The organism is Arthrobacter sp. 10L430, assembly GCF_056395245.1.
Genome location: NZ_JBFTJD010000006.1, coordinates 114,957 through 171,577 on the forward strand (window position 1 = coordinate 114,957; position 56,621 = coordinate 171,577).

A 56,621-nucleotide genomic window follows, 5' to 3' on the forward strand; every position below is an offset into this window, starting at 1 on the left:
GGAAAAACCACTGATAGAACCGAGCAGGAGTCCGAGTACGAACGAAGCGCCGACGCCAAGCAGGGCGATCGAGAGGTCCGTACGGAAGGCCGCGATGACGACTGAGAAGATGTCGAGACCAGATGCGTCGGTTCCGAAGGGGTGCGTGAAGCTGGGTTCCTGGAGGACATCCACCGTGGGCTTTTCCGGGTCGTAGGGAGCGATCCAGGGACCGATGACGGCAAAGACGACGGAGATGAAGCTGCCAACCACGCCTACCTTTCCCGCAAGTGTGGTGGGTATCAGGCTTTTCATGCTTTCCTCAATTGCGGATCGATTGCGGCGTGTAGAAGGTCGTTGGCGAGGTACACCATGGCTGTAAACAGTCCGGCAATGAGAACGAAGCCCTGCACGCCCACGTAGTCGGAGCGGGTCACAGCTGCCACTGCATACTGTCCTACACCGCCCCAGGAGAAGACCGTTTCGACGAGGACGGCTCCGCCGACGAGAAACACGGTGGTGGAGGCCAGCGTCGTGACCATAGTTGGCGAGGTGAAACGCAGAATGTACCGAACACGTCGCCACGGAGAGATACCCCAGGAATCGGCGAAGCGGGCGAAATCCGAGCCGTTGACTTTCTCGGTCACTGCGGACATGATCCGGATGACAGGTGCCAGGTAGACAAAGATCAACGTGATGCAGGGCAAAATGAGATGTGCTATTGCGTTTGCGACAGCTGGTGGATCGCCGGCGATGGCGGCGTCGATCAGTCCGACGTTCGTTACCGGAGGGACGGTAATCCTCGCGTCCAGTTGGCCGCTCGGCGATGCGCCGATTCCGAGCTGCACGTAGAGTAGGGAGACCAGGCTGAGGCCAACCCAAAAATCGGGGACGACGCCAGCGAGAAACCCGTATCCATTGACGACCTTGCGGGCGAGTCCGTGTGGCCGCCAGAGCAGCCACCCGACCAGCACTAGCGCCAGCAGGATGATCATGAGTAGGGAGAAGAACATCAGGAGCAGAGTTGCGGGCGCCCTCTGCACGAGGTCCTGGACGACGGGGCTGTTGGTTTGGATGGAGGTGCCCCAGTCCCCCCGGAGGACACCGGAGACGTAGTGCCAGAACTGGACCCACAGAGGCTGGTCCAGTCCCATCGACTGGCGAATTCGCTCCACCTGCTCGGCTGTTGCCTGACCCCCGGCGAGGGCATAGGCAGGATCGCCGGGTATCAGTCGAGTGAGGAAAAAAACAAGGAGGAGCAAGCCAAAGAGCTGGACGGGTAGTAGGGAAAGACGTCGGAGGAGGAAACGGCCCAAGACGCGGCCCTACTTCACGAGCTTGAGATCGGCGAACCGGACCCCATTATTCGGATACCACGTGACGTTGGAGACGCGCTTTGAGTGCGCGACGTGCCATCCGGGGTTGGCTAGGAGCACCCAGGGCTGCTCCTGCATCCAGATTTGCTGGGCGCGGCCAGCCTTCAGGTTACGGGCGGATGGCTCTGGTTCAACCAGCATCTCTTCGATGAGCGTGTCGAACTCTGCGTTCTTCCAGGACCCGACGTTGAGGTAAGAAGTGGACTTCCAGTAGACACCGAGGGCATAGGCGGGGTCAGCGACGAAGGGCCAGAATGCGGCGAGATAGGCTTGACCCCCGCGCTTGTACAGTTTGTCGAAGTAGCTCGACGCCGGCAATCCTTCGAGCAGCACGTTGATGCCGATTTGCTTGAGGGCGGACGCAACGATGGGCGCTATCAGCGGATCTTCGTAGTTGTCGTTGGAAAAGGTCAACGTCAAGTTGAATCCGGACGCGCCGGCCTCCGCCATTAGGCTCTTGGCCTTGTCGAGGTTGGTCTTGTACTCGTTATACTTGGCGGTGTGGCCCGGGTAGTCCTCCGGAAGGGGGCTGTTCAAGCCCGTTGCCGTGCCTAGGTACACGCTGCTCAGGATGTCGGCGTAAGGCAGGGCGTAGGCGATTGCCTGGCGGATCCGGGGATCCTTCAAGTTCGGGTCGAGCGCATTGAGCGGCATCACTTGGATCTTGTTCGACTTATAGGACGTGACGGTGAGCCCCGCCTTCTTGGCCGACTGCAGCTGGCTCGGGCTGAGGTTCATGGCGATGTCCGCTTCGCCGGACTGCAGCAACGCGAGCCGGTTCGCACTGGTCGGCACAGAGCGCCATACGACCTTGTCGAAGTCAGGCCTTGTCAAGGAATGCGGGTTGACGGAGAGCGTGACCGTTTGGCCTTCTTGGAAAGCCGAAACGGTGTAAGCGCCGAAGCCGGCGGTGTTCTTGCCGAGCCAACCCTGCGCCCACGGATCGTCGGAGGTGGCGTGCTGCTTTGCGGCAACGGAGTCAAAGAGTCCTGCATACAGCTTGGCTGCGTCGACCTTAAAGAAAATGCTATTCGGCTTATCGAGGGCGAACCTGACTGTGCGCTCGTCCAGGGCGACCACTTGGTCAGCACTTGTGATTCCCATCGAGTTGGCCATGAACAGGCCGGTCTGCTTGAGGGCGAAGTTGCGTCGAAAGGACCAGACGACGTCGGCAGACGTCAACTTGTTGCCCAAATTCGAGACGATGTCGTCCCTGAGAGTAATGGTGATGGTTCGCTGATCAGCCGAGACGTCGATTGTCTCGGCAAATCCATTCTCGAGGCCGCCTTTTATTCCACTCGCAAGGATATCCGCGATGGAGGTGCCATTGACCTGCGTCTTGCCGAACGCCACGATGTCACCGCCATAGGTGTTTCCGACTATGTTTTCACCGGCCACGTTCGCACCGGCAGCACTGTCGGTATCAAAGTTGGCCGGGAAATCGGAGCCGACATATACAAGAGTGGAACTGGAGCCGCCGCCCGCCGTAGCCCCGCGCGACGAACAGGAAGCGAATAACGGAGTCGCGCCAGCCAGAACACTCAGTGCAAGGAAGCCGCGCCTCGATAAATTAGTAGCCATTAGATCCATCCTCAGGATTTTGGGAGAGGGGACATTGCCAGACGGAAGCGGAAGCTGTCGTCTTTTTGCCCCATATTTTTCTGAACCCGTAACCGGAAGCGGCTGTTGTGGTTCTGTCGTTTTCCACGCCAACAGTGACACGCACCACCTGGCTTTATCAGTCAGCCAGCAAAAGTCTGCACCGTTTGACGCTATTGGCGATGGAATGCGCACCGAAGTTGCACTTTATGATGCTGTGGGCATCGAGGAGTGGACGGGAACGATTGGGCACCTAACACTGAGTGGAGATTAGGTCCCCCCGGGTCCTGTGAGCCTGATGCGTCAAGTCCTCAGTCTCACTATTCACCTCTTTCGAGCCCCGAAATGGAGAGACATGGACAACGGCGGCCCCGGCGAACTTTTGCACATCATGCGGGACGGACGCCCGCGATCCAGGGCAGACCTGGCTGGGATGACTGGCTTGGGTCGAGCTGCCATCAGTTCTCGCCTCGAGGCTCTCTTGGAACTCGGGCTAGTTGTACCCGTGTCGGATGCGGCTTCCACCGGAGGCCGCCCCTCGGCGCGACTAGCCTTCAATCCCGGTGCAAAGCTGGCCGCTGCCGCCGAGGTCGGCGCCACACACGCGACGGTGGCGCTCACGGACCTGTCGGGACGGATTCTCCTGGAAACCACTGAACGACTTGAGATTTCATGCGGACCGGAAGCTGTTCTGGACTGGCTGGCGATGACTCTGCAGGGTCATTTGAAAACGTTAAGGCGCCCAACAACGGACATCATCGCTGTCGGCATCGGGCTACCCGGTCCGGTAGAACACTCCACCGGAAAGCCGACCAGCCCGCCCATCATGCCGGGATGGGACGGATTCGATGTCCCCGCTTACGTTCAGCAGACCTTTGACGTTCCCGTACTGGTGGATAACGATGTCAATCTCATGGCCCTCGGCGAGCGGGCGATCCGCTGGCCCAATGAGGACAACATGATCTTCCTTAAAGTCGCCACCGGTATCGGCTCGGGCGTTATTAGCGGAGGCATATTGCAGCGAGGCGCGGCAGGAGTCGCTGGAGACGTCGGCCATATTGCTATTTCCAGGGCGGCAGGAATTCAATGCCGCTGTGGCAAGACTGCCTGCCTGGAGGCCATAGCAGGCGCCCCGGCCGTCGCCGCACAGCTCCGCGAAAACGGACCCGAGGCCACCACAGGGAACGACGTCGTCTCACTCGTTCGTTCCGGCGATTTGGCTGCCATTCAAGCCGTCCGGCAGGCCGGCCGCGACATCGGAGAAATGCTCAACATGTGCGTGAGCTTCATCAACCCCTCCCTGATTGTCGTCGGCGGATCGCTTGCACAATCCGGAGAACACCTGATCGCCGGGATCCGCGAAACGGTCTATGCACGCTCAACGCCGTTAGCGACCCAGCACCTGAACATCACCCAATCGGAAACCGGGCCCGAAGCCGGAGTGGTTGGGGCGAGCATCCTGGCCGTCGAACATGCCCTCGCCCCTCACCGAGTCAATGACCTCGCAACCAGGCAGCATCCCGGCGGACACGAAGATACTGACGGTCTCCAGAAAGTTGAGGACGTCGCGCGGACATCCCAGCCGCTCCGTGACGTGACGGCCACACAGTTGGAGGACGCATTTCCTTGATCGCGTCTCCGAATGAAGATGCGAAAGGCAGCCGCGCCAGGGTGTAAAGCGATTGGGTCGTATCTCCCAGCACCCGCCCTCTTCAAGGGCATGCTCACCGAGACCTTGCGGCGCCAATACTCGTCGTGCGGGGTGGCCGATACCAAACCCATCAACGCACCAATCAAAGCTGCAACAGGTAAAATAGGGCTAACAGCTGAGGCCCTTTCGGCCAGTCTTATGAGCCCCCGCAACCGCTTCCTGAAGACGTGGCAACTTCCAGGGCCACAATGACGGTTCAGCTGGCGAAGGAGGATCGCATGCCTCAGTCTGCGACCGGGAACAGCGGCCGTCTGCGACGATATGCAGTGCCGGAGGGGCTCAATCCCGAACAGAGGTTCGAACATTGGCGAGCATGGTACGGCAATGCCGTGGAAACCCCCATGCGGTTGGAAAAGTCGGCACGTCAGACTCCTGTGTCCTTCAATCCTGCAGCCATTAATCTAAACGGGCCGGGCTTCAGCCTCATAGAAATGTTCAACGGCCCCGCATTGGGCTCGTGGGCGCCGAATCCCGACACCACGGATCTGCGCCTGGCCTACTTCCGCAAGGCTCCGGGGCTAACCCTCGCTCTCAACGGGGTGCCTGAGCCAGTATCACCGGGCTCCGTCAGGTTCATCGATACCTCGCTGGGCGGAAGTTTTGATGCTCCCGACGGTTTTCACGCCTTGCAGCTCAACATCGACCGCAGCAGCCTGAATGTGAGCGAGGCCCAACTGCGCTCCCTGCTTCGCCTGCCTGACCTCGCAAGGCACCCAATTGTGGGCACCTTCGTGATCCCTGCGCTGATGTCCTGGAAGCGGCCGGGCATCGACCGGGAGACATCGGGAACCGCAGACATCCTCCGATCCATGATGGCAACCCTGGTGGGTTCCCTGCTCGAAACGCCGGTCGACGATGAGGCGCAGAAACCGGCCCTAAGTCGGGCTGTGAAGAAATACCTTGATGCCAGCTATGACAACCCCGATCTGGACGTGGCGATGATCGCCGAAAGGTTCAACCTCTCCCGTCGCTCTCTGTTCTACTTTTTCGAGAATGAAGAACTCCACTTGGGAGAGCGTATACGCGCATTGAGAACGCGCAAGGCCCTCGAGCTCCTCCTTCAGGCCGGCGCCCAAAGGATCACCTACTCCGAAATAGCGACATCGTGCGGATTCAGCAACATGCAAAGCCTGCGCCGTGCAGTAAAAGAATTCACAGGGATGAATGTGAGGGAGATCCATCGCTCCGAGACCGTCGTTCGTGACGCACTGCAGCAACTGCGGGGGTCACTGACCCCCTAACGCCTAACCACGATGGGGAAGCGTCAATAGACGACATCCCGGGCCCTCGTCAAAACCGCGTTCGACCTATCGGCGAAGTCATGTCCAACGTTGACCCGTCTCGTAGCACTGCTTGATGACAGTAACAGCAACAGCCGCTTGGGAGACAAGGCAGCAAGACACAAGGGGTGAGACTTCCGAGGACCGTTAGTGCTTCATTGAGCAGGTCCTGCAACCCGCCGCGTGCGCGACTGGTGTCCCTTGCAGCTGAGTGAGCGTCAGCTTGAAGCACACTCCAACCTGACGTCAGGCACCACCCGGAGCGGCTGTCAGAATAGGATCTGAAGTTCCTTTTCTAGACATACCTTTTGGAAAGTCATAGGTTTCATCCTGACAGCTTCGGTAGGGGTGACTTCGGTGGCGGGTCAACGAATCGGGTATACGAGGGTCAGCACGCTGGACCGGAATGAATCGCGGCAGCTCGACGGCCAAGCTCTGGATCGGATTTTCAGCGACAAGGCCCCGGGCCGGGACACACTTCGACCCCCACTGGCTGTGCTGCTGCGCTGCGCGTGTGACGTCCATGATGTCGCGCTTGTTCGACGAGGCGACCACCGCACCGGCTCGCGCTTGCGGTGCGGAACCCCGGAACTGGAATGTCGGAACCGCCCGATAGTGTGGAGCAATGGCTACAAAGACTTCCCGGGCCGCCAAGGCCCCGGGCTATAAATGCGCGGAATGCGGCTGGACGACGGTCAAGTGGGTGGGACGCTGCGGCGAGTGCCAGGCGTGGGGAACCGTTGAGGAAACCGGCACCGCGGTTGCGCGTACGACGGCGGCCACCACAGTTTTGGAGCCGGCCCGCCCTATCGCTGAGGTGGACGCCACGACGGCGGCCTTCCTGCCGACAGGCGTGGACGAGCTTGACCGCGTCCTGGGCGGCGGCGTGGTGCCCGGTGCCGTCATCCTGCTGGCCGGGGAACCCGGCGTCGGGAAATCCACGTTGCTGCTGGACGTCGCGGCCAAGTTCGCCCGGACCGGCCAGAGCGTCCTGTACGTCACGGGCGAGGAATCCGCCGCCCAGGTGAAACTGCGGGCCGAACGCATCGATGCCATAGCGGACACCCTCTACCTGTCGGCGGAGACCGACCTTGGCCAGGCCCTGGGCCAGGTGGAAAAGGTGGAACCCAAGCTCCTCGTGGTGGACTCGGTGCAGACGCTCAGCAGCGCCGACGTGGAAGGCAGTTCCGGCGGCGTCTCACAAGTGCGCGAGGTGGCGGCCTCCATCATCGCGGCCGCCAAGCGCCGTAACATGACCACCCTGCTGGTGGGACACGTGACCAAGGACGGCTCCATCGCCGGGCCGCGGCTGCTCGAGCACCTGGTGGACGTGGTGTGCCAGTTCGAAGGCGAACGCCACTCACGGCTCCGGCTGCTGCGCGCGGTCAAGAACCGGTACGGGCCCACGGACGACGTCGGCTGCTTCGACCTCAACGAGGATGGCATCGTCGGTCTCGCCGATCCGAGCGGACTGTTCGTCACGCGCACCAAGGATCCCGTGTCCGGCACCTGCATCACCGTCACGATGGAGGGCAGGCGCCCGTTGCTGGCCGAAGTCCAGTCGCTGCTGGCGGAAAGCCCCAATTCGCAGCCGCGGCGGGCGACGAGCGGTCTGGACAGCTCCCGCGTGGCCATGCTGCTGGCAGTGCTCCAGCAGCGGGCGGGCTGCCTGCTGCACAAGGACGATTCCTACGTGGCCACGGTGGGCGGCGTGAAGCTCAGCGAACCTGCCACAGACCTGGCCGTTGCTCTGGCCGTTGCGTCCGCGAAGGCCAAAAAGCCGCTGCCGCAGCGGCTGATCGCGTTCGGCGAGGTGGGACTGGCCGGCGAGGTGCGGCCGGTTCCCGGCATCAACCAGCGCATTCAGGAGGCGCACCGGCTGGGTTTCACGCACGCCGTGGTTCCGTCCAGCCACAACGGCCCGGGCCCCATTCCATCGGGCTTCTCGGTGCGGGAGGTCAGCCACCTGGCCGAGGCGCTGAGCCTGCTGATCAGCTAGACAGGGTAAGCGGTTGCGCCGGCCTTTTCGGCCGCAGCCCTCCGCGTGAGCCTGGGCGGCCGGCCTGCCGTGTTGAGGATCGCCAGAGCGGGGACGGTGAGAGCCGCGCAGACAACAAAGATCCCCTGATAGCCGGCCGCCGACAAATGCCATCGCGGCATAGTAGGCGATTCCGGCAAGGCACCCCGAGGCTATGAGCGCCCGGCTTGAGAAGCCGCGGCCCAGCCGGCCGATGACGAGCAGGGCGGGGATCTCAAGGGCGGCGGAGACGCCGAGCGCCACGCTTGCCAGCACACCTAGGACCCGGTGACCACCAGCGCCACGCTGTGGCCGCCGAAGCCGAACGCATTGACGAGTCCCGCCGTCGCGGTGCTGCCGCGCACGGTTCCGGTGATGATGTTCAAATCGACCTCGGGATCAAGGCTGCCGATGTTGTATGTCCCGGGCAGTTCGCCGGTCCTGAGGGCCTGGAGCGTGGCAATGGCGCCAAGCGCGCCCGCCCCGCCGAGCAGATGTCCGGTGAGCGACTTGGTCGAGGTCACCGGCACTCCGTCTCCCACCACCGCCTTGATGGCCTGGGCCTCGAGGCGGTCGCCCACCGGGGTGGACGTGGCGTGGGCGTGAACGAACCCGATATCCGCCCCGCTGAGCCCGGCCGAAGCGAGCGCCTTCTGCATGACCCGGCGCTGCATCTCCGGATCCGCGGCCACGATGTCGCTGGCGTCCGAGGTCACTGCGCCTCCCGCGACCGCACCCAGGATTTCCGCGCCGCGCCCCCGGGCATGGTCCTCGCTCTCCAGCACCAGGATTCCGGCGCCTTCCGCGATGACGAATCCGTCGCGGTCCCGGTCAAAGGGACGGGAAGCGCCCTGCGGATCGCCGTTGCGGGTGGAAAGGGCCCGGATCTGCGCGAAGCCGCTGATGATCAGGTCGTTGATGCACGCATCCACGCCTCCGGCGATGACGACGTCGGCCGTTCCGGACCGGATCATTTCGGCGCCTTGGGCGATTGCCTCCGCCCCGGACGCGCAGGCGCTGACCGGGGTGCGTGCCCCGCCGCGGGCGCCGAGGTCGATGGAGACCCAGGCCGACGGGCCGTTGACCATGATCCGGGTCAGCGTGTGCGGTGAGACCTTTCGCGGGCCGCCGCCGTCCAGCTCCCGGGTCTGCGCGAGCGTGGTGTCCAGTCCCCCGTAGCCCGAGCCGATCACCACGGCCAGCCGTTCGGGGTCGACGCCGGGGGTCCCGGCCTGCGCCCAGGCCTCACGGGCAGCGACAAGCGCAAGCTGCCCGCAGCGGTCCATCCGCTTGAACTCGCGGGTGGTCAGTAACGACGCCACGTCAGCCGTGACCCGCCCCGCGATCCGCACCGGCAGGGCCTGCGCCCAGTCCTCTTCAAGGGCGGCAATGCCTGACCGCCCGGCCAGCATGGAGGTCCAGGTTTCGGGGACCGTGGACCCGAGCGGATTCATCGTGCCCGTTCCGGTGACGACGGCCCGGGGCGGAACTGCAGACATGACACACCTTACTTCCTGGAACTGGAGTGAAACTCCCGTTGAGTATTCGGAACCGGCCGGCAGCCGGATGGCCGCGGCTACTTGGCCGGGTTGTGCGTCCCGATCGGCACCAGCGTGAGGTCAGGGTGGTTTTTCTCTATGCGGCGCAGCGCCCACACGTCGTTGAACAGGGCGAGGTACTCGCCGTCGGACCGCAGAAGAACCTCAGCCCCGACCACGTTGGCCAGCGCGGGCATGGCATCCGCCGTCGAAATCCTCGCCATGGAGTACGGAAGGCGCTCCAGCCGCATCGGCGCGCTGAAGTCGTGCGCCATGCGGTCCTCCACCACTTCGAACTGCATGGGGCCGACGGCGGCAAGCACCGGTGCCTGGTCACCGCGGACGTCGGAGCGCAGCACCTGAATGACGCCCTCGTGTTCGAGCTGCTCGATGCCGCGGCGGAACTGCTTGAAGCGGCTGGGGTCCTTGGAACGCGCAACCTGGAAGTGCTCGGGCGCGAACAGCGGGATGGCCGGGAACTCCACCGGCTCCTCGAGGAAGAGGCTGTCCCCCACCCGCAGCGACGAGGCGTTGACCAGCCCCACGACGTCGCCCGGGAAGGCCTCGTCGATGACCTCCCGTTCGCGGCCGAAAACCTGCTGGGCGTACTTGGTGGCGAAGGACTTGCCGGTGCGCGTCTGGGTAACCACCATGCCGCGCTCGAACACGCCCGAGCAGACGCGGATGAAGGCCACGTGGTCACGGTGGGCCTTGTTCATGCCGGCCTGGACCTTGAAGACAAACCCTGCGAACGGTGACTCAACAGCGCGGGGCTGGCCTTCGACGTCCGGACGCGGCGCGGCCGGCGGGGCGAAGTCAACCAGAGCGTCCAGGATCTCCTTGACGCCGAAGTTCAACGCGGCGGAGCTGAACAGGATGGGGGTGGCCTTGCCCGCGTGGAAGCTCTCCACGTTGAATTCCAGGTTGGATTCGATCACCAGTCCGGCCTCGTCCACGGCGTCGGTCCAGTTGTTGCCCTGGCTCTCCGCCGCTTCCTCCGGGGTGAAGTACTCCGTGAGCGCGATGTTGGCGCCGGCGTTGTTCCGCTGGAACCGCGCGAACCTGTCATTGCGCAGGTCCCACACGCCGCGGAAGTCGCCGGAGATGCCTACGGCCCAGGTCAGCGGCATGGGCTGCAGGCCGGTGCGCTCCGTGATTTCGTCCATGAGCGCCAGTGCGTCCAGGCCCGGGCGGTCCCACTTGTTGATGACGGTGATGATGGGCAGGTTGCGCTGCTTGCAGACCTCGAAGAGCTTCATGGTCTGCGTTTCCAGGCCCTTGGCGGCGTCCACGAGCATCACTGCGCAGTCGACGGCGGCCAGCACCCGGTACGTGTCCTCGGAGAAGTCGGCGTGCCCCGGGGTGTCCAGCAGGTTGATGACGGTGTCGCGGTAGGAGAACTGGAGCGCAGCGGAGCTGATGGAGATGCCGCGGTCCTTTTCCATCTGCATCCAGTCCGAGACCGTTTCCTTGCGGTTGGACTTGCCGCTGGACGCGCCGGCCGTGCCGATCACCTTGGCGTGCAGCGCCAGGGCCTCTGTCAGCGTGGACTTGCCGGCGTCCGGGTGGGAGATGACAGCGAACGTCCGGCGCCGGGCCGCCTGCTTGTGAATCTCGTGGACCCGGGCGGGGCTGAGGACTTCTTGGGACACGGTGCTACTTTCGCTGGGATCCGCGGAGGACCCTGGATGTGGGAATGGAGACTTGACACCGGATTCCTGGAAACCGGGTTCCCGGAATCTGGAGGCGGGCGGCGGCAGGGCGCACCAGCCAAGGGTTCAAGTTTATCGCAGGGCCGGAAGCAACGCCGAAAGCGGGCCAAAATGGAGTCTCGCCGGCCGCCGTCGGGTGCACTCCGGACGCCCTCCCCGCAGGTCTCAAATGGGGCACTTTAAGGCTTGTCTGTGCGGTTGTTGCTGTAATCTACGTCTAGGATGGTGCAAGCGGGAAACCGAGTACTTTTGATCCTGCCGGCAGACTTCCGAAAACCGGCATACCTGCAGGCCCCGCCTGCACCTGTGAAGGGAATGTTTATGGCTCGGAGCCCTGAAGAATCGCTGAAGGCGACTTTGGGGAGGGTAGCCCCGGGAACCCCCCTGCGGGATGGCCTGGAACGCATTCTCCGCGGTCGCACCGGCGCACTGATCGTGTTGGGCTCGGACCGGACCATCGAATCGATCTGTTCGGGCGGCTTCGACATTGGCATCGACTTTTCCCCCACACGGCTTCGCGAACTGGCCAAAATGGACGGTGCCATCATCTGCGACAAGGACGCCGGCAACATCCTCCGCGCCGCCGTGCAGCTGGTGCCCGACTCGAGCATCGAGACGCAGGAATCAGGCACCCGGCACAGGACCGCCGAGCGGGTGGCCATCCAGACCGGCGTTCCGGTGATCTCGGTGAGCCAGTCCATGCAGATCATCGCGCTGTACGTGAACGGGCTGCGGCACGTGCTGGAGGGTTCGGAAAAGGTACTGGCCCGCGCCAACCAGGCCCTCGCAACGCTCGAACGTTACCGGTCCCGGCTGGACCAGGTCACGAGCTCACTGTCCGCCCTGGAGATCGAGGCCATGGTCACCGTCCGGGACGTGGCCGTCACACTGCAGCGCCAGGAAATGGTGCGCCGGATTTCCGAGGAAATCTCGCAGTATGTGCTGGAACTGGGCGAGGACGGCAGGCTGCTTTCCCTCCAGCTGGACGAGCTCACCGTTGGCCGCGGGCCGGGCAGCGACATCATCATCCGCGACTATGCCGGGCCGAAGGCCTCCCCTGAGGACATCGACGGCGCCGTCAACGCGCTGCTCAGCCTCGGCCCCACCGAACTGATCGACCTCGGCAAAATCGCCGGGATCATCGGCTTCGCGGGCGGAGTGGACACCCTCGACGCCGTGGTGCAGCCGCGGGGCTACCGGCTCCTTTCCGGGCTCAAGGCCGTCCCCAAGGCCGTGGCGGACCGGCTCGTGGACCACTTCGGCGGGCTGCAGCACCTGATGGCCGCCACCATCGACGATCTCATGACGGTGGACGGCATCGGGGACCAGCGCGCCCGCACAGTTCGTGAAGGCCTCAGCCGCATGGCCGAAGCCAGCCTGCTGGACCGCTTCCTCTAGATCCTGGTCAGGGTGTCAGTTCAGCTGGAAGACGGTGGGCGGGCTGACCTTGGCGCCGAGCTTGGCAATGAACACGTAGTATCCGGCGCCGGCCGCGTCCGAGATCTTCTCGCAGCCCTGAACGGAGCGGTTGCGGGGCCAGGGGAAGTTCGCGGTTTCGCTCTTGCCCGGGGCGATCGTCTTTACCAGGTCGTTGCTGGAAGCCTGGCAGTCCTTTGACGAGAAAATCCGGTCCGAACCGCTGGTGACGAGGTACTCCATCTGGGATGTGCCGATGTTCACCTTGCACGGCAGCTTTCCGCCGTTGGCTACCTTCAGCGTGAGTACCGGCTTCTCGGGCGGACCATACGACGTCTTGTTTGTGGCCGCCGAGACCGTGACGAGTTTTTGGTCGCAGGTGGGCGACGCCGTCGGCGTGGCGGACGGAGCGGCGGAGGCCGCCGGCGCGGTCTGGCCGCCGCTCGGCTCGGATGCGCCCCCTCCTTCAGTGGAGGAAGCCTGCTCCGTCTTGGCGTTCAGGGCGCCGGACACGGTGGCAACGCCGCCCGCCGTGAGTCCCAGGACCAGCAGGAGCGCTCCCCCGGCGAACAGCCGACGTCGGCGGTAGACGGCGGCGCTCGGCCTGCGGGCGGCACGGGGCGCCGCAACGCCGGCGCCTTTTCCTGTGCTTTTGCCCGCCGGCGCCTTGCTTGCCGATGTTTTTCCTGCCGGTGTTTTCACTGCTTCTTCGTCCCCGTTGTGTCTGCTGATTTTTGCGGCCGCCCATGGCGCCGGGGACCGGCACAACCCGAATGCCGGTTTGCCGCCTGCCCGTTTTTCTAGGCTAGAGAACGCCGGGGTTTCCGGTGCCCCACCACGCCGGGCCGCGGCACAAACCATGCCCAATTCGTTGCACAATTTCCCGTGACAACTGTCAGCACGCTTACTAAAATTGAATCCCGGTTACCACTTATCGGGCCAAGTAGGAAAGGACCACTGATGGTAGATCATGTGTCTGGCGGTCAACTCGAACGCGTCCTGCTGCCGCTGACTTTCGGAAAACACCAGAGCCACGGGACGGAGTTCACAGTTCTCGCCGTTGAGATCTGGGACACCGGCATCGTGGTGAACCTGCACCTGGCTTCAACCAACGGAACCGAACCCCACACCCCAGAAATCGTCATCCACGATCATTTCGGTACCGAGTACGGGCTCGACCAGGTTGCCACGATCGGTTCCCGGCAGCTGCAGTTCTTTGCGCCTTCGATTCCACCCGGAACCCGGAGCCTGACCATCCGGTCAGTGGACGCCGAAGGTGCAAGCTTCGTGGTTGCACTGGCCGTGCCGGCTGCGAATGGCCGGGGCGGTGAAACAATCCACGGCCACGTGAAGCGCCTCTATCACCGGCCGGAACCCAGCCCGGACGTGCAGCAGGAGGCCAGCTGACAGTTCCGGCCCGATTCGGCCGGACCGGATTTCGCCCGACCGGATTTCAACTAGAGTGTTGGCATCAAAACCACAACCGATTACCCCGCCACGTCCGCGACCGTCCGCCCGGAGCTGACCGAGATCCACGATTCCCTGGGCAACTGGTTCGCGGCTGAGGCGCGGGACTTGCCGTGGCGGTCAGCGGCCTGCCCGCCCTGGGGCGTCCTTGTCAGCGAGATCATGCTCCAGCAGACGCCCGTGGTGCGCGTCCTGCCTGTCTGGGAGGAATGGCTCCGGCGCTGGCCCGAGCCGGCGGACCTCGCCCGCGAACCCGCCGGAGAAGCCGTCCGTTCCTGGGGCCGGCTTGGCTACCCGCGGCGCGCCCTCCGGCTCCACGCCGCAGCCGTTGCCATCGGGCAGGACCACGGCGGGCAGGTGCCCGCGGACTACGCCCAGCTGCTCAGCCTGCCGGGCGTCGGCAGTTACACCGCTGCCGCCGTCGCCGCCTTTGCCTATGGCCGGCGCGAGACCGTGGTGGACACCAACATCAGGCGCGTCCACGCGCGCCTCTTTTCGGGGACGGCGCTGCCGTCGCCGGCGCTGACGGCAGCAGAAATGCGGCTGGCCGCAGCGCTGCTGCCGGACGACGCCGGCACTTCAGTCCGGTGGAACGCTTCAGTCATGGAGCTGGGCGCCCTGGTCTGCACGGCGCGCGCGCCGAAGTGTTCCGCGTGCCCGGTACGCGAAAGGTGCGCCTGGCGGGCCGCCGGTGAGCCGCCGCCGTCGTACACGCCGAAAGGACAGGCATGGCACGGCACGGACCGGCAGGTCCGCGGTGCCGTGATGGCCGTGCTTCGGCTGGCTGATGCACCCGTACCTGCGGAAATGTTCCAGCAGGCACCTGCAGATCTCGGCTTCGAGGCGTCCGGGATCGGCGTTCCGCTCGCCGCCCTGCACCGGCTGAACTCGGCACCGGAACAGCTCGAGCGGGCACTCGCCGGGCTTCTAGAGGACGGCCTCACCGAGCTCCATCAGGGCGGCTACCGGCTGCCCGGCTGATGAGTGAAGGCCCGGCCGGACCCGGCCGGAAACCTGGAGCCGGGGGGTGCGTTTTGGTCACAGTTTGGGAGTCGATGCGCCCGGGGCCATAACGATGTCTGCACCAGTTTCCGTGCGGCGGACCGGGCTGCCCGGCAGCGGCTCTACCCTGAAGTATGGGCAAGGCAGGGGTACTTTTGGCCACAATCACAACAACAGTCCTCCTCTCCGGCTGCCAGTCGTTCGAGGTCGCGTGTCCGTCGATTGCCCAGGCCCCCGGCGTGGCGGTGACAGTGGCAACCGACTACGCTGCCGCGGTCACGTCGCTCCACCTCAAGGCCTGCCAGGACGGCACCTGCAAGGCGGCGGACGTTCAACTGGTACCGGGCACTGCATCGGCAGACCAGGGCTGCTCCCCCGACGCCGAGCCGCCGGGCGGCTACGGCCCCGGCAGCGTCTGCTCCGCCACGTCCTCACCCGACGGGACCAAGAGGGGCATGCTCCAGCTGGCCACGCTGAGCGAGTCACCCCTGGACGTCACGGTCACGGGGACCCTCAGGGACGGCAAACCGCTTCCGTCCCGGACCCTGCACTTCACGCCCAAGGGGAATTACCCCTTCGGCGAGCAGTGCGGACGGTTCGTTTCGGCGTCGGTGGTGCTGAACGCAGCCGGTCTCCTTCAGGACGGAACGGCCGGCTAGCCGTCAGGACGGCACGGCAGGCATCAGGGTTCGCCGAACCCTGCCCTGACCAGACTGCCAACATATTCGACCGCGCGCTCCGCATCCGGACCGGACGCCTGCACGTGCAGCACCGACCCCTTGCCTGCCCCCAGCGTCATGAGCCCGGTCATCGATGCCCCGTCCACGCCGTTCACGGTGACCTCGGCGTCCATGCCGGAGATGCCGCCGGCGATCTTCGCCGCAGGCCTGGCGTGCATGCCCGCCAGGTTCACGAGTTCAAAGTCTCCGCTCGCGTCCGGCGGCGCCTGGCCGTCCTCAGCAAAGGCGCCCGCGGACGCAGTTCCGTGCCGGGCAGGGGCATGCCCACCCACTGGAACGTGTTGCTCGTCCTTGGGGCGTGAGGCGGGGTAACCGTGGGTGGCCTCGGCGGCGCGTCTGACAGCATGGACGCTGGCGCCGCCCTGGGCAGCCACGGCCGCCGCCACGAGGCCTTCAACAATCGGCGCGTCGGCGAGCAGAACGGTCGCCGTTCCCTCGGCAAACTCCAGGGCCGACTCCGCGGTCATCACGGCTGATCCGAGGTCGGTGAGCACCACCACGCCGTCGCCGCCTGATACCTGCTCGAGGGCGGCCATCACCTTGTCCAGGCTGGTGCCGATTCCGCCGTCCGAGGTTCCGCCGGCCGGCACCATCATCACGTCCGGCGCCATCTGGGCTGCCAGTTCAACGGCGCCGTCGGCGATCTTGTCGCTATGGGAAACCACCACAATCCGCACGGTCATGCGGCGGCTCCGGCTGCTGCCCGGAGGATCAGGGCGCTGGAGGCCGCCCCCGGATCGCGGTGCCCGGCGCTTCTCTCGCCGAGGTAGCTTGCGCGTCCCTTGCGGGCCACGAGGGGATCGGTGGCCACAGCGCCGGCTTCGGCGGCCTCGGCCGCCGCGATCAGCACCGCGAGTGTGTCGCCGTCACCTGCCGCCGCCTTGGCCGCTTCGACGGCCGGAGTCCACGCATCCACCATGGTCTTGTCGCCGGACTCGGCTTTGCCCCGGGCAACGATGCCGTCCCGCGCGGCTCCGAGCGCTGCGGCGAGAGCCGGAGCGTCGACATATGCCGCGTCGCCCAGAGCCGTTGCCGCCCGCAGGAACGCCGTGCCATAGAGCGGGCCCGCCGCTCCGCCCACCTTGGACATCAGCGCCATGGCTGTCAGCTTGAGCGCAGCCCCGGGAGTCTCGGGCGGGGTTTCAGCCAGCTTGTCCAGGACGGCCTGAAAGCCGCGGTCCATGTTTTCGCCGTGGTCCGAGTCGCCGATCGCCCTGTCCAGTTCGATGAGCTCCACCCGGTGCTCGGCCATGGCCTGCGCGGACAGCGTCAGCCACTTGACAGCCCAGGTGACGTCCAGGGTCACGGTCACACGCCCCGGCGCAGGGCCGCGGTGTGGACGGGGGCATCCCACAGCGTCGTCATGTCGTCGTCGAGCCGCAGCACCGAAATGGAGCAGCCCTGCATTTCGAGCGAAGTGATGTAGTTGCCCACGAGCGAACGCTCCACGGTGGCGCCCCTGTCCGCCAGGACCTGGGCCGCCCGGCGGTACACGATGTAGAGCTCGCTCAGCGGCGTGCCGCCCATGCCGTTGACGAAGAGGAGTACCTTGTCTCCGGAAGCCACTCCGAGGTCGCTCAGTATCGGCTCCATGAGGCGGTCCGTAATGCCGTCCGCGGGTTCCATGGCGATCCGGTGCCGCCCGGGCTCGCCGTGGATTCCGATGCCGATCTCGATTTCGTTGTCCTCAAGGTCGAAGCTGGGCTTGCCCGCGTGCGGGACCGTGCATGCGGAGAGGGCCACGCCCATGGTCCGGACATTCTGGTTCACGCGGTTTCCGATGGCGGCCACCGCGTCAAGGTCGTCACCGCGCTCGGCTGCGGCACCGGCGATCTTCTCGACCAGCACTGTGCCGCCCACACCCCGGCGACCGGCCGTGTACAGGGAATCCTCCACGGCGACGTCGTCGTTGACCAGCACCGTGCGGACCTCCACCCCCTCTGCCTGCGCCATTTCCGCGGCCGTCTCGAAGTTCAGGACGTCACCGGTGTAGTTCTTGACGATGTGCACCACTCCTGCCCCCGAATTGACGGCGAGGGTGGCCGGGAGGATCTGGTCGGGGGTGGGTGAAGTGAAGACGGCGCCCGGCACTGCGGCGTCGAGCATTCCCAGACCCACAAAACCGGCGTGGAGCGGTTCATGCCCGCTGCCGCCGCCGGAGACAAGGCCAACCTTGCCCGCAACGGGGGCATCCCGGCGGGTGACGTACTTCGGTTCTGCGCTGACGGTCACGAGGTCGGCATGGGCAAGCCCGAAGCCTTCCACTGATTCGTCCACCACAGCGCGGGGGTCATTAATGAGCTTTTTCACGGCCGGGCTCCTGGGCTCTCGGTGCTTCGTCATTGACATCGGTCAGGATGTGCTTTGACCCTACTACCGGCACCGCCCCTTCGGTAGCTCTGGATGCTGCCAGGTGCGCAAACCGCGGCCCCAGCTGCGGAAACGCAGGAAGGGACAGCCCCCAATGACTGTCCCTTCCGGCGTCCGAAAAGTTTATCCAGCAAATGTACAAAAGAAAAGATGTGACTTTGGGAAGTTGAGCGGATCTTGGTCTGTTCCAGCGTAAATTCGGCGCGGGCAACGCCCGAGAGCGGCAGCATCTACCCGGGCGGCGGCCGCCCGCCCGGCGAGGCAACGCCGCCAGCAAGGAACCTAAAGGGTCCTGATCATCCGGGTGTTGCCGAGCGTGTTCGGCTTGACCCGTGCGAGGTCCAGGAATTCTGCCACACCTTCGTCGTGCGAGCGCAGCAGTTCCGAGTAGACCTGGGGGTCCAGCGCCGACTGATCGGCCATCACCTCGAAGCCGTGCCGCTTGAAGAAGTCCACCTCGAATGTCAGGCAGAACACGCGCGAGACGCCGAGCGCCGCTGCTTCCTCCAGGAGGCTTTCCACCAGGACATGGCCAACGCCCTGGCCGCGCCAGGCGTCCGAGGCAGCCAGCGTGCGGACCTCCGCGAGATCCTCCCACATCACGTGCAGGGCTCCGCAGCCGATCACCTCGCCCTGGGCGGACTCGGCAATCCGGAACTCCTGCAGGCTTTCGTAGTAGGCCACAGTCTCCTTGGCCATCAGGATCCGCTGCTCCGCCAGGGGCGCCACCAGTCGCTTGATGGCAGTCACGTCGCTGGTGCGGGCGGGGCGGATGGTGAAAGAGTCAGTCACAGCCCCCATCTTACGGCGGCCAGCTCACAGGCCCAGTTCGGCAGGCAGCGGGATGTCCTTGTCCAACAGGTTTTTGGCGAGGAAGTGTTCAACCACGCCGTACCAGACCCTGGCGTGCTGCGGCTGCAGGATCCAGTGGTTCTCGTCCGGATAGAACAGGAAGCGGTGGCTGGTCTGCCCGTTCTCGTCGGCGGCGAGCTCGGACTTGGAGAGCAGTTCATACCAAAGCCGCAGGCCTTCGCCGATGGGCACCCGGTAGTCCTTGTCCCCGTGAATCACTAGCATGGGCGTCCTGATCTTCTCCACATGAAGGTGCGGCGAATTCTCCAGCGCCATCTCCGCCGTCATTTCCTTGAGCCAGTACTGCGAGGCGTCAGTCGTGGGCCCGAACTGGTCCAGTGCCCACAGGCTGGCGTGGGTCACAATCGCCTTGAACCGGCTGGTCTGCCCGGCCACCCAGTTCGCCATGTAGCCGCCGAAGGATCCACCCATCGCGGCTGTCCGCGTTTCGTCGATGTCCGGCCGCTGCACCACAGCGTCTGTGATCGCCATCAGGTCGGTGAAGGGCGCCTTGCCCCAGCCGCCCCAGCCGCGCTGGATGTACTCCTGGCCGTAGCCCGTGGACAGGGCCGGGTCCGGCAGCAGGACCGCGTAGCCTTTGGCCGTGAGCAGCCAGGGGTTCCAGCGCCACGTCCACGCATTCCAGGATCCCAACGGGCCGCCGTGGATCCAGAGGAGCAGCGGTGCCGGGCTTTCCGCTGACGCCCCCGCCGGCAGGGCAAGGTAAGCGGGAATCCGGGAGCCGTCCGCCGCCGACGTCTCCACGCGCTCCAGCGTCCCCTCAAAGTGCGGCCGCCCGGCCGGTGCCGGGAGCCTGGTGACCGCCCCGGCGGCGAGATCTATGCGCACCGGTTCCGACGGAAACTCGTAGGAGCTGCGCAGCGCGTACGCGCTCCGGCCGTCAGGTGAGACCACGACGTCGGTGTAGGCGGCTGCGTCCGGCGTCACCCGGGCGACGCTCCCCCGGGCGGCTCCTGCCGCAACCGTGACGCTGAAAACCGGGGACGCGCCGTCGTCGTCAGCCGTGACCAGCAGTGCGGAACCGTCCGGGAGCCACGCTTCGGGGTGGGCCCAGCGGTCCCAGTCGTGGGCCAGTGGCGTGAGGTCTTCCGCGTCCGCCTCCCCGGACACGTCGAGCAGGTGAAGCTTGACCTGCGGGGCCTCCTGGGGAGTCGTGTCGCTTTCACTGACAACGGCGAGCGTCCGCCCGTCGGGGCTGACCGGGCCCGGGAAGTAGCTCATGCCTTCCGTGTCGAGAAGGACTTTCTGCGTGCCGGTGGCGACGTCCACGGCCACGAGGACCGAGCGGAGGTCCGCCTTGGGCAGGGGCCTGGCGAAGCTCGTGTAGATGGTTGTGCCGTCCGGGCTGACAACGGACTCGGCCTCGCGGAGCCTGGATCCCGCGTTCGGGGTGAGATTCCGCAGCTTCCGGGGCGCGGCGCTGTCCACCGTGTCTGGCTTTGACGGCTCCTTGTCGGGCCCGGGTTCCACTGCGAAGAGGCGCGGCTGCGCGGGGCCGAGGTCGGCGTCCCAATACCGCACGGGGTATTCGCTGTGGAGGATGGCCGCCACTTTGTTGTCCTTGCGCGCTTTCCGGCGTTCGGCGTCGTTGTCCTCGTCTGTGGAACCGGCAAGCACCGATGCCGCGACGAAGGCCGCGTCCGCGTTCCTCGCCGCCATGACCTTCTCCACGCCGCCGGCCCGGGCCAGCACCACCCGGGCCTCGCCGCCGCCGGCTGGCAGGAGCCAGAGGGCATTCACGGGGTCGCTGTCGGTGTCCGTCTTCTCCGGATCGGGGCGGGCCGAGGTGAAGTAGACGTCCCCGTTGGCCGCGAACACGGCACCGGCTTCGCCCTTGGCGCTGCGCGTGATCCGGCGGGCCTGTTTCTCGCCCGCAGGGTCGATTTCCCACAGGGCCGTGCCATACTCCGTGCCCGTGCTGTTCAGCGTGGCAACAGTGGTGACCAGCCGCCGCCCGTCCGGGCTCAGGGCAAGGCCGCTGACGCGCGGGATCGCCAGATAGTGGCCAAGGTCGTGGAAGGGGGTCGCAGGTTGGTCGCGCAGGATCGCTGCGTCATCAGAAGCCATGTGCCGATTCAACACTGCCTGTGCCGTGGATCACAGATGCGTTCACTGACAGTGAAACAGTACTTTCAGACTACGCAGGCGGTACGTGTGGTCGGCCTGTGCGCTGCGGCACCGGGACGCAGGAGGCCCCGCCTGCTCCCTTGCGGGTGCGGGCGGGGCCTCGATGGAGCAGAGTGCGGCTGGAGCCTAGGCGCTCGGAGCGATCTCCGGGATGCGCGGCTTGGCGTTGCCGGCGAAGGTGAACTTGGCTTCGTCTCCCTCGCCGTCCACATCCACCACAACGATGTCGCCCGCGTGGATCTCTCCGAAGAGGATCTTCTCGGACAGCTGGTCCTCGATCTCGCGCTGGATGGTGCGGCGCAGCGGCCGCGCACCCATTGCGGGATCGTAACCGCGCGTGGCCAGGAGCACCTTGGCCGCCGTGGTGAGCTCGATTCCCATGTCCTTGTCCTTGAGGCGCTTCTCGAGGCGGCCCACGAACATGTCCACGATCTCGATGATCTCGTCCTGGGTCAGCTGCGGGAACACCACGACGTCGTCAACACGGTTCAGGAACTCGGGGCGGAAGTGCTGCTTGAGCTCTTCCGTGACCCGCGCCCGCATCCGGTTGTAACCGGTCTGCGTGTCCGTGCCGGACTGGAAGCCGGTGGCGACGCTCTTGGAGATGTCCCGGGTACCGAGGTTGGTGGTCATGATGATCACGGTGTTCTTGAAGTCCACCACACGGCCCTGGGAGTCGGTCAGGCGGCCGTCCTCCAGGATCTGCAGCAGGGAGTTGAAGAGGTCCGCGTGGGCCTTTTCCACTTCGTCGAACAGGACCACGGAGAACGGACGGCGGCGGACCTTCTCGGTCAGCTGACCGCCCTCTTCGTAGCCGACGTAGCCCGGAGGGGCACCGAAGAGCCGCGATACCGTGTGCTTCTCCGAGTACTCGGACATGTCCAGGGTGATCAGGGCGTCCTCTTCGCCGAACAGGAACTCGGCAAGAGCCTTGGCCAGCTCGGTCTTGCCGACGCCGGTGGGGCCGGCAAAGATGAACGAGCCGCCGGGGCGCTTCGGATCCTTCAGCCCTGCACGGGTGCGGCGGATGGCCTGGGACAGGGCCCTGATGGCCTCGTTCTGGCCGACCACGCGCTTGTGCAGCTCGTCTTCCATCTTCAGCAGTCGCGAGGACTCTTCCTCGGTCAGCTTGAAGACCGGAATGCCCGTTGAGTTGGCCAGGACTTCAGCGATCAGGTCCTCGTCAACCTCGGAGATGTCGTCCATCCCGCCGGTCTTCCAGTGGCGTTCCTTCTCCGAGCGCTCGGTGATGAGCTTCTGCTCCTTGTCGCGCAGCGCTGCGGCGCCTTCGAAGTCCTGCGCGTCAATCGCGGACTCCTTCTCCATCTTCAGCTCGGAGATGCGTTCGTCCATCTCCTTGAGCTCCGGCGGAGCGGTCATGCGGCGGATGCGGAGCCGGGCACCGGCTTCGTCGATGAGGTCGATCGCCTTGTCCGGCAGGAAGCGGTCCGAGATGTAGCGTTCGGAGAGGTTCGCTGCCGAGGCGAGGGCGCCGTCGGTAATCGTGACGCGGTGGTGCGCCTCGTAGCGGTCACGCAGGCCCTTGAGGATCTCGATCGCGTGCGCAACCGAAGGCTCCTTGACCTGGATGGGCTGGAAGCGGCGCTCGAGGGCGGCGTCCTTCTCGATGTGCTTGCGGTACTCATCCAGCGTGGTGGCGCCGATGGTCTGCAGCTCGCCGCGGGCCAGCATGGGCTTCAGAATCGAGGCCGCATCAATCGCGCCTTCAGCGGCACCGGCACCCACCAGGGTGTGGATCTCATCGATGAACAGGATGATGTCACCGCGGGTGCGGATCTCCTTGAGGACCTTCTTCAGCCGCTCTTCGAAGTCACCGCGGTAGCGGGAGCCGGCCACGAGGGACCCGAGGTCCAGCGTGTACAGCTGCTTGTCCTTGATGGTCTCCGGCACGTCGCCGCGGACAATCGCCTGGGCAAGGCCCTCGACGACGGCGGTCTTGCCGACGCCGGGCTCGCCGATCAGCACCGGGTTGTTCTTGGTGCGGCGGGAGAGGACCTGCATGACGCGTTCCATTTCCTGCTCGCGTCCGATGACGGGGTCCAGCTTGTTCTCTCGGGCAGCCTGCGTCAGGTTCCGGCCGAACTGGTCCAGGACAACTGAACCCGCAGGGGTGCCTTCGGCCTGGCCCTGGCCCACGCCGGCCCCGGTGGTCTCTTTGCCCTGGTAGCCGGACAGCAGCTGGATGACCTGCTGGCGGACACGGTTGAGGTCCGCTCCGAGCTTCACCAGCACCTGGGCCGCTACGCCCTCACCCTCACGGATAAGGCCCAGCAGGATGTGCTCCGTGCCGATGTAGTTGTGGCCGAGCTGCAGGGCTTCGCGCAGCGAGAGCTCCAGCACCTTCTTTGCACGGGGGGTGAAGGGGATGTGGCCGGAAGGAGCCTGCTGGCCCTGCCCGATGATCTCCTGCACCTGCTCGCGGACGCCGTCGAGCGAAATGCTCAAGGACTCAAGAGCTTTGGCGGCAACGCCCTCACCTTCATGGATCAGACCCAAGAGGATGTGTTCGGTACCAATGTAATTGTGGTTCAGCATGCGTGCCTCTTCTTGGGCAAGCACAACTACGCGACGGGCACGGTCCGTAAATCGCTCAAACATTTCGCCACACTCCTAGCTACGACGTACTTTGATGCTACGTGGGCAAGGCATGACTTGGGGAGCTTGTTCGCCACAGGGGAAACCGCAACTGTTGCGCACCTCCGTCCGCGGGCCGCCGGAACCATCTCTCCGGTGTCGGGAAAGGGCCGCAGCGCATGTTCGCGTCCCGATGCGCGCTGCCCGGGCGCGCATTAGCAGCCGTACCGCAAATGGGGATTTTAATGACCGACCCGGAGCATTCGGAATTTCGCCCCGGCCGAACTGCGGGAAGGGCCCATCCGGATTGTCGGGCCAGGAAGTTTCGCTTCCCCGGGAAGATTCGCGGGGATGAGGAGGATTCCTTCGGTAAACCGAATGCAGTTGCCCGGAGATTCCTCCGAACAAAGAGGGAAGCCTGCTGATTAATGCCCCATGCGGTGTTCGGTGCTTAAAGAGCGGTGCCCCCGGGTCTGGCCGGGGGCACCGCTCTTAATGCTCAGGACTTCAGCAATCTAGGAATTAGCCTTTTGGTACGCTTCCTGGATTTCAGCCTGGATGCGGCCGCGGCTATTAACCGTGTAGCCGTGGTCCCTGGCCCACTGGCGTATCTGCGCAGAGTCTTGGTTGCGTCCGCCTGCTGCCTTGGTGCGGGCAGGGCGTCCGCCGGAAGTTTTGCGGCCAGCTGCAACAAAGCGTTCCAGGGCTGACCGCAGTTCTGAAGCATTGGCAGATGACAGGTCAATTTCGTAACCGACGCCATCCAGCCCAAAACGGACAGTTTCGTCCGCCGATCCCCCATCCAGATCGTCAACGAGGACGATATTAACTTTCTGTGCCATCAAAGTTCTCTCTTTTGGAAAGGGACGTGTAATCAGAAAAGCAGGATGTTTCCCTATGAAGTATGTCCCTCAATAAGGCAACGCGTCAAAACACGCTTTGGTTCCATGGGGAAAACCCGGGGAAGAAATGTTGCCTGTTATTTGTCGGATTCCGTCGAGGGAGCCGAAGGGCCGGCGGGCGGAAATGCTTCCCGGGCATTCGGCTGCGAATCCGGGCGGGAACGCGGCTGCCTCTTTTCCTGCCCCACGGCCTGCGCGGCCGCTTGCGCCTGCGCGGCCGCTTCCGCCTGCGCGTCGGCTTCGGCCTGCGCCCTGGCCTCGGCCTGGCGCTCGGACTTGTCCGCGTTGAAGATCGACTTCATGGCGAACCAGAAGATCAGGCCCACCACGAGGGAGGGCAGCAATACGGCTACGTACTCCATGGTCAGTGCCCCTCGGGCTTCAGGAGCGGGAACAGGATGGTCTCCCGAATCCCGGCGCCGGTGAAGAGCATCACGAGGCGGTCGATGCCCAAGCCGATGCCGCCCATGGGCGGCGCTCCGTACTCGAGGGCACGGAGGAAGTCCTCGTCCAGCTGCATGGCCTCGACATCACCGGCGGCGGCGTGGCGCGACTGCTCGGTGAGTCGTTCGCGCTGGATCACGGGGTCGATGAGCTCGGAGAAGGCGGTGCCGCGCTCCATGCCGCCGATGATGAGGTCCCAGGCCTCGATAAGGCGGCCGTCCTCGCGGTGGGGTCGGGCCAGCGGCTGGGCGGACGGCGGGTAGTCGTAGACGAACGTCGGGTTCAGCAGCGTGGGCTCCACGATCTCGCCGAACAGTTCCACGGCGAGCTTCTCGGCGTCCCACTTGGGATCAACCTTGACCTCGTGCTTCGCCGCCACGGCGCGCAGTTCTTCCAGCGGCGTTTCCGGGGTGATCTCCTGGCCCACGGCGTCGGAGAGCCCGGGGTACACGGCGAGCCAGGCCCAGTCGCCGTCGAGGTTGATCTCTCCGGCTTCGCTCTGCAGGGTGCGCCCGGCGCCCACGGCGTCCGCCGCGTCCAGGATCATCTCTTTGATCCGGTCCGCCATGACGAACTGGTCAGCCCAGGCCTCGTAGCATTCCAGCGTGGTGAATTCCGGGCTGTGGGTGGAGTCCACGCCCTCGTTGCGGAACACGCGGCCCATGTCGTAGACGCGGTCGATGCCGCCCACCACGGCGCGCTTGAGGTACAGCTCGGTGGCGATGCGGAGGGTCATCTTCTGGTCGAAGGCGTTCATGTGCGTCTCGAACGGGCGCGCCAGCGCACCGCCGTGGACCAGCTGGAGGATGGGTGTTTCCACTTCCACGTAGCTGTGGCGGTGCAGGCTCTCGCGAATGGAGCGGGTGATCGCAGCGCGGGTGTAGACCATCTCGCGGGCTTCGTCACGCACCATGAGGTCCACGTAGCGCTGGCGGACGCGGGTTTCCTCGCTCAGCTCGGCGTGCAGCACCGGCAGCGGACGCAATGCCTTGGACGCCATGGACCAGGAGTCGGCCATGACGGACAGCTCGCCGCGGCGGGAGGAAATGACCTCGCCCTTGATGAAGACGTGGTCGCCAAGGTCCACCAGGGCCTTCCAGTCCGCGAGCGCCTCTTCGCCCACGTTGGCCAGGCTGAGCATGGCCTGCAGCCGGGTGCCCTTGCCGTCCACGCCGCCTTCCTGCAGCGTGGCGAAGCACAGCTTGCCGGTGTTCCGGACAAACACGATCCTGCCGGTCACGCCGACGACGTCCCCGGTGGTCTCGTCCGCTTCCAGGTGCGCGTACTTTTCACGAATTTCGGTGAGCGAATGCGTCCGCTCAACACCCACCGGATACGCCTCTGTACCGCGTTCGATCAGCTTGGCGCGCTTTTCCATGCGGATGCGCATCTGCTCGCTGGCGTCGAGCGGCTCTGGGGCATTCTTGGGGGCGGGGGTGTTTTGGGAAGTCACAAGCATCAAGTTTACCGGGACTTCGCCTGCGCGGCTTTCGGGCTCCATGGGCGCCCGCCCCACCCCTTCAAGAGCCCGCCAGGGGTGGGGCATAGACTCGGGCTGTGGAGACCTGGACTGTTCAGACGGACGACGACGGCGCCCAGCTTGAGGTGCATTCCTTCCGGCCCGCATTGCCCGCCACCGCTGACGGCGGCCCTCCCGCCACCGCCGGCGGGACCCCCGCCCCGGTGACCACCGCGGGTGTCACCCGACCTGTGGCGGAGTCGCCCGGCGTCGTCGTTATCCACGGCACGCTGGTGACGGACGCACTGTACCGGCCGTTCGCCCGCAAACTCAGCCTCCTGCTCAGCCGGCCGGTGCACTGCTACAACCGCCGCGGGCGCGCGGGGTCCGCACCGCAGCCGGACGGGTATTCTGCGGCCACCGAGATCAATGACCTGGCCGCCGTGATGCGCGCGACCGGATCCGAAGATGTGGTGGCCCACAGTTACGGCGGCTTCGTGGCCTTGCAGGCGGCCCGCAGCATTCCGGTCAGGCGGCTCATAACCTATGACGCAGCAGTCTCGCTCTCCGGCAATCTGAACCACCGCTGGCGTCCGGAGCTGGAAGTGGCCGTGACGGCAGGGGAGCTCAACCACGCCTGGGCACATCTGGTCCAGGGGCTGGCGACGGCGGGGCCGGTGTCCTACCTGCCGCTGGGGGCGCTCCGGATGCTGAGCATCATGTCCGCCCGGACCAACGTCGGCGCCGAAATGAGGCAGCTCCTGCCCACCGCCGTCAAGGAAATGCGGGCCGTGCTCGACGCCGACGCCGAATTGGGCGATTTCACCGGTCTTACCACCCCCACGCTCATGCTCAGCGGCGGCTGGAGCCCGGGATATTTCGCGGACACCGGCCGCCAGCTGGCCGCGGCCGTTCCGGCGATCGAGTTTGCGCTGGTCCCTGGCCAGCTCCACGAAGGCCCCATCCGCCCCGGAAAGCGCCTGGCCGTCCGTATGGCGCGCTTTCTCAACGGCACCGACGGCGGCATCCACTCGCTGAGCCGGCGGCGACGGCGCGGGTAGCTGCCGCCCGGACTGGTGACCGACATCTCGGACCCATTCCGAGCGTGACCCGGCTGTCAGCCGGGCCCCGCCTCCGATAGGCTCGGAGCATGACGAGCGAGATCATCAGCACACCTGACGGCGGCAAACTTGAGCTGTTCAGCACCGGCGCGGAGCTCGCGTCGGCCGGCTCCGGCGTCGTGGTCGTAACGGCCTCCATGGTGACTGCCGCCGACTACACCCGCTTCGCCCAAAAGCTGAGTGCTGCCCTCGGCCGCCCGGTCCACACCTTTAACCGCCGCGGCCGGGGGGCGTCGTCGGAGCAGCCAGGCGACTACACCCTTGACGTCGACATCCACGACCTCGATGCCGTCATGAAGCACACGTCCAGCACGGACGTTTTTGGCCACAGCTTCGGTGGCGCTGTGGCTCTCCACGCGGCCAGGCACCTCCCGGTGGAACGGCTCGCGGTCTACGACCCCGCAGTCTCGGTGAACCACAGCGTCAAGGCCGACTGGACCACCGAGTACGAGCGCGCGACTGCGGCGGGGGATGACGACCGCGCCCTCGCGGTCCTGCTACGCGGGCTGGAGACCGGCGGCGCTTTCTCATCCCGAATGCCGCTGTCCATGCTGACCCTGGCCAACAAGTTCACGGCGGCCACCACCGTGGGCAAGCAGCAACGCGAGATGATGCGCACCGGCGTCCGTGAGATCAAGGCGATCATCGCGGCCGACATGCCTGCCGAACCGTTCCTTGAACTGCCGCTGGAGACGCTCATCATCGTGGGCGAGAAGAGCCCGGCGTACTTCGGCGTGGCCTGCGGCCAGATCCACGACGTCCTGTCCGGCTCCAGCTACACCATCCTGCCGGGCTTCGGGCACGACGGCGTCAACCGCGCCCCGGACAAGCTCATCACGGAACTGAGTGACTTCTTCGCAGGCTGAGCCCGCCCGCCAGGTCCCCCCCGGGCCGGGCTGAAGTGTCCGTCCGCGCTTAGTGAGGGGCGGCTGGTGCGCCTTCGGGCCCGGCCGTCTTGCGCATCATGGCGGAGAGGACGACGGCGGCTACGGCTATCACCGTGGCCGTCAGGAAGGCGGCGCTCATTCCGGCGACAAGGCCCGAGCCTGCCGAGACGACGGCGAAGATCGACACGAGCAGCGCGGTACCGGCGGCGCCGGCCACCTGCTGCAGGGTGCTCATGATGGCCGAACCATGCGAGTACAGGTGCGGCGGCAGAGGGTTAAGCCCGGTGGTGAAAGCCGGGGTGAACAGCAGCGCGAGACCAAGACTCAACCCGACGTGAAGGGTGACGATCCACAACACGGGAGTGCCGGCGTCGAGCATGGAAAACTGCCACAGCGCCAGCACCATGAGGGACGACCCTGTCACTGTCAGCGGCAGGGGGCCCACTTTGTCGAACAGGCGTCCGATGACCGGGCCGAGCAGGCCCATCGCCAGCCCGCCGGGCAGCAGTGCCAGGCCCGTCTCGAGGGACTTCAGGCCACGGATCTCCTGCAGGTACAGCGGCAGCAGGATCACTGCACCGAACAGTGCCACCATGGCCACCACCATCAGCAGCACGGATACCGTGAACATGCGGAAGTTGAAGGCCCTCAGGTCAAGCAGGGGCGCCTTGGACTTCTGCAGCCGCAGCTGGCGCAGCACGAAGGCCACCAGCCCTGTGACGCCGACAACCAGTGCCGCCACGGCAAGCGTGCCCGGACCGCCGTCGCCGCCGTGGCCGCCGCCTATCTGGCTGAGTCCGTACACCAGGCCGCCGAACGCGGGGATGGTCAGCACCACCGACAGGAAGTCGAGCCTGGATTTCTCCGTTTCGCCGACATTGGTCAGGAACTTGGCGCCGATCGCCAGCGCCGCCAGGGCAATGGGCAGCACGAAGACGAACATGAAGCGCCAGGAGAAGTGTTGCAGGATCAGGCCGGACACCGTGGGGCCCATGGCCGGGGCCACGGAGATGGCGATGCTGACATTGCCCATGACGGCACCGCGCTTGGCCAGCGGAACAAGGGTGAGGATGGTGGTCATGAGAAGGGGCAGCATGATGGCGGTGCCGCCGGCCTGGACGATCCTTGCCAGCAGCAGGACCCCGAAGCCGGGTGCCAGAGCCGCCAGCGCGGTTCCGCCGGAGAAGAGTCCCATGGCCAGCAAAAACACGGCCCGGGTGGACAGCCGCTGCAGGATGAACCCGGTAGTCGGAATGACGACGGCCATGGTCAGCATGAAGCCCGTGGACAGCCACTGCACCGTGGGTGCATCCACCTGAAGGTCCACCATGAGCCGCTGCAGGGCAACGTTCATGATGGTCTCGTTGAGGATCACCACGAAGGTGGCCACGAGCAGCGTGGCGATGACCGTCACCGACTCGCGGGACATCTTGTCTGCGGCTGGCTGCTGCTGCGGGGACCGGAGCCCGGCGGACTTCACGTTTCCGGACTTCTCCGGCCCCGGTTCACCGTGGGAATTTGACGTTACTTCAGTAGACATGGCGAGGCCTCAGTGAGTTCGGAAGGATGGCTGGCGATCGGCGCCGCTGCAGACTGCAACAGTCTAGTGACCCGAGGCATTCCCGTACATGGGCAGCGGTCCGACGGGGACGGGTGCCGGGCAGCCCGGGCAACCGTCGGGCTGCCGGCCCGGTCCCCCAGCCAGGGGCGCCGGCCTACGGGCGCCGGCCTACGAATTCAGTGGGAGGTTGTCGATCAGCCGGACGGCACCGACTTTCGCGGCAACGATGGCCAGGCCCTCGCCGCGGAACGGGGTCTCGCGGCAGTTCTCGGCGAGTGGCTCCAGCGTCCGGGGGTCCACCACTTCGAGGTAGTCCAGTTCCACCAACGGCTGGGACTCGATGAGGGCCTGGGCCGACTCCACTTCCAGGGGCTTGCGGGCGTCGGCCCGTTCCTCGATGAGCCGCAGCGCCCGCGACAAAACCAGGGCGGCATCGCGTTCTTCCGCTGAGAGGAACCGGTTGCGGCTGGACAGCGCCAGCCCGTCCGCGGAACGGATGGTGGGCACAGGAACGATCTCCACCGGGAAGTTCAGGTCCGCGACCATCTGCTTGACCAGGGCGAGCTGCTGGGCGTCCTTTTGCCCGAAGTAGGCGCGGTAGGCGGGGAGCCCTCCCCCGGCGCCGGTGACGAACGCACCTTCCCCGGGCAGCCCTGTGGCGGGGATTCCAAGGTGGAGGAGTTTGGCCACCACGGTGAGGGCGCCGTCGAAATGCCCCGGACGTGACGCCCCCTCCCATTTCTCGCCGAGCGGGCCGGACGTGATCCGGATCATGGGCTGCCCGTCCGGGTACATCTCCTCCACCGAGGGGGCGAACACCAGGTCCACTCCCTGCGCCTCGAGCAGCGCCAGGTCCGCCTCGAGGGTCCGCGGATACCTTTCCAGGTCCACGGCCTCGCCGAACTGCAGCGGATTCACGAAAATGGAGGCCACCACCACGTCGTTCTGTTCGACGGCAGTGCGCGCCAGCCGGGCGTGGCCCTCGTGCAGGGCACCCATTGTGGGCACCAGCCCCTGGGAGGAGCCCTGTTTTTGGGTCAGGAGGTGGCGGCTCTGGGCGCGGAGGGAGGCCGCCGTGGTAACGAGTCGGATTGCCATGTCAGTATCCTCCCTTGGCCCCGGGGCCGTCTTCCTCTGTATTTGCCAGGGCGTCGCTGATGCCCTGCAGCTGGTCCTGCTTTAAGAGCCCCCTGCCTTCGGCCCGCCGCGCCGTTGCCCGCGCCATCGCGAGATACGCCGCGAGGATGTCGCCGCCGGCACCGCCGTCGTGCTCCCGGAGCGCCCGTGCGTGCGCCGCGACGGTCCCCGCGTCACCGCGGGCCACCGGCCCCGTCAGCGCGGACTCGCCGGAGGCGAGGGCATTCTCAAGCGTAGCCCTCAGCAGCGGCCCGAGCATCCGTTCAGGAGCATCCACGCCCACTTCGCTGAGCAACTGGGACGCCTGCGCCACGAGGGTGACCAGGTGGTTCGAGCCGTGCGCCAGGGCTGCGTGGTAGATGACGCGGTCAGCCTCGGCGATCACCACCGGTTCCGCCCCCATTTCCACCACGAGGGCCTGGGCGATGGGCAGCATCACGGCGTCCGCCGTGACGCCGAACGTGCAGTCCAGAAGCCGGGTCAGGTCGAGGCTCATGCCGGTGAAGGTCATGGCAGGGTGCAGGGCCAGCGGCACGGCCCCGGCGGCTCGGACGGGGTGCAGGATCCCGACGCCGAAGCGGCCGGAGGTGTGGGCCACGAGCTGGCCGGGCTGCCAGGCGCCAAGCTTCGCCAGCCCCTCGACCAAGCCGCCGAGGGCGTCGTCCGGCACGGCGAGGAGCACCAGCTCAGAGCGTTCCACGATGTCCTGCACGTCCATAACAGGAACGCCGGGAAGCAGCGTTTCCGCCCGTTCCCGGCTTGCGTCCGACACGGCGGAAACCCCGACGACGGCGTGCTCGGCCGCGCGCAGCGCCGCCCCGAGGACCGCGCCTACCTTGCCGGCGCCGATGATTCCAACGCCGAGGCGTCCGGGCTTAGCCACGTTGCGGGCCTTCCTGTTGCGGTGAGTGGGGGCGGGGCTGATCGAGCGGACTCCGCTGATCGAGATCCTGGGTTCTGTCGGGCTCAGCCAGCGTTCCAATCGGAGCCACCTGAGCGAGCCAGTGTTCGCTGGTCTGGCGCTTCCGCGCAGCCCGGGCGCGGGCGGCCTGGTGGTCGAAGAGTGCCTGGGCCTCGTCCACGCCCGCCTGGATCACGCGCGGGGAAACGGGACCGGCGGTGGTGTGCAGCACGAGGTCCGCCAGGCCGTAACGGCGGGCCAGCGGGCCCTGGTGCAGCGCCATCGACTGCGTGCGCTGGTGCGGCACCAGCACAAGCTGGCGCCACCAGCGCCCCGAGCGCATCAGCAGTGCGGTGTCGGTGGCGGCGAAGCCGTTCCGTCGCCAGCCCAGCGGGGCGAGGAGGCGGCCGCGGCGCGGCGTGGTGACAAAACCGCCGTCGGAATCCAGGCCGGACAGCCCGGCCCGGAAAACGCGCAGGGGGTCGTCAGTTCCGGGGTCCGGCAGGACCAGGGCCAGCATGTTGAAGACGTCGCCGATCTTTCCCACGGGCAGCAGCGTGGTGCGGGACGCCGCCTCGCCATTGTTCCCGGCGGCCCCGTAGCCGGCAACGTTGACCTGCATCCGGTACCAGCCAAAGATGCGCCACAGCGGCGGCTGCGACACCTTCAGTGCCTGGATCCGCCCCGGTGGAAGAGTCTGCGCCTGCGTGTCCAGCAGTCCGTAGCGGAGCCGGATGCCGTCCGGGGAGATGGCCGCGGTGAAGTTGTAGCCTTTGTGGAACGCACCCCAGTACGCGGCAAACAGGCCCAGCGCCGCGGGGATCAGATACAGGAAGAAAGCCCGGTTTTCCGTCAACGCGGACAGCAGCACGGATGCCGCGCCGCCGAGTACGATAACGACGCTCTGCTCGCTGAGGAGCAGGGATCCGATGAGGCGTGACGGCGGGACCTGCAGCACCCGGCGCTCCGGCGCCTCCGGCGCGGGCGCTTCGGGATGGTCGGGGTCCAGCCGCACCCCCGAGGCACGGGCCAGGATGGTGGCGCGCAGCTGCCGGGCATCGTCAATGCGGAGGTAGGCAAGCCGCACCGCGGACTCACCGGCGTCGGCCACTTCGAACTTCAGCTCCGCGAGCCCGAAAATCCTCGCGAGCAGCGGCTGGACGATGTCGATCGCCTGGACCCGGTCCAGGCGCGCCTGCCGCTGCTGCCGAAACAGGAAGCCCGTGTTGACGCGCACGTAGCCTTCCGCCACCTGATACCGGGTGAAGTACCAGGACATGATGAACCCCAGGACCGCCAGCAGCAGCACCAAAGCGCCGCCGCCGACGAGCCACGGGGCGCGTCCGGCAATCTGGTCATCCACGAGGGGCTCGCCCCGGAGCATCCTCTCGAATGTGTCACGCCCGAAGAAGTAGCCGATGGCCGCCAGTGCAACCCAGCCCCGCACAAAGGGCGACGCCGGATGCACCCTCAGCCACTCGCCGTCGGGCGTTCCGGAAGAAAGCCCGTCCCCGCTCACAGTCCCGCCAGCCTGGCTTCACCGCGCGCCGAGAGCTGTTCGCGCAGGCGGGCCCCTTCCTCGGCGGGCAGCCCCGGAATCGAGGCGTTGGTTCCCGCGGACGCCGTGTGAAGCTTGAGCGTGCACAACCCCAGTCCGCGCTCCACCGGCCCCACGCTGATGTCCACGTACTGCATCCGCCCGTACGGCACCACCATGACGCGCTGGAAAAAGATGCCACTGCGGATCAGAAGATCGTCGTCGCGCTCGGCGTAGCCGATGGCGCGGACCTGACGCGGAATCAGGGTCAGACGCCACAGTGCCAGCGCCAGCAGGAACGCCGGAACCGTAACGGCCAGCCAGACCGGCGGCCACTTCCACCAGCCGAGCAGCACAAAGACCAGCGGCAAGCTCAGCAGCCCGACGGCAATCAGGTTGCCCACCGCCCACTCCACCAGGCGGACGGTGACGTATTTGGGGGAAACGCGAAGCCAGGTGATCCCGGGCGGATCAATCGCCGCGGTAGGCATATTCGCCTTCCCCTTTGGCCTTGCCGGGACGCGGGTGGCCCGGCAGCCCCTTCGCGGCGTCTTCGCCGTCTTCCGGCGGGATCCTGCAGAAACGCTCGACGACGAGCCCCACCACGATCATGACGAGCCCGCCGCCCGCCATGCCCAGGGCGAGCCAGGTGAGTTCCTGGCTGCTGCGCAGGCTCCAGATCCGCAGCTGCTCCACGAAGATCCCCGCGTGCCAGCCGAGCAGCACCATGCCCGTGTAGGCGCAGGCCTGGGCCAGGACGAGCGTCCACGCGGCCAGGATCGGGTTGAGCATCTTCTTCTTCTTGCCGTTCCGCCAGCGGAGCACGCGGATGCCCAGCACCAGCGTGAGGACCACGATCACGCCCATGGTCACCAGCCCCGTGGGCGGCAGCACCGGTGTGGCCATGCCGTACCGGCCGCTCAGGACGGCAGCGGACCAGCCGGCAATGGCCACGGCCAGGCCGACCACCGCGAGCAGCAGCGGATTCATGGGCTTCACTGTTATTCCACCGCCCCCGCCGTGGGCACTCCGTTGAAGTCGCCGAAACCGTCGAACGGTGTGAGGTCCGGGAAGTCGGCGGCCCTGGCTGCGAGCTCACCGATCCGCGTCCCGTTCAGGGTTGCCGCAGGGTCGATCAGGGACCACGGGTAGAGCACGAAGGCCCGCTCTGCCGCCCGGGGATGCGGCAGGGTCAGCTGCGGATCGGAGCTTTCCAGGTCGCCGTAAGCGATGATGTCGACGTCGAGGGTCCGCGGCCCCCAGCGCACCTCGCGGACCCGGTGGTGCTTGTTCTCCACCGACTGGCAGTGCCTGAGGAGCTCAAGGGGCTCAAGGGTGGTCTCCACGGTCATCACCATGTTGAGGAAATCCGGCTGGCCTTCAGGGCCGCCCACGGCTTTGGTCTGAACCACCGGCGAGACGGCGAGGAGCCGCACTTCCGGCCCGTCGACGAGGTCAGCGACGGCTTCAGACAGCGTGTCGTTGCGCTCCCCCAGGTTGCTGCCCAAGGCAAGCACCACCCTCGTGTACCGGGCGTTCATGTGCGCTCCCGGTAGACGGTTACGGCCACATCCCCGAACGGGACCTCGATGGGCGCCTTCGGCTTATGCACTGTGACCTCCACGGCCTCGATTTTGAATTCCTTCAGCAGGCCTTCTGCCATCCTGACGGCCAGGGCTTCGATGAGGTTCAGGGGTTCACCTGTGATCCAGTCCGTGATCCGCCCGGCCACTTCGCCATAATGGGCGGTGTCCCTGACGTCGTCTGATGCCGCAGCCCGGCTGAAGTCCAGGTGCAGCACGGCATCAACCACAAACGGCTGGCCCTCGCGGCGCTCAAAATCGAACACTCCGTGGTAGCCGGTGGCGGTGACACCGCTCAGTGAGATCCTGTCCATCGTGGTCCTGCTCAGCCCTTCCTGGTCAGCGGCCGGGACTGGGTGTGGCCAGGCGGGACGCAACCTTGACAGCGTCCAGGCTTGGGCCGACGTCGTGCACCCGCACAGCCCAGGCTCCGCGGGCAGCGGTGACGGCCGTGATGGCGGCGGTAGCGGCGTCGCGCTCCTCCGGGAGCGCCGCCTTGCCGGCAACGGCCAGGAGGGTGCCCAGGAATCGCTTGCGCGAGACTCCCACGAGAATCTTGTGGCCCAGGGCTTCAAGCCGGTCGAGGTTCCTGAGCAGCTCCCAGTTCTGCTCGTCCGTCTTGGAGAAGCCGATGCCCGGGTCAATGATGATCTGCTCCGGAAGCACGCCGGCGGCATACAGCTTGTCCCGGACGCCGCTCAGCTCCGCGACGACGTCGTCCGCCACGTTTCCGTATTCCGTCAGGGAGGTCATGGTCTTCGCGTCACCGCGGCGGTGGGTCAGGACGTACGGCGCCTTGCTCTTGGCCACCACTTCGGCCATTCCCGGCTCGATCGTGAGGCCCGAGACATCATTGATGATCGCGGCTCCGGCCGCCAGGGCAGCTTCAGCCGTGGAGGTATGGGTGGTGTCGATGCTGACGAGCGCGCCGGCCTTGACCAGCGCCTCAATGACGGGCAGGACCCGCCGCTGCTCCTCTTCGGGGCTGACGTCCTCCGCGCCCGGACGCGTGGACTCGCCTCCGACGTCGATGATGTCGGCTCCCGCGTAAAACATCCGGAGGCCGGCGGCGATGGCGGTGTCCGCCGTCGGGTGCTTGCCGCCGTCGCTGAACGAATCCGGCGTGACATTGAGGATGCCCATCACGAGGGCGCGGCCTGTGGGCAGGTCTTCAAATTTGGCAGCCGGCCGCGGTTTGCGCAGGATGGGCAGCGGGGATGTTGCGGGTCCGGTTCCAGGTGCTGCAGCTAGGGAATCCATAGTCTGTTTATTACCTTCCGAGTATGAGGCTCATGGCTTCGGCACGGGTGGCCGGGTCATGAAGCTGCCCGCGGACCGCGCTTGTGACGGTTTTGGCCCCGGGCTTGCGGATGCCGCGCATGGACATGCACATGTGTTCGCATTCCACCACCACGATGGCTCCGCGCGGCTTGAGATATGTGACGAGCGCCTCGACGATCTGCGTGGTGAGCCGTTCCTGGACCTGCGGACGGCGGGCGAAAATGTCCACCAGCCGCGCCAGCTTGCTCAGGCCCGTCACCTTGCCGTCGTGCGACGGGATGTATCCCACATGGGCCACACCGTGGAACGGCACGAGGTGGTGCTCGCAGGTTGAGTAGAACGGAATGTCCTTCACCAGCACCAGTTCCTCGTGGTCGAGGTCGAAGGTAGTGGACAGTACGGTTGCCGGATCCTGGTGCAGGCCTGCAAAGACCTCGGCGTAGGCCTTGGCAACCCGCTTGGGCGTATCCTGCAGCCCGCCGCGGTCCGGATCCTCGCCGATGGCCAAGAGAATTTCGCGCACCGCCGCTTCAATCCGGGGCCTGTCCACCCTGTAGTGGTGGCCGGATCCGCCCACCGCGGAGTGATCGGCGGAGGCGGCAAGGTCGTCGTCGTCGAAGTGAGTCACAGCAAGAGCTTAGCCGCGGTAGCCGTCCGAGCCGGCTTCCGTTACCCCGCCCTGGAAGGAGGCGTCTTCAGAAACACCCTGGGGATGAGGCGGCAGCGCGTCCAGCGGTTCTTCCAGCCGGGCTTCCTTGGCTTCTTCCTGGGCCTCGCGTTCGGCCTTCTCCAGCCGGGACTCCACCGGTCCGGCAGCCTGCACGGGCCGGGTTTCCTTGGACAGCCACACTTCGCGGAAATCGCGCTTGCGGATGTCGCGGAAGACGTGGGCGATCTCGGCCTGGTTCAGGGTTTCGCGTTCCAGCAGTTCCAGGGCCAGCCGGTCCAGGACGTCGCGGTTTTCGGTGAGGATGGCGTATGCCTCGTCGTGGGCCTGGTCGATCAGGCGGCGGACTTCCTCATCCACGATGTAGGCGATCTGGTCCGAGTAGTTGCGCTCGTGGCTGGCGTCGCGGCCCAGGAACGGCTCGCCGCCGCCCTGGCCCAGGCGGACAGCACCGACGCGTTCGCTCATGCCGTACTGCGTGACCATCTGGCGGGCCGTGCCGGTGGCCTTTTCGATGTCGTTCGAGGCGCCGGTGGAGGGATCGTGGAAGACGATCTCCTCGGCTACCCGGCCGCCCATGGCGTAGGCCATCTGGTCCAGCAGCTCGTTGCGGGTGATGGAATACTTGTCGTTCTCCGGGACCACCATGGTGTAGCCCAGTGCGCGGCCGCGGGGCAGGATGGTGATCTTGGTGACCGGTGCCGAGTTGCGCAATGCCGCGGCCACCAGGGCGTGGCCGCCTTCGTGGTAGGCCGTGATCTTGCGCTCGTGTTCCTTCATGACTCGGCTGCGCTTCTGCGGGCCGGCCATGACACGGTCGATCGCTTCGTCCAGGGCGCGGTCATCGATCAGGTTGGCGTTGGAGCGGGCGGTCAGCAGGGCCGCCTCGTTCAGCACGTTGGCGAGGTCCGCGCCGGTGTAGCCCGGGGTCTTCTTGGCCACGGCCTTGAGGTCAACGCCCTGTGCGATCGGCTTGCCCTTGGCGTGCACCTGGAGGATCTGGTCGCGGCCCACGAGGTCCGGGGCTTCAACTGAGATCTGACGGTCGAAGCGGCCCGGGCGGAGCAGCGCCGGGTCCAGGACGTCCGGCCTGTTGGTGGCGGCGATCAGGATGACATTCGTCTTGACGTCGAAGCCGTCCATTTCAACCAGCAGCTGGTTGAGGGTCTGCTCGCGTTCGTCGTTGCCGCCGCCGATGCCGGCACCGCGGTGGCGCCCGACGGCGTCGATCTCGTCGACGAAGATGATGGCCGGCGAGTTGGCCTTGGCCTGCTCGAAGAGGTCACGGACGCGGGAAGCACCAACACCGACGAACATTTCAACGAAGTCCGAACCGGAGATGGAGAAGAACGGCACGCCGGCCTCACCCGCGACGGCGCGGGCCAGGAGGGTCTTGCCGGTACCCGGAGGACCGTACAGCAGCACGCCCTTGGGGATCTTGGCGCCCACGGCCTGAAACTTGGCGGGTTCGGCAAGGAATTCTTTGATTTCCTGGAGCTCTTCAACGGCCTCATCGGCACCTGCGACGTCCGCGAAGGTCACCTGCGGCATGTCCTTGTTGACCATTTTGGCCTTGGACTTGCCGAACTGCATGACCTTGGAGCCGCCGCCCTGCATCCGGGACAGGAGGAACCAGAAAAGGACGCCGAGCAGCAGGACCGGGATCAGCAGGGAGAACAGTCCGGACAGCCAGTTGCTCTCCACCGGCTGGTCTGTGTAGCCCTTGGAGGGGTTGGAGTCGGTGACGGCCTTGACCACATCCGGGCCGCGGTCGTTGACAAAGAAGAACTGGACGTTCTTGCCCTTGTCCTGCCCGTCGATGACCAGGTTGTCCTTCAGGACCAGGTCCACGCGGTTTTCGCCGTCGAAGATCTTTGCCTGTTCGACCTTGCCGCTCTGGGCAAGCAGCTCGAGGCCGGGCTGGGTGTCGATCCGTGTGGCACCGCCCGGAGCCAACGTTGCAAAGGCCAGCAGGAGCATGCCGACCACAACGATGATCCAGATGCCCGGGCCCTTGAAGAAACTCTTAGCTTTCATCTGTTCGGGGGCAGGCCCCGTCCCTCCTGGTAGTGCTGCACGGCGCGTGGTCTGCGCGCGTGTGGTGCTGCGTCAGCTTCTAGCTATACACCGCCGGAGTAATTCACGCACGGTGTAGGACAAAAGTTCCCTGTGGGCGTAGCGGAAACGCGCAATGGGGAGGCCGCGTGGCAGCGTCCGCGCAGGTCAGGGGCGCAATCGGCGCTCTCGCATTTCTGCACCACTTTCTCACCGCGGCGGACCCGTGGCCGCGGATTGTCGCCGCCCGGAAGGGCGGCGACACCAGGCTGGCGCACCTCAAAAGCGCAGGCTTCTCGAAAGTGCAGGCTTCACCCGGAGCCAGATCGGCCGCAGCATTTTCCGCACCTCTTTAACCGGGTCACGCCGCCGCCGGACCTGTGATTCCAAGGTCCGGCGGCGGCATGGTGGCCCAAGAGGCGCTTACTCGTAAACGTGCGGCGCCAGGGTGCCCACGAAGTCCAGGTTGCGGTACTTTTCGGCGTAGTCCAGGCCGTAGCCCACCACGAACTCGTTGGGGATGTCGTAGCCGACGTACTTGACGTCGATCTGAACCTTGGCCGCAGTGGGCTTGCGGAAGGCCGTGCAGATTTCCACCGAAGCGGTGCCGCGGGACTCCAGGTTGGTCTTCAGCCAGGAGAGGGTGAGGCCGGAGTCGATGATGTCCTCGACGATCAGCACGTCCTTGCCCATGAGGTCCGTGTCGAGGTCCTTCAGGATGCGCACCACACCGGAGGACTGCGTGCCAGAGCCGTAGGAGGAGACGGCCATCCAGTCCATCGAGATGTGGCTGTGCAGTGCACGCGCAAGGTCCGCCATGACCATGACCGCGCCCTTGAGCACACCCACGATCAGGATTTCGCGCCCTTCATAGTCCTTATCGATCTGCGCCGCCAGCTCGGTGATGCGCTGCTGGATCTGTTCCTTGGTGTAGAGAACGTGCTTGAGGTCTGCCTGGACGTCGGATGAATCCACCAATTGCTCCTGTGTAGATGCGGGTGCGACTATTTTCGGGCCGGAGTGTGAAGCCGGAATACAAGCTTCCCACAGCGGGCGCCCTCCCGGGGAACCCCTGCAGTCCCGCCCTTCTCCCCGCCGCGCTCCTCCGCCAACAGCTGTGCCAGCGAAAGCCGGTACACGCTCACTCCCCCCGGCAGCTCCACGGGCCCCGCCGATCCCTTCCGCCGCAGCAGCGCTTCCGCGGCCAGTAGCCGCTGGTAGCTGGGCTGTTGACCCCCGACGTCGGCCGCCGCCTTGGCGATCACCCGGAACCTTATGGCCGGCGCCAGTTCGTTGAGGGCCTCCTCGGGAAGGCTGATGTCCAGCCCGTCCCGCTCGGCGAGGGCGGTGAAGGTGTTGTTGGCCACCTCTTCCAGATAGTCCGCGTCGAGCTGGAGAATGGCGGCGGTGCGGGCCAGGGATTCCGCGACTCCGGGGCCGAGCTTTTCCTCCAGCAGCGGCAAGACCTCCACGCGGGTCCGGGAACGGGCGAAGGCGGGATCGGCGTTGCTGGGATCGTGCCACGGATCGAGTTCCTCGGCACGGCAGATTTCCAGGGTGTCCGCGCGCCGCAGTCCGAGGAAAGGCCGCAACAGCTTCCCGCGGACGGGGCGCATTCCGGCCAGTGACCTCGTGCCCGAGCCGCGGGCGAGCCCCAGCAGTACCTGCTCGGCCTGGTCGTCGAGGGTGTGCCCGAGGAGAATAGCGGCCGCATCGCACTCCGTTGCAGCGGCTTCAAGGGCAGCATGCCGGGCGTCCCTCGCCGCAGCCTCGGGACCCATGCCGCTGGAGGCCACCTCGACGGCACGGACCATTATTGGGCTGAGGCCGAGTTCCGCCAGGGTCTCGGCGGTGCGGGCAGCCACATCCGCGGATCCGGGCTGCAGTTGATGGTCCACCACCACGGCGCCCACGGCCACCGGCTGCCCGTCCACGTGGCCGCGGCGGGCAAAATAGGCGGCCACGGCGGCGAGCGCCAGCGAATCGGGTCCGCCGCTGCACGCCACCAGGACCCGGTCCGGATAACCGGCCCGGGCCAGGGCGTCCTGCACCATTTTCCGCGCGGTGCCGACGACCGGCACCAGCCGGCCCGGCCGCCGTCGGCCGCCGGAAAGCGGGCGTCCGCTGGAAACTGGTGGTCCGCCTGAAAGCGGTGGTCCGCCTGAAAGCGGTGGTCCGCTGGAAACGCCCTGCACGGAGACTAGAGTCCCATCCTGTCGAGCCAGATCCTGGCATCATGGATTTCCGGCTCGGTGGGCAGGTTCCCGGCAGATTCCCAGACCCGGTTGAAGCCCTCCATGCCGGCGACATCCACCACGGCTCGCACGAACTTGGCACCGTCGCTGTACTGGCGCATCTTGGCATCCAGTCCCAGGAGACTGCGGATGAACTTCTCGATGGCCCCACGGTCCTTGCCGCGGGCGTTGAACCGCTGCCGGATGGTCTTCACGGACGGGACGATGCTCGCATCGACGGCATCCATCACCACGTTGGCGTGGCCTTCGAGCAGGCTCATCACGGCCGTGAGGTGGGACAGTGCCGCTTTTTCCTCAGGGTTCTGCAGGAGGTCAAGGATGGCGCCGCGGCCGGGTGTGGCGCCCGATGCCGTGCGGTCCTTCAGGGAGCGGGCGGCTGCGGAGGCCCGTTCCATGAGGGAGTCGACGTTGCCGAGGAGGTGGCCGCTGAGGTTGTCGATCTCGTTCAGCATGTGGTGTCGCAGCCACGGCGCCGCCGCGAACTGCACCCGGTGCGTCTGTTCGTGCAGGCAGACCCAGAGCCGGAAGTCCTCAGGCGCCACGTTGAGCTCGCGCTCCACGGAGATGATGTTCGGCGCCACGAGGAGCAGGCGGCCGCCCGATGGCGCCGTGGACCCTTCGGCGAGCGCGGCGAAGGGATCGTACTGGCCCAGGACCTTGCTCGAAAGAAACGCCAGCACCGCACCGAGCTGGCTGCCTGTGATGGCACCGCTGACGCTGGCCGCCCCGGGGCTGATGGTTCCTTTGCGGTTCTCCATCATCCGTTCGATGGCGGGCTTCAGCATGACGGCGAAGCTCTGGGTGTTGGCCTTGGCCCAGGACGCCCGGTCCACTACGAGCACATTGGAATCCCGGAGATCTCGGGCGGCTTCCAGGCCGGTGATGTGGTGTACGTGCGGCACGGACGCATCGGCCAGCTCGCGCAGCTGGTGAACGGCCTCGCCGATCTCGGCGGCCTTCAGGGGCGGGCCGGCGGGAGCCAGGCGGGCGGCCGCGGACGCGGCGAGCTCCCAGTTGATCAGGGCCGGGCCCTGGGCTGATGTCTGGCCTGCTGTTGACTCCATACGCTCCATCAGACCACACGCTCCCGGCTGCGCGCCTTAAGTTCGCTGACCGGCGAACAGCCGTGCGCCTCAGGCCTGCCGCGGCCGGTTGCTGCCCTCAGCGCTTAGCGGCAGCCGCAGGCGGCGAGCACCGTGGCGGAGGCATCCAGCGCCGGCTTATTTCCGTCGGCGCCGGGGGTCAGGCCGTTGCCTATGAAGGAGAACACCAGGAGCCGCCCGTCGGCGTCCACTACGTACCCGCTCAGCGCAATGACCGTGTTCAGGGTTCCCGTTTTGGCCCGGACCAGCCCGGCGCCTTCAGCACTGGACTCGTCTATATACCTGTCGCCCAGCGTCCCCGTGAGGCCTGCCACCGGGAAGCCCGCCAGCGCTGCCCTGAGCCGGGTGTCGCGGCCCGAGGTGATGGCGCGGACCACCTCAGCGAACTGCCGGGCGGAGACCTGGTTGTCCAGTGCCAGCCCGGAAACGTCCGCAACAGCCATGCCGCCGGTCGGGATGCCGAGGTCCGCGAGCTGCTTCAGCACCGCGGCCTTGGCCGCCTCGCTGCTTGCCGGCTGCCCGGCGGCCGCCGCAGCCATCCGGCCGAGGGTCTCGGCCAGGTAGTTGTCCGACGTCTGGAGCATGAGGTCCACCTGCTGGCTGACCGTCGCCGACTCCACTTCCCCCAGCACGGCGGCGTCCGCTGCCGGCTTCCCTTCAAGACGTCCGACGCCGGGCGCCACCTTCAGTCCGGCGGCGGCCCCGGCCGCTTTGAGCTGCGCTGCGAAGGCCTCGCCGGCGGCGATGGCGGAATCCTGCGGACGCGGCCCGGTGACCACTGCCGGGTCGAAACGTGCCGAGTTCAGCGCCAGCGGGAAGAGCGGCGCCACCTCCCCGGCAGCGACGTCGTCCGGGCTCCAGGCCGGGCTGAGGGAAGGTCCGGTGAACAGGGAGTCGTCCACGAGCACTTCCACCGACCCTGCGAACCCGTCCCGGCGCAGCGACTCGGCAGTCAGTTTGGCGAGGGTGGCAAGGCCGGCGTGGCCGAGTACCTTGCCTTCGGCGGATTCGCCCGCGCCCAGCAGGACGTCCCCGCCGCCCACGAGCACCACCGCCCTTGACTTGGCGGCCGGACGGGCCTTGGCCCCGATTGCCGGGCCTGCGACGGCTTTCGTGCTGAACCGCGTCTCCGGACCGATCCCCCGCAGCGCCGCCACAGCGGTGAGCAGCTTCATGTTTGAGGCCGGGATCCTGTTGGCCGCGCCGCCCCGGTCGAACAACACCGTGCCCGTGGCCGCGTCCTGGACAATCCCCGTAAAGGTGCCGGCGCCGTCGGTCTTCAGGACGGGACCGAGCCTGGCCGCAACCTGCGCAGGTACCGGAACGGGCGCCGTGTTGCTGAGCGGCCCGATTCCCTGCGGGACGGACAGCCGGTCCGGCACAAGCTGCCAGGTGGGGATTGGCGCGGGGACCTCCGCGGACTGGTCCGGGCCGGTCAAGCCCTGCGCGACCAGCATCCCCGCAGGAAGGGCCAGGGCGGCCAGAAGGACCGTGAGCAGCAGCATTGGCCAAGCCCGAATCAGTGCACGGAGTGGTCGGCTGATCGATCGGCTGGACGGCGCACTGCGTCTTGCGCGGCCGGTTGCCGTGCGGTTGGTGCCCCTCATGCTGCTGGTCCTCAAAGTCCTGAAATTACCCCATTAGTTCCTGAAACCTGGGCCTCTCGCTATATCCTCAATAGTAGTCGGCGGCAATGACTGTCCTTCCAGCGTGCCGCGAACACCCAGCAATCGTCGAGGAGCATTCCATGAAGCATGACGTGACCATCGAGATCCCCAGGGGATCGCGCGTCAAGTACGAAGTCGACCATGAGACCGGCCGAGTCCGCCTGGACCGCGTCCTCTTTACCTCCATGCACTACCCCACCCACTACGGTTTCTTCGAGAACACCCTCGGCGAAGACGGCGACCCGCTGGACGCACTGGTGCTCCTGCAGGACTTCGATCTGCACCCGGGCGTCATCGTTGAAGCGCGCCCCATCGGCGTCTTCAACATGACGGACGACGGCGGCGGCGACGCCAAGGTCCTGTGCGTGCCGGCGGACCCCCGTTTCGACCACATCCAGGAAGTCAGCGATGTCAGTGAGTTCCTGATCAAGGAGATCGAGCACTTCTTCACCCGCTACAAGGACCTGGAGCCGGGCAAGTGGGTCAAGGCCGAGGGCTGGGCCGACCGCGCCGCCGCAGAAGCTGAGCTCGAGGCATCCATCAAGCGCTACGTGCCTGCAGCGCACTGACGCTTTCTTAAAGGCTGCCCGACGGCGGCGGGGGTTCCCTGCGAACCGCACCCGCCGCCGTCGGTGTTTAACCGCAAGTTCCAGGCCGGCCGCGTTCAGCAGGCCGCTCCCGCAACAGCTGCGTTCGGGCCCGATTTCGGGAGTGGCCAGCTTGTCTCGCGGCTACCAACCGGTAGGCTGTTTTTCACCATGTTCACGCTGACTATCAACCAAACAGACAGCCGGCGCGACGGCGACCGGGTCCCGACGCTGCTCAAGGATCTGCGGCATATCCCGGCACGCCTGGACTTCGATCGCTCGGTAGAGGACGAGGTCCAGGGGATCCTGGACTGCCCGCATCAGACCGTGGAGGCAGCGCTGATCGCCCTGCGGTGCGGCAGTTGGTATGTGGGGGTCGGGGTAGGGCCTGTCAACGAGCCCCTGCCGAACCAGATCAAGGACGCTTCCGGGCACGGGCTCGTCTACGCGCGCCGGGCCGTGGACCGGCTCCGCAACGGCAAAGACCGGATACCGGTGGCGGTCGAAGGACCGCTGGCAGACCTTGCCGCGGAATGTGAAGCAGTCATGCGGCTGCTGGGCCAGATCGTCCGGGACCGGAGCGAGGCAGAATGGCGTGTCCTCGATCTGCTGACCCCCGGCGTCAGGGGCCAGCAGAAGGCGGTGGCCGCGGAGCTGGGCATCACGTCCCAGGCCGTCAGCAAGGCCGTTTCAAGGTCGCAGTGGAACGAGGAGCATGCCGCCCGCCCCGCCGCTGCCCGGCTGCTGTCCCTCATTCTCGAGGTCCGCTAGCGCCCCTTTGGCTGCCGTAAGGCTTCTTTGCGTTGCGCTGGTTCTGCCGCGTTGAACCCGCTCGTGCCTCGTAGTGGAGCGCACACAATAAATTGGCTGGTCAAGCGGGGAATGCGTTACCGCCGGCGCGCAAGTCGCAGATACGTCGCAACTAGACGGGGGACGACGACGTAGACGGCGGCGGGGACGACGACGAGCGTGATCGCGAGGGCCCGGAGCACAGGTGGCCATGGCCCGATCAACGGTGTGAGCGCCCACTGGCTGAGCGCGACGAGCGGGAAGATCGCGGCCCACGTGATGACGGCCCGCTCATGCACCGTGGGCGGTGCGGGTGTCCGGGTCGGGGTTGGTGCTGTGGCGTACATGGCGGGCTCCTTTCGGTCTGTATGCCTTCCTGATGCCCTTCATCCTAGGTTTCGAGGGCTGGCCGGGACATCGGGGCAACTACTCAAGTGCGTACTCATTTGGGCTGGACACCCTTCCTTCGCCCCGCAGATACTGATGGCATGGCCAGGAGAACCCTCCCCACGGCACCCAAGACGCGGGTCCCCGGGCGTCTCCCGGCGTCTGGGAGCAGCTTCGTTGGCCGCACTGCCGAACTCGCCGCTGTCACCGACACTCTCCTGTCGAGGCGCCTCGTGACGCTCGCCGGACCCGGTGGCGTCGGGAAGACACGCGTAGCCCTCGCCGCCGTTCATGCCGCCGGGGACCGCCTTGGCCATCCGGTATTCGTCGACCTCACCCGTATCCCCGAAGGCGCCCCGGTGGCGCTCGCGGTAGCAGAGGCCATGGGCCTTCGCGGCGTCAAGAGGGAGGGTGCCCTCGACGCGATCCTGTGGTGGCTCGACGGCAGAGAGCGGGTGCTCCTCGTGCTGGACAACACCGAGCATGTCCTTGAGGAGACGGCTGCGCTCGTGGCCGAGCTCCTCGAAGCGGCCGTGGAATGTACCGTCCTGGTCACGACCCGACAGCCCCTCCACGTCGCGGGCGAGCATATCGTCCCGGTGGGGCCCATGCTCGACGACGACGCCGAGACTCTCTTCTGGGAGCGCGCGCTAGCGGTGCGACCGTCGCTTTCGTTCTCCACGGAGTCCCGCTCCGCGTCCCGGGAGCTGTGCGCGCGCCTGGACCGGCTGCCGCTGGCCGTTGAGTTGGCAGCCGCCCGCATGTCCGTCATGACGCCGGCGGAGATGCTGCCGCTGCTCGAGCGCCGCCTGCGTGCCCTTGGATCCGGATCTGCCACAGGGCCGGCCCGCCATCGCAGCCTGCGGGCCTGCATCGCTACAAGTGTGGACGCGCTTGGGGAGCGCGAGCGCGCTGCATTCGAGGCATGCGCCGTCTTCGCGAGCCCGTTCGACGCACGGGCGGTGGCCGCCGTCGCGGGTGCGTCACTCGAGGACCTCGAAGACCTCGTCGCCCGATCCCTGCTCCAGCCATCCGTCGACAGTGCCGGCCACACGGTCTTCCGCCTTCTCGAGAGCTTGCGCGAGTTCGCTCGCGAAGGGCTCGACGCCGGACGGCTCGAGGAGGTGCAGAGGCGCCACCTAGCGTGGATCGCGGCAGAGTTCGGTGCCGACCGGCCATTGAGCGTGATGGAGAGCTCACGCAACGGGCAAGCCGTCGATCGCCTGCCCGATCTCCGGGCGGCTCTCGACTTCGCGGTCGTCGCCGCACCTGCCGAGGGCCTTCGGCTCATGGGCGCGACGCGCGAGCTGTGGTTCCGCAATGCCCAGGACGAAGGGCTCTCCCGGGCCATCGGTCTTCTGGAACGTCATCCAATCGCCGATGAGGCGCGCGCCGAAGGGCTTGTGACCGCTTCCGTCTGCCACACGTCGCGGCAGGAGACCGAGGCCGGGAACCGGCTGGCCGCGGAGGCGCTCGCCATCCTCGAACGGGATTCAGCAGGGGCAGGATCCGCCTTCTTCTACCAGGCCATCGCCCGATGTCTTGCCAAAGACACCGAGGGTTCAGTGGAGTCGTGCCGGGCGGCTCTGGATGTCTATACGAAGCTCGGCGATGCGGCCGGACGGAGCAGGGCCGTCGGCATGCTGGGTATGGCGGCGGTGTGGGCCCGTCGCGACGAGGAGGCGATCGGCATCCTCCATGAGGCTGTGGATCTTGCCGTCGACGCGGGGGACCTCTGGGCCCAAGGGCAGATCCTCACCTACTTGGGCCTCGCCGAGTCGAATCTGGGCCGCACCGTGGCGGGCCGGGCCAGGCTTTTCGAAGGGGTGGACGCCTTCGCCCGAGTTGGGGACATTTCCTACCGCGGCGTCGCGCTCGCCCGCCTCGCGGCGCTGACTGTGACGCGGGACCCGACGACGGCGGTGCGGGCGGCCGCCGCGACCACGCGTCGGGAGGGGGCCGGGGGGAGGTTCCACGAGATCGCGCTTGCCGACCTCGCCCAAGTACAGTCGACCGCGGAGCTGCTGCTCGGACCGCACAGCTTCGCGGTCGCGTGGGAAGCCGGGGAGAAGCTCTCCTTCGCGGAGGCCGCGGCGGAGCTCCGGGCCGTCGGCGGCGGGCTGCAGCCGGACATACTGACGCCCCGCGAACTCGAGATCGCCGAGCTTGTGCGCCGAGGTCTCGGCAACGTGTCGATCGCGACGCAGCTCTCGCTCTCGGCGCGTACCGTCGAGAACCACGTCGCGCATGCCCTGACGAAGTTGGGACTGCACAGTCGCGCGGCCTTGGCTGTCTGGGCGGCGGAGCGCCGGAGGCCTGACTGAACGGGCGCAGCCATTTGCCGAACGTCGGTGCCAGTTGCTGGGTGGCAGCCGGCGTTACAGGAGGCTGCGCAGAACGTGGGCGGCGCCGTCGTCGTAAACGGACTTGGTGACCTCGTCAGCGGCGGCGGCCACTTCTTCTGGGGCCTGGCCCATGGCAACGCCGCGGCCCGCCCAGGTGAGCATCTCGATGTCGTTGCGGCCGTCGCCGATGGCCACGGTGCATGAGACGTCCACGCCAAGGCTGCTGCGGAGCTTTTCGAGGGCGCTGGCCTTGGTGACTCCAGCTGCAGCTATGTCCAGCCAGGCCGTCCAGCCAACCGAATAGGTCACGCCGGCGAGGCCGATGTGCTGGATGGCCTCGTTGAACTCTTCCGGGGTGTTCTCGGCGCTGAACACCACCACGCGGACCGCGGTGGCCTCAAGCATGGTCTGGAAGTCGGTGCCAATGGCCTCGACTCCGAAGCTGGCATCCTGGAACCGCTCAGTGGACAGGAAGTTGCCGTCCTCATCCTCCAGGGCGTATTTGGCCGAGGGGAGCCGCTTGCGGAGGGCGCGCAGCGCGGGGCCGGGGTCGAAGGTGGCCTTGTGGATGATCTCGTAGCCGTCTGTCAGCTCGGGATGCAGGCGCAGCGTGACGCCGCCGTTGCAGCAGACGGCGTAGCCGCGGTCGATGCCGATCTGCTCAATCACCGGAAGGGTGGCGTTGAGCGAACGGCCGGTGGCGATCATGACCTCATGGCCTGCTGCCACCACGGCCTGCGCGGCTTCGCGGACAGGGGCGGACATGTGGCCGTCGTGGTCAACGAGGGTGCCGTCCACGTCCAGCGCGATCATGAGTTTCTGCGGGGTTTCTCGCTGGTCTTCGATGCCAGCGGCTGAGGATTCAGTCATTGTAGTCATGCCTCCTAGTACAGCAGACACCCCTGACACCCGCTAGGACGCAGGCCACAGCACTGTGTGAACACCGGGTAAATATTCACAGCTTTTCCCCGGTGTGAGTGTTTACCCGGTGTCGCCGGCGGGGGTTAGAGGACGGGCAGGACCTGGAGGCCGCCGAGGTACTTCTGCAGGGCCGCGGGCACGTTGACTGAGCCGTCCGGGTTCTGGTGGTGCTCCAGGATGGCCACGATCCAGCGGGTGGTGGCCAGCGTGCCGTTGAGCGTGGCGACGGCCCTGGTGCCCTTGGGGGCGCCGTCCTCGTTGAGCACGCGTTCGCGGATGTTCAGGCGGCGGGCCTGGAATGTCGTGCAGTTGGAGGTGGAGGTCAGCTCCCGGTAGTTACCCTGGGTGGGGATCCAGGCTTCGCAGTCGAACTTGCGGGCCGCGGACATGCCGAGGTCGCCCGCGGCGGTGTCGATCACGCGGTACGGGAGCTCGCACTTGGCCAGCATCTCCTCTTCCCAGGCGAGCAGGCGCCTGTGTTCCGCGGCGGCCTCTTCAACGGTGGTGTAGATGAACATCTCCACTTTGTTGAACTGGTGCACGCGGATGATGCCGCGGGTGTCCTTGCCGTGCGATCCGGCCTCGCGGCGGTAGCAGGAGCTCTGGCCGGCGAAACGGATGGGACCCGCCGTGAGGTCCAGGATCTCGTCGGCATGGTACCCGGCCAGCGCCACCTCGGAGGTTCCCACCAGATAAAGGTCGTCTTCGGCGAGACGGTAGATCTCGGCGTCGTGCTTCACATCAAAGCCGGTGCCCTGCATGATCTCGGGACGCACCAATGTGGGCGTGATCATGGGGACAAAGCCGGCCTCGATGGCCTGGTCCATGGCCATCTGCAGCAGCGCCATCTCCAGCCTGGCGCCGACGCCCCGCAGGAAATAGAACCGCGAGCCGGACACCTTGGCGCCCCGCTCCATGTCGATTGCGCCGATCAGCTCACCGATCTCCAGGTGGTCGCGCGGCTCGAAGTCGGGAAATTCGCGGGGTGCGCCGACGGTCCTGACCACAATGTAGTCGTCCTCGCCGCCTTCGGGCACGCCGTCTTCAATGAGGTTGGGAATGGTACGCAGCAGCTCTTCCTGCTTGGCCTGCGCGGCGTCGGCTTCGGCGGAGGCGGCCTTGACGGCACCGGCGAGCTCGCGGACCTCAGCGAGCAGTGCCTGCTTCTCCTCGCCCTTGGCCTGGGCCACCTTCTTGCCGAACACATTCTGTTCAGCGCGGAGGTTTTCGAAGCTGATCAACGCGGCCCGGCGGGCGGCATCCGCGTCGATGATCGCGTCCACCACGGTTTCGTCCGCACCTCGGGCGCGCTGGCTGGCGCGGTACTTGTCCGGATTTTCGCTGAGGTCTTTTACGTCGATCACCAGACAAGAGTATCGAATATGCCGGGCTGCCCGGCGCGGACGCTGTTCCCGATTGCCGGGGGCTCCGATGCGAACCCGTTGCTGGACACCCCGCCGAACCGGGAGCGGTGCCTGGCGGGATAGTGTTGAAGCACCATGAGCGACTTGCTTCTCTACGTCCTGATCGCTGGGGCCCTGGCATTCGCCGTCTCCAGCTGGTGGGGCGTGCGCAGCCTCAAGGCCCTGCATGCGCGCAGCGCCGTGCGGGAAGACACCCATGCGCACGGCCTGGAACGCCAGCGTGTTGCCGTGGTTCTGAACCCCATCAAGGCCAAGTCGGCCGAGGCGCGCGCCGCCATCCAGCGGGCCTGCCTTGCGGCAGGCTGGGAGGCCCCCCGGTTTTTTGAGACGACGGCGGATGACCCCGGCCACTCACAGGTGCGGGCAGCGCTCCACTACGGCGCCGACGTCGTCCTCGTGGGCGGCGGTGACGGCACCGTCCGCGTCGTGGCTGAGTCGCTCGCCCACACGGGTGTGGCGATGGGCCTGATCCCGCTCGGCACGGGAAACCTGCTGGCGCGCAATGTGGACGTGGACCTGTACGACCTATACGGCAACGTCCAGACGGCCCTCTTCGGCCATCAGCGGTACATCGATACGGCCCGGATGCAAATCGAGAACTCGGCGACCGGCGCTTCGTCCAACCATGCATTCCTGGTTATCGCCGGCATCGGTATGGACGCCGAGGTGGTGGGTGATACGAATGCCGGGCTAAAGCGTGCCGTGGGCTGGCTGGCGTACACCGAGGCAGGCGTCCGGCACATGCCCGGACGCCGGAAGAAAGTGTCGATTTCGCTGGACGACCAGCCCGAACAGATGCGCAAGATCCGCAGCGTCCTCTTCGCCAACTGCGGACTCGTACCCGGCGGCATCGACCTGATCCCCCAGGCCATGATCGACGACGGAATGCTGGACGTCGTGGTGATGAGCCCGCGAAGCGCCGTGGGCTGGCTGGCGATGTACACGAAGATTTTGTTCAAGCACAAGCGGCACCTGCCCGTGATGAGCGTCTACCGCTCCGGGAAGGTGGTCATCAGATGCCCGGAGCCCATGCCCACACAACTGGACGGCGACACCTCCGGGGAAGCCACTAAAGTCACGGTTCAGGTGGATCCCGGATCCCTGCTGATCCGGGTCAGGGCCATGCCCGGCATTGGCGCGGGCGGCAGCCAGGCCTAGTCCTAGGCGGACTTGGCGGTTCCAGCATGCTTGGCGGCCTCGGCTGCCTTGGCGGCTGCACGGGCCTCGGACTGCTCGCGGATCATGGCCTGTTCCTCTTCGAAGCGCAGGCGGTCCGCCCGGTCGGCGTCGTCCCCGTCCCAGTCCTGGTTTTCAGCGGTCGGCTTGGGATTGACGATCATTCCCTGGCCGTCGTTGTCGGCGCTGGCACTATCTGACATGACCCGCTCCCTTCGTTGGGGCCACCCCCCTTGTTGATCAGGCAAGCATACGCACAGTCCTAGGGGCAGGGAAGTGCCGTCAGGGGCATTTGTCTACGCTGTGGGCGAAGCATTTACGGTCATTCCGGAGCCCAGCGTCTCCGCCGCGAGAATATCTCGGACCCACGCATGCGCAGCCCGGAATGCTTCGTCGGAAGTATGCGGCGCTACCACCGGGCTCTGCGCATCCGCGCGCCCGTAGGAGCCGAGGAACCTCGTGGCGGGGCTGATGCGGTGCAGCCCGGCAAGTGCGTCTGCGACCCGTGCGTCCGCCACATGGCCGTCGGCATCGATGCTGAAGAAATAGTGGCCAAGGTACTGCCCGGTGGGTCGGGATTCGATCCGGCTCAGGTTCACCCCGCGTGTGGCGAACTGGTCCAGGATCTCCATGAGGGCACCGGGCCGGTCTTCAGGCAGCGGAACTACCACGGTGGTCTTATCCGCGCCGGTCCGGGCCGGTAGAACACCGGGACGGCTGACGAGGACAAAGCGCGTCACGGCTCCGGGGTTGTCGCCGATATTCTCGGCCAGCACGTGGAGCCCCGGCTGTTCCGCGGCAACAATGGGAGCGCAGATTGCGGCGTCATAGTGGGCATCATCCTCCAGGAGCCCCATCGCCGCGGCGGCAGTGGAGGAGCCCGGAACGTATTCAGCACCAGGGATATGCCCATCCACCCACAGCCTGCACTGGGCCCAGGCGTGGCCGTGGGTGGAGACGCGCCGGATCTGGGAAATGTCCGTGCCGGGCCTCGCTACGAGGACAAAACTGATGGGAACAAGCGCCTCGCGGATGATCCGGAGTTCCTGTCCCGTGGCGATGGCATCGAGGGTGGCCGTAACGCCGCCCTCGACGGAGTTCTCGATAGGGACCATTGCAGCGTCAGCAGATCCGTCGCGCACCTTGTCCAGCGCGGTGTTCACGTTGGACGACGGAACCCGGATGGCGTCTGCCGCGTCCGGGACCTGCATCAGCGCCGCCTCCGTGAACGTGCCCTCGGGGCCAAGGAAGGTATAGGTGGGACGTGAGGCAGACATCAGTATTCCTTACGAGTTATATAGGGGAAGGGCAGCGGTGGCCGAGCGGGTCAGAGAACCACAGGCTTGAGCCCGTTGTCCGAGACCAGCTGCTTGCCGGACTCGAGCCACTGGTCCATGCCGCCTGCGACATTGAGGGCCGAGTAGCCTTGGCCGACCAGCCACTGGGCGGCCCGGAATGACCGTCCGCCGGTGCGGCAGATGACGTAGAGGTCCTGGTCCGGGTCCAGGTCATCGATGCGGCCGGGCAGCTGGTCCAGGGGGATGTGCACCGCGCCTTCGGCGTGGCCGGCCACCCACTCGTAGTCTTCGCGCACATCCAGAATGGTGGCGTCCGCGGGAACCTCGTTGACGGTGACGGTATCGAAGTCGCTCATGGGAGTCCTCTCCTCGGCTGCAAGCTCTCAGCACCAGCGTATCGCCAGCGGGCAGCCCCGCGGCCCACGGGCGGCACGTTACGCTTCTTGGATCATGCAAAGGACAACAGCCCTGCCAGCCGGCACTCCCGCGGTCCGCGACGTGTCCGGCGACAGGGCGTTGCCCGCGCCCGGGAAGATGCGCCGCCTTGAGTGAGATCCACGACCTCTCAGCGGTGCTGCTCAGGGACGCACTGCGGTCCGGGGAGCTCTCCGCGCGAGAGGCAACAGCCCACTTCCTCCGGCGGATCGAGGCCGCGAATCCCCGGCTGGGCGCGTTCATCACGGTCACCGCGGACATGGCCCTGGCCCATGCCGCCGCGGCCGATGAGCTGCAGGCCCGCCTTCCCCGCGAGCAGCTGCCCCCGCTCCATGGTGTTCCGCTGGCGTTCAAGGACCTGACCGACGTGGCCGGCGTGGTCACAACGCACGGCAGCGCAGCCCTGGACCGCCGCCCGGCTCCCGTCGACGGCGCCCTCGCCGCGACACTAAAGGGTGCCGGGGCCATCTCACTCGGCAAGACGCAGGTTCCGGAATTCGGGCTGACGGCCTACAGCGAGAACCGCATCGCCCCGCCGTCGCGCAATCCGCACGCGCTGAGCCGCAGCTCGGGCGGTTCATCCGGCGGGAGTGCCGCCGCGGTGGCAGCCAAACTGCTGCCGTTCGCGCCGGGGTCCGACGGCGGCGGGTCTGTCAGGATTCCTGCTGCCGCGTGCGGCTTAGTGGGACTCAAACCCGGCCGCGGACTGGTTCCGGCGGGGGAAAGCAGCGGCGATCCCGCCGGGCTGGTGGTTTCAGGACCGCTGGCGCGCTCCGCCGCGGACGCGGCGCTCATGCTCGACGCGCTGGCTGCGGAGGGTCCTGAGGGCAGTGCGGTGAACGCGGCACCGGGCGGCGCCCGCTACCTGGAAGCCGTCAAGGCCGCACCGCCCAAGCTGCGGATCGGTGTGAGCCTGGACAGCCCGTGGTCCGCCATCTTCCCGTTCACCCCGGAACCCGAAGCGCTCGATGCCCTGGCAGCCGGCGCCCGGCTGCTGACAGACGCCGGGCACGACGTCGTCGAGACCGCCATCCGCTATGACAACCGTTATCCGGACGCCTTCACCACGGCCTGGACGGCCGGCGTCGGAGCCGCCCGGATAGCACCGCAGCGCGAGGCTTTGCTGGCCCCGCTCACGCGAACCTTCCGGCGCCGGGCACAGCAGCGCAGCGCCGCGAAACTGAACGAATCCCTCGCCTTTCTGCGCCAGTTCCAACGGGACACCCTGGCGCAGTACGCCGAATGGGACCTGATCCTGACGCCGTCACTCGCCCAAACGCCCCGGCCGGTGGGCTGGTTCACGGGCTCGGCCCACGGGGACGGCCACTGGCCGGCGTCGGAATGGGCGGGCGACGCCGACGGCGACTACCGGAAGCAGTGCGAATTCGCCCCGTGGTCCTCCATGGTGAACGTCTGCGGCCTGCCCGCCGTCAGCGTCCCGGTGCACTGGACCGGCGGTGGCAGCGCGGACGCGGGACTTCCCATGGGCATTCAGCTGATCGGCCCGATGGGATCCGAGGCGCTGCTCCTGCAGGTCGCGGCCCAGCTGGGGTATTAGGCCAGCTGGGCATGAGGCGCAGCTGTCGTACTGGCGGGGTTCTCAGCCGCGTGTTCGCCGACGCCTACGGCTGGACCGAAGAAGAACGACGACGGCTGCCGGAATTCGGCGCGGATGCCGCCCTTCTGTCGTTTGACCGCATGGAGCACAACGCCCGCACCCTCGGCGGCGGCTGGGCGCGGATGTGGGCCGAAGGAGCGGGCGGCATGATTCATCGCCGGCGTGCTTGGCTGGAGGTCAACGGCGGGCGACTGGTCCGGGCGCTGACAGATTGACGGGTTGCTTCCCGTTCCCCGGGCCGCTCCTCAGATGGTGCTGTACGAGTTGGTGGCTGCGACGCTGAACAGGAGCGCGAGGCTGACAATGGCCAGCACCGCGAGGGCCAGGCCGACGTATCCCATCACCAGACCGGCAAGGGCGAGCCCGCGTCCCGACGGTTCACGCCGCAGGGCCATGTGCCCCAGGATGACCGCCGCAATCTGCGGCAGGATGATGAACCCAAAACCGACGAAGACTGCGATGCCGCAGCACAGGCTGGCGATGCTCAGCGTTTTCGGTTCAGCCGGCATCCCGTAGTGGGGCTGGCCGTAGGGGCCGGCGTACTGCTGGCCATAGGGGCTGCCCTGGTTGCCGTAGGGGCTCCCGGGCTGGGCGTACGGGCGGCCGTACTGGCCGCCGTCGTAACCTGACCCGCCCTGTCCCTGGCCGAATTCCTGGCCATAGAGCGGCGGCGTGTACAGCGGGGGCGCCGGAATGTCCGAACCCTGCGGCGGAATATACGACGGCGGCTGGTAGCCGTCCGGCGTTGGGCCGCCGCCCGTTCCGTTGGGGCGCTGCTCTGTCATGGGGATCCCCTCTGAAAGTGTCCTAAGCAAAACACTACAGCCGCCCCGGGCAATGGCACGGGCAACCCGTCAATCACCCTCGGTGACTTTAGCGGGGCAAAATCTCCCAGACGACCCAAAGGGGCGGCAGAAGGAGTGCTGATAAGAGAATGGCTGCAATCAACGCCCCTCCCATGTACCGCGCCACACGGGTGCCGGGGGAACGGCGCCGCCCCGGCTGAGGAAAGCCGTTCCGGACGCCCGCGGGCCGGGCAGCCGGCCCCCGGCCCGCGGGGTACTGGACCCGGGAGGAGTGGATTGCGTGGTGAGGGACAACCGGAGGACATCGGCCGCTCGGACCAGCGACAGCCGGGCGTGATGCCTGGGATATCGCCGTGGCGGATGATCCAGCAGTTGGAGGCTGTGTGGTCGCTTGCCGGGGAGCCGGCGCCCTCAACCCTTCCTGGATCATGGCGGGGGCAGGTCGCGCCATGATGCCCGGGCCCTGCGGCTGC

At 66.5% G+C, this 56,621-nt stretch carries 53 protein-coding genes (2 of these 53 cut by a window edge); 15 read left to right on the forward strand and 38 right to left on the reverse strand.

Features of this window, described 5'->3' with window-relative positions; translation table 11 throughout:
* The 3 genes in view from AC1DDG_RS08940 to AC1DDG_RS08950 are tightly spaced (at most 9 nt apart) and all read right to left on the reverse strand, a layout consistent with a single transcriptional unit that may run on beyond the window.
* A protein-coding gene (locus AC1DDG_RS08940) for an ABC transporter permease (protein ID WP_476875784.1) crosses the window boundary here: on the reverse strand, window positions 1-294 show its beginning. Its footprint begins 600 nt before the window's first position; only the first 294 of its 894 coding nucleotides appear in the window; it begins with the start codon at window positions 292-294; its stop codon lies beyond the left edge, outside the window.
* Window positions 291-1,295 (reverse strand): ABC transporter permease, encoded by a 1,005-nt coding sequence (locus tag AC1DDG_RS08945; protein WP_476875785.1) that lies wholly within the window; start codon window positions 1,293-1,295, stop codon window positions 291-293. The genes AC1DDG_RS08940 and AC1DDG_RS08945 overlap by 4 nt, the downstream gene beginning before the upstream one ends.
* 9 nt (window positions 1,296-1,304) lie before the next feature.
* The gene (locus tag AC1DDG_RS08950) at window positions 1,305-2,936 is read right to left on the reverse strand and encodes an ABC transporter substrate-binding protein (protein WP_476875786.1); all 1,632 of its coding nucleotides are present in this window, start codon (window positions 2,934-2,936) and stop codon (window positions 1,305-1,307) included.
* A gap of 373 nt (window positions 2,937-3,309) precedes the next feature.
* On the opposite strand from AC1DDG_RS08950, the gene AC1DDG_RS08955 reads away from it, so the two are divergent.
* From AC1DDG_RS08955 to radA, 3 genes are all read left to right on the forward strand, one after another.
* The gene (locus tag AC1DDG_RS08955; protein ID WP_476875847.1) at window positions 3,310-4,584 is read left to right on the forward strand and encodes an ROK family protein; all 1,275 of its coding nucleotides are present in this window, start codon (window positions 3,310-3,312) and stop codon (window positions 4,582-4,584) included.
* Between the two features lie 299 nt (window positions 4,585-4,883).
* Complete coding sequence (locus tag AC1DDG_RS08960; RefSeq protein ID WP_476875787.1) at window positions 4,884-5,906, forward strand: helix-turn-helix domain-containing protein; 1,023 nt, start codon at window positions 4,884-4,886, stop codon at window positions 5,904-5,906.
* A 664-nt stretch (window positions 5,907-6,570) separates the two neighbouring features.
* Entirely contained in the window at window positions 6,571-7,944 is a 1,374-nt protein-coding gene (gene radA / locus AC1DDG_RS08965; RefSeq protein WP_230117891.1) for a DNA repair protein RadA, read from the forward strand.
* A 296-nt stretch (window positions 7,945-8,240) separates the two neighbouring features.
* Here radA and AC1DDG_RS08970 read toward each other — a convergent pair whose 3' ends face one another.
* Window positions 8,241-9,461 (reverse strand): beta-ketoacyl-[acyl-carrier-protein] synthase family protein, encoded by a 1,221-nt coding sequence (locus AC1DDG_RS08970; RefSeq protein WP_476875788.1) that lies wholly within the window; start codon window positions 9,459-9,461, stop codon window positions 8,241-8,243.
* Window positions 9,462-9,538: 77 nt separating this feature from the next.
* Entirely contained in the window at window positions 9,539-11,152 is a 1,614-nt protein-coding gene (locus tag AC1DDG_RS08975; RefSeq protein WP_230117889.1) for a peptide chain release factor 3, read from the reverse strand.
* A gap of 381 nt (window positions 11,153-11,533) precedes the next feature.
* Between AC1DDG_RS08975 and disA the strand changes: the two genes are divergently transcribed.
* Window positions 11,534-12,610: a DNA integrity scanning diadenylate cyclase DisA gene (gene disA / locus AC1DDG_RS08980; protein ID WP_230117888.1), complete on the forward strand. Its 1,077-nt coding sequence runs from the start codon at window positions 11,534-11,536 to the stop codon at window positions 12,608-12,610.
* 15 nt (window positions 12,611-12,625) lie between these two features.
* Here disA and AC1DDG_RS08985 read toward each other — a convergent pair whose 3' ends face one another.
* Window positions 12,626-13,330: a hypothetical protein gene (locus AC1DDG_RS08985; protein WP_476875789.1), complete on the reverse strand. Its 705-nt coding sequence runs from the start codon at window positions 13,328-13,330 to the stop codon at window positions 12,626-12,628.
* A gap of 258 nt (window positions 13,331-13,588) precedes the next feature.
* Between AC1DDG_RS08985 and AC1DDG_RS08990 the strand changes: the two genes are divergently transcribed.
* The 3 genes from AC1DDG_RS08990 (at window position 13,589) to AC1DDG_RS09000 (ending at window position 15,756) form a co-directional block, all read left to right on the forward strand.
* A complete protein-coding gene (locus AC1DDG_RS08990; protein ID WP_476875790.1) occupies window positions 13,589-14,035 on the forward strand; it encodes a hypothetical protein in 447 nt (148 codons plus the stop codon).
* Window positions 14,036-14,257: 222 nt separating this feature from the next.
* Complete coding sequence (locus AC1DDG_RS08995; RefSeq protein ID WP_476875848.1) at window positions 14,258-15,076, forward strand: HhH-GPD family protein; 819 nt, start codon at window positions 14,258-14,260, stop codon at window positions 15,074-15,076.
* Window positions 15,077-15,252: 176 nt separating this feature from the next.
* Window positions 15,253-15,756 carry a hypothetical protein gene (locus AC1DDG_RS09000; RefSeq protein WP_476875791.1) on the forward strand — a complete coding sequence of 168 codons (504 nt, stop codon included), beginning with the start codon at window positions 15,253-15,255 and terminating at the stop codon, window positions 15,754-15,756.
* Between the two features lie 23 nt (window positions 15,757-15,779).
* Here AC1DDG_RS09000 and dhaM read toward each other — a convergent pair whose 3' ends face one another.
* From dhaM to lysS, 9 genes are all read right to left on the reverse strand, one after another.
* Window positions 15,780-16,520: a dihydroxyacetone kinase phosphoryl donor subunit DhaM gene (gene dhaM, locus AC1DDG_RS09005; RefSeq protein ID WP_476875792.1), complete on the reverse strand. Its 741-nt coding sequence runs from the start codon at window positions 16,518-16,520 to the stop codon at window positions 15,780-15,782.
* Window positions 16,517-17,143: a dihydroxyacetone kinase subunit DhaL gene (gene dhaL / locus AC1DDG_RS09010; protein ID WP_476875793.1), complete on the reverse strand. Its 627-nt coding sequence runs from the start codon at window positions 17,141-17,143 to the stop codon at window positions 16,517-16,519. The genes dhaM and dhaL overlap by 4 nt, the downstream gene beginning before the upstream one ends.
* Before the next feature lie 2 nt (window positions 17,144-17,145).
* Window positions 17,146-18,147 (reverse strand): dihydroxyacetone kinase subunit DhaK, encoded by a 1,002-nt coding sequence (gene dhaK / locus AC1DDG_RS09015; RefSeq protein ID WP_476875794.1) that lies wholly within the window; start codon window positions 18,145-18,147, stop codon window positions 17,146-17,148.
* A gap of 342 nt (window positions 18,148-18,489) precedes the next feature.
* Window positions 18,490-18,999 carry an amino-acid N-acetyltransferase gene (locus AC1DDG_RS09020; protein ID WP_230117881.1) on the reverse strand — a complete coding sequence of 170 codons (510 nt, stop codon included), beginning with the start codon at window positions 18,997-18,999 and terminating at the stop codon, window positions 18,490-18,492.
* A gap of 24 nt (window positions 19,000-19,023) precedes the next feature.
* Complete coding sequence (locus tag AC1DDG_RS09025) at window positions 19,024-21,147, reverse strand: S9 family peptidase (RefSeq protein WP_476875795.1); 2,124 nt, start codon at window positions 21,145-21,147, stop codon at window positions 19,024-19,026.
* Window positions 21,148-21,333: 186 nt separating this feature from the next.
* Window positions 21,334-23,826 (reverse strand): ATP-dependent Clp protease ATP-binding subunit, encoded by a 2,493-nt coding sequence (locus AC1DDG_RS09030; protein WP_230117879.1) that lies wholly within the window; start codon window positions 23,824-23,826, stop codon window positions 21,334-21,336.
* 491 nt (window positions 23,827-24,317) lie between these two features.
* Entirely contained in the window at window positions 24,318-24,644 is a 327-nt protein-coding gene (locus AC1DDG_RS09035; RefSeq protein ID WP_230117878.1) for a histone-like nucleoid-structuring protein Lsr2, read from the reverse strand.
* Between the two features lie 137 nt (window positions 24,645-24,781).
* Window positions 24,782-25,066 (reverse strand): hypothetical protein, encoded by a 285-nt coding sequence (locus tag AC1DDG_RS09040; RefSeq protein WP_476875852.1) that lies wholly within the window; start codon window positions 25,064-25,066, stop codon window positions 24,782-24,784.
* Window positions 25,067-25,068: 2 nt separating this feature from the next.
* Entirely contained in the window at window positions 25,069-26,607 is a 1,539-nt protein-coding gene (gene lysS, locus AC1DDG_RS09045) for a lysine--tRNA ligase (RefSeq protein ID WP_230117877.1), read from the reverse strand.
* A gap of 98 nt (window positions 26,608-26,705) precedes the next feature.
* On the opposite strand from lysS, the gene AC1DDG_RS09050 reads away from it, so the two are divergent.
* Both AC1DDG_RS09050 and AC1DDG_RS09055 read left to right on the forward strand, forming a co-directional pair.
* Window positions 26,706-27,668 carry an alpha/beta fold hydrolase gene (locus tag AC1DDG_RS09050; protein WP_476875796.1) on the forward strand — a complete coding sequence of 321 codons (963 nt, stop codon included), beginning with the start codon at window positions 26,706-26,708 and terminating at the stop codon, window positions 27,666-27,668.
* 89 nt (window positions 27,669-27,757) lie between these two features.
* Window positions 27,758-28,594 (forward strand): alpha/beta fold hydrolase, encoded by an 837-nt coding sequence (locus AC1DDG_RS09055; protein WP_476875797.1) that lies wholly within the window; start codon window positions 27,758-27,760, stop codon window positions 28,592-28,594.
* A gap of 49 nt (window positions 28,595-28,643) precedes the next feature.
* On the opposite strand, the gene AC1DDG_RS09060 is transcribed toward AC1DDG_RS09055, so the two are convergent.
* The 15 genes from AC1DDG_RS09060 to dacB all read right to left on the reverse strand — a co-directional run bounded on the left by AC1DDG_RS09060 (window position 28,644) and on the right by dacB (window position 44,200).
* A complete protein-coding gene (locus AC1DDG_RS09060) occupies window positions 28,644-30,155 on the reverse strand; it encodes an MDR family MFS transporter (RefSeq protein ID WP_476875798.1) in 1,512 nt (503 codons plus the stop codon).
* A 189-nt stretch (window positions 30,156-30,344) separates the two neighbouring features.
* Complete coding sequence (locus AC1DDG_RS09065; protein ID WP_476875799.1) at window positions 30,345-31,274, reverse strand: 4-phosphopantoate--beta-alanine ligase; 930 nt, start codon at window positions 31,272-31,274, stop codon at window positions 30,345-30,347.
* 1 nt (window position 31,275) lies between these two features.
* Entirely contained in the window at window positions 31,276-32,196 is a 921-nt protein-coding gene (locus tag AC1DDG_RS09070; protein ID WP_476875800.1) for a Rossmann-like and DUF2520 domain-containing protein, read from the reverse strand.
* Entirely contained in the window at window positions 32,189-33,733 is a 1,545-nt protein-coding gene (locus tag AC1DDG_RS09075) for a PH domain-containing protein (protein ID WP_476875801.1), read from the reverse strand. Before AC1DDG_RS09075 ends, AC1DDG_RS09070 begins: the two co-directional genes overlap by 8 nt.
* The gene (locus AC1DDG_RS09080; RefSeq protein WP_476875802.1) at window positions 33,730-34,242 is read right to left on the reverse strand and encodes a PH domain-containing protein; all 513 of its coding nucleotides are present in this window, start codon (window positions 34,240-34,242) and stop codon (window positions 33,730-33,732) included. The genes AC1DDG_RS09075 and AC1DDG_RS09080 overlap by 4 nt, the downstream gene beginning before the upstream one ends.
* A complete protein-coding gene (locus AC1DDG_RS09085) occupies window positions 34,223-34,750 on the reverse strand; it encodes a DUF3180 domain-containing protein (RefSeq protein ID WP_476875803.1) in 528 nt (175 codons plus the stop codon). Before AC1DDG_RS09085 ends, AC1DDG_RS09080 begins: the two co-directional genes overlap by 20 nt.
* Window positions 34,751-34,752: 2 nt before the next feature.
* The gene (gene folK / locus AC1DDG_RS09090) at window positions 34,753-35,292 is read right to left on the reverse strand and encodes a 2-amino-4-hydroxy-6-hydroxymethyldihydropteridine diphosphokinase (protein WP_476875804.1); all 540 of its coding nucleotides are present in this window, start codon (window positions 35,290-35,292) and stop codon (window positions 34,753-34,755) included.
* Entirely contained in the window at window positions 35,289-35,648 is a 360-nt protein-coding gene (gene folB, locus AC1DDG_RS09095; RefSeq protein ID WP_476875805.1) for a dihydroneopterin aldolase, read from the reverse strand. The genes folK and folB overlap by 4 nt, the downstream gene beginning before the upstream one ends.
* A gap of 25 nt (window positions 35,649-35,673) precedes the next feature.
* Entirely contained in the window at window positions 35,674-36,594 is a 921-nt protein-coding gene (folP, locus tag AC1DDG_RS09100; RefSeq protein WP_476875806.1) for a dihydropteroate synthase, read from the reverse strand.
* 10 nt (window positions 36,595-36,604) lie between these two features.
* Complete coding sequence (folE, locus tag AC1DDG_RS09105; protein WP_230117865.1) at window positions 36,605-37,243, reverse strand: GTP cyclohydrolase I FolE; 639 nt, start codon at window positions 37,241-37,243, stop codon at window positions 36,605-36,607.
* 9 nt (window positions 37,244-37,252) lie between these two features.
* Window positions 37,253-39,319, reverse strand: a complete 2,067-nt coding sequence (ftsH, locus tag AC1DDG_RS09110) for an ATP-dependent zinc metalloprotease FtsH (protein WP_230117864.1) — start codon at window positions 39,317-39,319, stop codon at window positions 37,253-37,255.
* Between the two features lie 441 nt (window positions 39,320-39,760).
* Window positions 39,761-40,312, reverse strand: coding sequence for a hypoxanthine phosphoribosyltransferase (gene hpt, locus AC1DDG_RS09115; RefSeq protein WP_078027431.1), 552 nt, complete (start codon window positions 40,310-40,312; stop codon window positions 39,761-39,763).
* A gap of 29 nt (window positions 40,313-40,341) precedes the next feature.
* Window positions 40,342-41,391: a tRNA lysidine(34) synthetase TilS gene (gene tilS, locus AC1DDG_RS09120; RefSeq protein ID WP_476875849.1), complete on the reverse strand. Its 1,050-nt coding sequence runs from the start codon at window positions 41,389-41,391 to the stop codon at window positions 40,342-40,344.
* 146 nt (window positions 41,392-41,537) lie between these two features.
* Window positions 41,538-42,656 (reverse strand): zinc-dependent metalloprotease, encoded by a 1,119-nt coding sequence (locus AC1DDG_RS09125; RefSeq protein WP_476875807.1) that lies wholly within the window; start codon window positions 42,654-42,656, stop codon window positions 41,538-41,540.
* Window positions 42,657-42,760: 104 nt separating this feature from the next.
* Window positions 42,761-44,200, reverse strand: coding sequence for a D-alanyl-D-alanine carboxypeptidase/D-alanyl-D-alanine endopeptidase (gene dacB, locus AC1DDG_RS09130; RefSeq protein WP_476875808.1), 1,440 nt, complete (start codon window positions 44,198-44,200; stop codon window positions 42,761-42,763).
* A gap of 242 nt (window positions 44,201-44,442) precedes the next feature.
* Between dacB and AC1DDG_RS09135 the strand changes: the two genes are divergently transcribed.
* Both AC1DDG_RS09135 and AC1DDG_RS09140 read left to right on the forward strand, forming a co-directional pair.
* Window positions 44,443-44,931 (forward strand): inorganic diphosphatase, encoded by a 489-nt coding sequence (locus AC1DDG_RS09135; protein WP_476875850.1) that lies wholly within the window; start codon window positions 44,443-44,445, stop codon window positions 44,929-44,931.
* Window positions 44,932-45,120: 189 nt separating this feature from the next.
* Window positions 45,121-45,720: a hypothetical protein gene (locus AC1DDG_RS09140; RefSeq protein ID WP_476875809.1), complete on the forward strand. Its 600-nt coding sequence runs from the start codon at window positions 45,121-45,123 to the stop codon at window positions 45,718-45,720.
* 116 nt (window positions 45,721-45,836) lie between these two features.
* Here AC1DDG_RS09140 and AC1DDG_RS09145 read toward each other — a convergent pair whose 3' ends face one another.
* Window positions 45,837-46,085: a hypothetical protein gene (locus AC1DDG_RS09145; protein WP_476875810.1), complete on the reverse strand. Its 249-nt coding sequence runs from the start codon at window positions 46,083-46,085 to the stop codon at window positions 45,837-45,839.
* Window positions 46,086-46,172: 87 nt separating this feature from the next.
* Between AC1DDG_RS09145 and AC1DDG_RS09150 the strand changes: the two genes are divergently transcribed.
* Window positions 46,173-48,449: an ATP-binding protein gene (locus tag AC1DDG_RS09150; protein ID WP_476875811.1), complete on the forward strand. Its 2,277-nt coding sequence runs from the start codon at window positions 46,173-46,175 to the stop codon at window positions 48,447-48,449.
* A gap of 54 nt (window positions 48,450-48,503) precedes the next feature.
* Here the strand turns inward: AC1DDG_RS09150 and AC1DDG_RS09155 are convergent, their stop codons facing one another.
* Together AC1DDG_RS09155 and serS are read right to left on the reverse strand one after the other, a co-directional pair.
* Entirely contained in the window at window positions 48,504-49,349 is an 846-nt protein-coding gene (locus AC1DDG_RS09155) for an HAD family hydrolase (protein ID WP_476875812.1), read from the reverse strand.
* Between the two features lie 125 nt (window positions 49,350-49,474).
* Window positions 49,475-50,755 carry a serine--tRNA ligase gene (gene serS / locus AC1DDG_RS09160; RefSeq protein ID WP_476875813.1) on the reverse strand — a complete coding sequence of 427 codons (1,281 nt, stop codon included), beginning with the start codon at window positions 50,753-50,755 and terminating at the stop codon, window positions 49,475-49,477.
* Window positions 50,756-50,890: 135 nt separating this feature from the next.
* Between serS and AC1DDG_RS09165 the strand changes: the two genes are divergently transcribed.
* Complete coding sequence (locus tag AC1DDG_RS09165) at window positions 50,891-51,973, forward strand: diacylglycerol/lipid kinase family protein (RefSeq protein WP_476875814.1); 1,083 nt, start codon at window positions 50,891-50,893, stop codon at window positions 51,971-51,973.
* Window positions 51,974-51,975: 2 nt separating this feature from the next.
* Here the strand turns inward: AC1DDG_RS09165 and AC1DDG_RS09170 are convergent, their stop codons facing one another.
* From AC1DDG_RS09170 to AC1DDG_RS09180, 3 genes are all read right to left on the reverse strand, one after another.
* The gene (locus AC1DDG_RS09170) at window positions 51,976-52,194 is read right to left on the reverse strand and encodes a hypothetical protein (protein WP_230117854.1); all 219 of its coding nucleotides are present in this window, start codon (window positions 52,192-52,194) and stop codon (window positions 51,976-51,978) included.
* Window positions 52,195-52,287: 93 nt separating this feature from the next.
* Window positions 52,288-53,268, reverse strand: a complete 981-nt coding sequence (gene pheA / locus AC1DDG_RS09175) for a prephenate dehydratase (protein WP_476875815.1) — start codon at window positions 53,266-53,268, stop codon at window positions 52,288-52,290.
* Between the two features lie 50 nt (window positions 53,269-53,318).
* Window positions 53,319-53,645 (reverse strand): rhodanese-like domain-containing protein, encoded by a 327-nt coding sequence (locus AC1DDG_RS09180; protein WP_230117852.1) that lies wholly within the window; start codon window positions 53,643-53,645, stop codon window positions 53,319-53,321.
* 188 nt (window positions 53,646-53,833) lie between these two features.
* Between AC1DDG_RS09180 and AC1DDG_RS09185 the strand changes: the two genes are divergently transcribed.
* Both AC1DDG_RS09185 and AC1DDG_RS09190 read left to right on the forward strand, forming a co-directional pair.
* Complete coding sequence (locus AC1DDG_RS09185; RefSeq protein ID WP_476875816.1) at window positions 53,834-55,282, forward strand: amidase; 1,449 nt, start codon at window positions 53,834-53,836, stop codon at window positions 55,280-55,282.
* A gap of 11 nt (window positions 55,283-55,293) precedes the next feature.
* The gene (locus tag AC1DDG_RS09190) at window positions 55,294-55,557 is read left to right on the forward strand and encodes a hypothetical protein (RefSeq protein WP_476875817.1); all 264 of its coding nucleotides are present in this window, start codon (window positions 55,294-55,296) and stop codon (window positions 55,555-55,557) included.
* Between the two features lie 30 nt (window positions 55,558-55,587).
* Here AC1DDG_RS09190 and AC1DDG_RS09195 read toward each other — a convergent pair whose 3' ends face one another.
* A complete protein-coding gene (locus AC1DDG_RS09195) occupies window positions 55,588-56,127 on the reverse strand; it encodes a DUF4190 domain-containing protein (protein ID WP_476875818.1) in 540 nt (179 codons plus the stop codon).
* A gap of 88 nt (window positions 56,128-56,215) precedes the next feature.
* On the reverse strand, window positions 56,216-56,621 hold the final stretch of the coding sequence (locus AC1DDG_RS09200) for an NERD domain-containing protein (RefSeq protein ID WP_476875819.1). It continues 554 nt past the right edge of the window; 406 of the gene's 960 nt are visible here — the last part of the coding sequence; its start codon lies beyond the right edge, outside the window — the gene reads right to left on this strand; the stop codon is at window positions 56,216-56,218.

What these genes read in the sequence shown, in the direction of transcription:
- AC1DDG_RS08950 (WP_476875786.1), bottom strand. Translation starts at nt 2,936, where the DNA reads ATGGCTACTAATTTATCGAGGCGCGGCTTCCTTGCACTGAGTGTTCTG.
- AC1DDG_RS08955 (WP_476875847.1), top strand. Translation starts at nt 3,310, where the DNA reads ATGGACAACGGCGGCCCCGGCGAACTTTTGCACATCATGCGGGACGGA.
- AC1DDG_RS08960 (WP_476875787.1), top strand. Translation starts at nt 4,884, where the DNA reads ATGCCTCAGTCTGCGACCGGGAACAGCGGCCGTCTGCGACGATATGCA.
- radA (WP_230117891.1), top strand. Translation starts at nt 6,571, where the DNA reads ATGGCTACAAAGACTTCCCGGGCCGCCAAGGCCCCGGGCTATAAATGC.
- AC1DDG_RS08970 (WP_476875788.1), bottom strand. Translation starts at nt 9,461, where the DNA reads ATGTCTGCAGTTCCGCCCCGGGCCGTCGTCACCGGAACGGGCACGATG.
- disA (WP_230117888.1), top strand. Translation starts at nt 11,534, where the DNA reads ATGGCTCGGAGCCCTGAAGAATCGCTGAAGGCGACTTTGGGGAGGGTA.
- AC1DDG_RS08990 (WP_476875790.1), top strand. Translation starts at nt 13,589, where the DNA reads ATGGTAGATCATGTGTCTGGCGGTCAACTCGAACGCGTCCTGCTGCCG.
- AC1DDG_RS08995 (WP_476875848.1), top strand. Translation starts at nt 14,258, where the DNA reads ATGCTCCAGCAGACGCCCGTGGTGCGCGTCCTGCCTGTCTGGGAGGAA.
- dhaM (WP_476875792.1), bottom strand. Translation starts at nt 16,520, where the DNA reads ATGACCGTGCGGATTGTGGTGGTTTCCCATAGCGACAAGATCGCCGAC.
- AC1DDG_RS09025 (WP_476875795.1), bottom strand. Translation starts at nt 21,147, where the DNA reads ATGGCTTCTGATGACGCAGCGATCCTGCGCGACCAACCTGCGACCCCC.
- AC1DDG_RS09030 (WP_230117879.1), bottom strand. Translation starts at nt 23,826, where the DNA reads ATGTTTGAGCGATTTACGGACCGTGCCCGTCGCGTAGTTGTGCTTGCC.
- AC1DDG_RS09035 (WP_230117878.1), bottom strand. Translation starts at nt 24,644, where the DNA reads ATGGCACAGAAAGTTAATATCGTCCTCGTTGACGATCTGGATGGGGGA.
- AC1DDG_RS09040 (WP_476875852.1), bottom strand. Translation starts at nt 25,066, where the DNA reads ATGGAGTACGTAGCCGTATTGCTGCCCTCCCTCGTGGTGGGCCTGATC.
- lysS (WP_230117877.1), bottom strand. Translation starts at nt 26,607, where the DNA reads ATGCTTGTGACTTCCCAAAACACCCCCGCCCCCAAGAATGCCCCAGAG.
- AC1DDG_RS09055 (WP_476875797.1), top strand. Translation starts at nt 27,758, where the DNA reads ATGACGAGCGAGATCATCAGCACACCTGACGGCGGCAAACTTGAGCTG.
- AC1DDG_RS09060 (WP_476875798.1), bottom strand. Translation starts at nt 30,155, where the DNA reads ATGTCTACTGAAGTAACGTCAAATTCCCACGGTGAACCGGGGCCGGAG.
- AC1DDG_RS09065 (WP_476875799.1), bottom strand. Translation starts at nt 31,274, where the DNA reads ATGGCAATCCGACTCGTTACCACGGCGGCCTCCCTCCGCGCCCAGAGC.
- AC1DDG_RS09080 (WP_476875802.1), bottom strand. Translation starts at nt 34,242, where the DNA reads ATGCCTACCGCGGCGATTGATCCGCCCGGGATCACCTGGCTTCGCGTT.
- folK (WP_476875804.1), bottom strand. Translation starts at nt 35,292, where the DNA reads ATGAACGCCCGGTACACGAGGGTGGTGCTTGCCTTGGGCAGCAACCTG.
- folB (WP_476875805.1), bottom strand. Translation starts at nt 35,648, where the DNA reads ATGGACAGGATCTCACTGAGCGGTGTCACCGCCACCGGCTACCACGGA.
- folP (WP_476875806.1), bottom strand. Translation starts at nt 36,594, where the DNA reads ATGGATTCCCTAGCTGCAGCACCTGGAACCGGACCCGCAACATCCCCG.
- ftsH (WP_230117864.1), bottom strand. Translation starts at nt 39,319, where the DNA reads ATGAAAGCTAAGAGTTTCTTCAAGGGCCCGGGCATCTGGATCATCGTT.
- tilS (WP_476875849.1), bottom strand. Translation starts at nt 41,391, where the DNA reads ATGGTGCAGGACGCCCTGGCCCGGGCCGGTTATCCGGACCGGGTCCTG.
- AC1DDG_RS09125 (WP_476875807.1), bottom strand. Translation starts at nt 42,656, where the DNA reads ATGGAGTCAACAGCAGGCCAGACATCAGCCCAGGGCCCGGCCCTGATC.
- dacB (WP_476875808.1), bottom strand. Translation starts at nt 44,200, where the DNA reads ATGCTGCTGCTCACGGTCCTTCTGGCCGCCCTGGCCCTTCCTGCGGGG.
- AC1DDG_RS09135 (WP_476875850.1), top strand. Translation starts at nt 44,443, where the DNA reads ATGAAGCATGACGTGACCATCGAGATCCCCAGGGGATCGCGCGTCAAG.
- AC1DDG_RS09140 (WP_476875809.1), top strand. Translation starts at nt 45,121, where the DNA reads ATGTTCACGCTGACTATCAACCAAACAGACAGCCGGCGCGACGGCGAC.
- AC1DDG_RS09145 (WP_476875810.1), bottom strand. Translation starts at nt 46,085, where the DNA reads ATGTACGCCACAGCACCAACCCCGACCCGGACACCCGCACCGCCCACG.
- AC1DDG_RS09155 (WP_476875812.1), bottom strand. Translation starts at nt 49,349, where the DNA reads ATGACTACAATGACTGAATCCTCAGCCGCTGGCATCGAAGACCAGCGA.
- AC1DDG_RS09165 (WP_476875814.1), top strand. Translation starts at nt 50,891, where the DNA reads ATGAGCGACTTGCTTCTCTACGTCCTGATCGCTGGGGCCCTGGCATTC.
- AC1DDG_RS09170 (WP_230117854.1), bottom strand. Translation starts at nt 52,194, where the DNA reads ATGTCAGATAGTGCCAGCGCCGACAACGACGGCCAGGGAATGATCGTC.
- pheA (WP_476875815.1), bottom strand. Translation starts at nt 53,268, where the DNA reads ATGTCTGCCTCACGTCCCACCTATACCTTCCTTGGCCCCGAGGGCACG.
- AC1DDG_RS09180 (WP_230117852.1), bottom strand. Translation starts at nt 53,645, where the DNA reads ATGAGCGACTTCGATACCGTCACCGTCAACGAGGTTCCCGCGGACGCC.
- AC1DDG_RS09190 (WP_476875817.1), top strand. Translation starts at nt 55,294, where the DNA reads ATGAGGCGCAGCTGTCGTACTGGCGGGGTTCTCAGCCGCGTGTTCGCC.
- AC1DDG_RS09195 (WP_476875818.1), bottom strand. Translation starts at nt 56,127, where the DNA reads ATGACAGAGCAGCGCCCCAACGGAACGGGCGGCGGCCCAACGCCGGAC.